Origin of the sequence: Acinetobacter sp. SH024, assembly GCF_000163635.1 — a bacterium.
In the GTDB taxonomy this organism is placed as follows: Bacteria; Pseudomonadota; Gammaproteobacteria; order Pseudomonadales; family Moraxellaceae; genus Acinetobacter; species Acinetobacter pittii.
Window position 1 is genome coordinate 624,412 of the sequence record NZ_GG753600.1, and the last position, 57,671, is coordinate 682,082.

The following is a 57,671-nucleotide window of genomic DNA, read 5'->3' on the forward strand; positions in this document are numbered from 1 at the left end:
TCATCCTTAGGGATGACTTTTTTATTGACTTAAAATTTATTTAGCCATTTTACGTAAAGTTAAAATCTGCTCACTGCGTCCAAATGGACCATACACATCATGTAAAACCGCACTGGTTAAACCAATACCATCTGAGCCATATTGCTGAACAGTTTCCAGACCTAACCATTTACCTTTCGGATAACGGTGCATGTGAACTTGCAAATCAAGATTTGGAAAACCCCAAGTAAATTCGCCTTCTTGTCTTGGTACAATCCCGTTTGCTGTATCTATCATGCCGATCAAATGTGCAAAATCTGTCGTCGGCTGCCCTTCAACCATTTCTTTATCATTATTGAGCCAAACAATGCCTTTGCCTGCGCGATGCTGATCATCAGTTTTAGTGACAAGTGTCTGGATAAAGCCACCCGGCCATCTTTTCATACCTGTCCATTCTGTAAAAGTATCTGGATGGTGAACTGGTTGATCTTCAAGTCCAGCAATATCGGAACTGTCTTGAGTGCACATTCGCCACGCTCTAGCCACAATGCAGGTTTTACCTTGTGCTTGCATTTCAGCTTCAATCAATTCAATGGTTTTACCGGCACGAATCACATGTGTCTTAATCGTAAATTCACCAAATGCAATCAATCCAAAAATATCAAAACTAATTCGACCAATTCGCATATCTTGTCGTGGTGAAAATTGCTCTAACTCTGCTGCGATTACGCCACTTGCAGGTGCCATGTGCTGTTCATTAGGGTTCCAAGCCCCTTGTGCATGGACAGTTGAGCAATAATGAGCAATAACTTCGCCTTGAGGACCGATTGTTCTATTCAGTAATTGATAATAAGCATTCATGATTTTCTTTCCGTAGTCCTTATCTAACATCAATATTTGATGAAAATTCACGTTTTAATGCTTATGTTAACCCTCTATTTGTTTGGCTCAACTGGTTTTTCCTACCAAAAACTGATGAGTCTAAAATTACAAATTTAATCACTAGGTAAAATTTCGCATGTCAATTTCACCCAGTGATTATAAAAATTACTAGTCACTAAAATGCAAAAGCGTCTTGATCGAGCTCCATCACAGATTCAGCTCCAGACTCAATAGAAGCAGCATGGCTCTGTGTACGATGTAAAATTTTTTGATAGAAAAACTTAGCTGTCGTTAACTTTGCTTTATAAAAAGCTTGTTCTTGTGTACCCACCTCTAATTTTTCATGGGCAACTTGTGCCATTCGAGCCCACAAATAAGCGAACACGACGTAACTGGAAAAATAAAGATAATCCACTGAAGCTGCCCCTATTTCCTCTGGGTTGTGCTTGGCTTTCTCTGCAATCATTTTGGTCAATGACAACCATTGTTGCTTAAGCTCAGCTAATTTTTCTTGATAAGATTTCAGGGTTCCACTAGATTGCTGTTGACCAATAAATTGATCCATTAGATCGGTCATATTTTTTAGAAGTTTGCCTTCTGACTTTAGAACTTTACGTGCAAGTAGATCTAAAGACTGAATTTCGGTCGTTCCCTCATACAATGTTGAAATACGCGCATCACGTACAATTTGCTCCATACCATGCTCAACAATGAAGCCGTGGCCACCAAATACTTGAACGCCATGCTTGGCAGACTCATTACCTGATTCTGTTAAAAAAGCTTTGGCAATTGGCGTTAAAAAAGCCAGTAATTCATCAGAGTGTTTTTGCTGTTCCTGATCGTTTGAACTTTCGACAATATCGACATGCTGAGCTAAAAAGTAAGCCAGTGCACGGCCGCCTTCAGAAAACGCTTTTTGCGTCATTAACATCGAACGTACAGCGGGATGCACAATAATTGGGTCGGCATTTTTCTCAGGATATTGAGGACCAGATAGCGAACGCATGGCAAGGCGCTCTTTGGCATAACTTAATGCGCCTTGAAATGAAATTTCAGAAGCAGCAAGCCCTTGTACTGCCGTTCCAATGCGTGCGGTATTCATAAAGGTAAACATACAATTGAGCCCGCGATTTTCAGGACCAATCAAATAACCTTTGGCACCATCAAAATTCAGTACACAGGTGGCATTTCCATGAATCCCCATTTTATGTTCAATCGCACTACAAACGACTTTATTACGGTCCAGCACCTGACCATCATCACTCACATTAAATTTAGGCACAATAAATAAAGAAATGCCTTTGGTCCCTGCGGGTGCTTGAGGCAAACGAGCTAAAACAATATGAATAATATTTTCTGAAAGATCATGCTCACCCGCCGAGATAAAAATCTTTTCACCCGTAATGGAGTAGCTACCGTCCGGATTTGGTTCTGCTTTTGTTCTAATTAATCCAAGGTCCGAACCCGCATGTGACTCGGTTAAACACATGGTTCCAGTCCAGACACCACTAATGAGTTTAGTCAAAAACTTCTGTTTTTGTTGCTCGGCACCATGGTGCTCAATTGTTCTCATCGCGCCATGAGATAAGCCGGGATACATCGCCCAAGCCCAATTAGAACCACATAACATTTCAGAAATCGCAATCCGCAGTAAAGTCGGTAAACCTTGCCCACCATATTCTGGATCGGCGGTTAATGAAGTAAACCCAAGCTCGGCATATTTTTGGTAGGCTTCTTTAAAACCTTTCGGTGTTGTGACTACGCCTTGATTTAAATGACAGCCTTCCTGATCGCCATTTTGATTAATAGGCGCTAATTCATTTTCACAAAAATCTGCTCCTGCCTCTAAGTATTGATCAATTAATTCTCGATTTACGCTTTCCTGATATTTGCTTAAACCTTGATAGTTCTGTTCTGTTTGAAGCATTTCATGCAGTACAAATTGCATATCACGTAATGGAGCTTTGTATAAAGGCATCGTTTTTTTCCTTTCACTTCACTGCCTATATCATGGGCAGTTATCGTTTTTCCTTGAAATGGACTTTTATTGTTTCAATCTCACTAAAATATCAAAAAATTTCTTATAGCAAAATATATTTTCATTAATTTAATAAAATCAACCTAACTTAGCCATAGAGATAAAATATAAACAAATGTTTTTAAATACAAATGTAATATAAAAAGTAGTTAGTCTCGTTTAACCAGAATAAATTTATATTTTGTATTGCAAAATTTTATTCCGTAAAAAATCAATTTATAGTATCGTAATTAGATTGCTTAATAATCCAAGGACGATTCATGGAAAGCCCGAAATACACAGGTCTTGAGTTTTTAACCGCTTTAAAAAATGGTGAAGTTTCTCCATCACCTATGGCTCACACCATACCAATGCAACTCGTTGAAGTTTCCGAAGGTAAAGCAACTTATAAAGTTACTCCTCGCAAAGAACATAGAAATATACAAGGCGGTGTACACGGCGGCTTTTGCGCCACAGCTTTAGATACAGCAACAGGCAGCGCAGCTCATACATTACTTGAACATGGCGTTGGTTATGGAACCATTGATTTAAATGTAAAAATGATCCGCCCCATGCAGGTTGATACGTCTTACTATGCGAAAGCCGAGTTGATTAATGCGGGCCGGAATATTATTAGTACCGAAGGTAAAATCGTAGATGAGAACGGCAAAGTGTATGCTTTTGCTTCAGCAACCTTAATGATTATTCGCAAATAATAAAATTTTAAAGCTCCTATTTATGGAGCTTTTTCTTGCTTTGCAATCTTATTCATTTCATAAAAATCTAAGCGATCAATCATAAAACTCACCATTGCCAACCCTAACCCTAAGGCTGCACATGCTTCCCATCCCCAGTGTTTCCAAGCATACACCGCAATAAAAGAACCTAAGGCGGCTCCGCCAAAATATAAGGTCATATAAATTGAATTAATACGAGAACGGGCCTCGGCCGAGATTCGGTAGACCAGATTTTGGTTGAGTACATGAAATGCCGACAAACCAAAGTACGCCATAATCACACCAATAGCATAGGCAAACAGAGACTGCTGGGCAAAAAATAGTGGTATCCATGCACTTATTAATAACCCCATACAAATCACTGCAATTTTATTTTCAAGCCCTGCCGCAATTTTCTTACCTGCCCAAGGTGTCGCAAATACACCAGCCAGTCCAACAATCCCAAATAAACCAATCTGGAAATCGTTAAAATGATAAGGCTCATTCGCCAAAATAAAAGTCATAGTGGTAAAAATCAGAGCCAAAATTCCAAAGCCAATTCCACCAGCAAAACCACGGCGTAATAAATGCGGCTGGTGAGCTGCTAATGAAAATAGTGAACCATAAATCTGTAAAATATTGAGTTGGTGAGACTTACGCGCAACTGGCAATTTCACCCACATCACCCAAGCAAACACCAAAATGACAATTCCACTAATTAAATAAACCGCATGCCAAGACCAAACTGTAGAAAGTAAACCTGCAATAGAGCGCGCCAATAATATTCCCAAGAACAAACCACTCATGAGAGTGCCTACGACTTGTGGACTTTTTTTCGGGCTGGCTAAACCTGCGGCAAAAGGAACTAAAACTTGAGTCGCAATAGAAAAGAATGTAGCTAAAAAGGTAAAGCCATATAAAACTGGCAAGGTTTGACTTAAAGATAACCCTACTTGTGCAAGGCCCGTACAACACATGAGTAAGCAAATATAACTGCGTTTTTCAAAAAAGTCGCCTAAAGGAACCAATATAAAAAGGCCAACTGCATATGACAGTTGGCTAATCACAATAGTTAAGGCGACTTGATCGGCATTGACTTTTAATGCTTCTGCAATGGAATAGATTAAGGGCTGGTTATAATAGTTTGAACCCGCACAAATTCCACATGTCATTGCCATGATAAAAATAAAGCTTTTTGACAGTATATTTTCTGCATTGGGCTCAACTATTTTTTCCATTTTTAACTACGCCCTATTTTAAAATTTATACATCGATACAAAGTTTACGCGTGATACATCAGCGGTTCTGCCATCAAACACTTCTCGTTTGCCTTGATGATATTCCATACCAATATCCATTTGCTCCATCGGTGAATAGAAAACGTTAGCTGCGTAGTCCGTTAAGCGTTTGTTGGCATCTGGGTTGAGTTTGGCATAAGCCGTGTCGTCATCATAATCAAACATTGAAGCCGATAAGTTTGCACGCCATTGCTCATTGAATTTATATGAATAACCAATATTGATGCTATTCAACTTATTCATAACCAAATCTGTTTTGTCTTCGTTTAAAGAGAAATCACCCGCGGCATTTAAACTTGCTGAATTTGCCAACCCGCTTTGGGTGGTATACGGCATAAATTTTTGATCGCCAACAATATATTGATAATTTGCTTGTACTGATTGTTGTGGCGTGAGTTGATATTTTAAGCCGCCTCCTGCACCCCAGCTTACTTTCTTCACCGTGGCAGTTGCGACATCTGTAGACTTTTCATTAATAAAGGCTTGAGCAAGTGCCGTTAAAGGGCCTTGTTTAAAAGTATAGCGACCCGTTAAAGTTGGAAAAGCCGAGACTCTCGAACCTGTATATTCCAAAGCTACTTTCAAATCATTATTGGCATCAATTTTCCAGTCATAACGGATTTGAGGGGTACGCGTATAAGAGGTTCCCACAAATTGCGTGTAATCCACAGATTCTGTACGGGTTTCCATATTAGACATGAGTGACCATGTTTGACCAAAAGTCCAGTCTTTATAGGTAAAAAATGCATGACGAATACGGAATTTACCATCCCCCGTTCCCATGTTAGAGCTATCAAAGAAATCGGCTTCAATATTCCCTGTAACCACTTTATTTGGGCTATTAAAATAAACACCTAATCGGCTTGCATTAATCATGGCATCGGAACGTGCATGATTTGAACGTTTTTCACTTTCAAAAGGTGTTCGGTACAGACTGCTGGTCGTTCTACCGCCCGAGTCTGGTGATGATTTAAAATCAACCGCTGCATCAATACGGGCAATACCGTAAACCTTCACATTATCTGTCCAAGTCACCCACGAAGGAGCAACAGGCTTCTCTGTTACAGTCGCTTTAGTTTTTTCGATGTTCTCTTCAATCTTTACCTGTTTGACTTGTAAATTATTTTGAGTTTGTTTCTGAGCAGCAAGTTCTGCCTTTAATTTTTGCAGCTCGGTTTCTAGCAAATTAATTCTTTGTTCTGTGGTATCTGAAGAATTTGCAAAAATAGTCCCTGAAGCCGCAGCGCAAGCTGCAGCTAATATTAATTTTTTCATCTTTTAATCCTTAAAGAAGCGTTTTTCCGTGTGTATTTAGGCTACACGTGCATCGATTAGTTCACAGTCTGTGACTGCCTGTAGCTCATCAAAAGTTAAGCCTTCCACCATTTCTGTGACATAAGCTTTTTGGTCTTTGAGTTCAATAATGCATAAATCGGTATAAATACGATTTACACACTGCTCACCCGTCATTGGATAGCTCAGTTCTTTTACAATTTTGGACTCACCTTTTTTAGTGACGTGTTCCATATAGACATAAATCGTTTTCGCGCCGACTGCCAAATCCATAGCACCGCCGACCGCGGGTACATCATCTGCTTTACCGGTATGCCAGTTTGCTAAGTCTCCATTTACCGCAACTTGGAATGCACCAATCACACAAATGTCCAGATGGCCGCCACGCATAATGTCAAATGAGTCACCATGATGCATAAAACATCCACCATCTAATAAAGTGACAAGTTCTTTTCCGGCATTCACTAAGTCTTGATCTTCCTCACCCGGTTGTGGTGGTGGGCCAAAAGCCAAAACCCCATTTTCCGAATGTAAAAAGATTTCTTTGTCTTTTGGCAAAAATTTAGCAACGTTGGTCGGTAAGCCAATTCCTAAATTGACATAAGAACCTTCCGGAATATCATTGGCAATGAGTTTGGCAATATCTTCACGAGAACGCTTTTGAACTGACATTAGATATCTCCTACTTTTACAACGTGCTGAACAAAAATTCCCGGTGTAATAATGCACTCTGGGTCAAGCGTTCCTAGCTCTACGGTGTCATTCACTTGAACAATTGTGGTCTTGGCGGCTTTTGCCATAATTGGGCCAAAATTGCGGGCCGCTTTGCGGTAAGTTAAATTGCCCCAGCGATCGGCTTTATCGGCATAAATCAGTGCAAAATCAGCTTCAAGTGGATATTCAAGCACATAGTTTTTACCGTTAATGGTGCGGGTCTCTTTACCCTCGGCAACCTTAGTGCCATAACCAGTCGGCGTAAAAATAGCTCCTAAACCAGCCCCTGCGGCCTGAATACGACAAGCCAAATTACCTTGCGGAACCAGTTCTAACTCAATTTTTCCCGCTCTATATAAGTCTTGAAAAACGGTTGATCCAGCAGATTTCGGAAATGAACAAATCATTTTTTTTACACAGCCAGCAATAATGAGCTTGGTTAGGCCACGGTCACCAGAAGCCGCATTGTTATTTACAATGGTAAGTTCTTTTTTTCCTAAATCGATTAAGGCTTCAATTAATTCAGCAGGTTGCCCCGTCACACCGAACCCGCCTGTCATGATGGTTGCCCCATCAGGAATAGCTTTTAAAATCGGTTCAATGTCACTGGTGATTTTATTTATCATCTCACTTGTCCCTTTTCATCCTTAATTTAAGGTGACAGATTGATCTGTCACTCTGCCTTTTGCGGGTTAAATAGTCGGTCTTTAATAAATAACAATGGGATTACACCGCAGATAAAATAAGCCGCAGCCATCACCAAGAGCCCTAAGCCAATAGAACCGTTTTGCGATAGAAAACCAATTGTTAATGGAGAGAAAATTGAAAGTACTTTGCCAATGTTATAAGCACCACCCACTGCCGAACCTCGAATTGAAGTCGGGAAACTTTCTGTCATATAGGTGGCATTAATTGCGTATGGAATACCGTAAAGGAAACCGAAGAACAGCATCATCCATAAAATATTGGTTGGTGTATTTAAATAGACAATCACTGGAATAAATAAGGCTGTGCCAATGGTTCCAAAAGCGAATACAGCGCGGCGTCCTAATTTGTCGGCAACGATCCCTGCGATTACTTTGGCAAACATCATAATCAGGAAAGTACCGACCATATACATGGCCATTTCTTTAAACTTGATGCCAAGATCAGACTCTAAATAAGCAGGTAACCAGTTACTTACGCCGTAATAACCAAACTGCAATGCACCCGTACTAATAATCCAGAGAACAAACATGGTGCCATGTTTTTTATCTCTTAAAATCTCAAAATATGGATTTTGACGTTTTTTAGGTTGGTTACTTTGAGCAACTTCTAATGCTTTTAATTGACGCGCTTTTTTCCAAGACTCAGGTTCAGGGACACAAAAGTGCATTAAAACTGACAACACCACAGGCGCAATTGCAATCCAGTAAAGGAAACGCCAACCATGTTCAGGAATAATATGTCCAGCTAGTAAGGTCGCGAGTAAAGAACCTAAGGTGTACCCCGTCATGAGAGTAGCCAAAACGGTCGAGCGATGTTTGGTTGGCACCATTTCAGACATTAAAATATTACAGGCAATATAAAGTGCGCCTAAGCCCATCGCTCCAAATGTTCTTAAAACTGCAAATTGCATATAAGAATCAGTAAAACCCAGCGCACTGGTTAAAACTGAAGAATAAGCAATAAAGAACACAATAATGCGAACTCGCCCAAAACGGTCACACGCCCAGCCGCCAATCAGACCACCCACAGCGGAACCGAAAAGCGTTAAGCTGCCTAGCGTTCCAGCTTGTACACCCGTCAAATGAAATTCTGTTTTAAGACTGGTCAGGCTCAATGCCAAAAAACCTAAGTCTGCCCCATCACACAACAATGTTAAAAAAGCGAATATAAATGCGGTAATCCAAATCTTTTTTGGTGTTTGGATAGCTTCACTGCTAGCCGTATTTTGGGTAACTGTTTCTGTTGTCATGTCCATATCCTCAGAAGGAACATGAGGCATCCAATGCCTCATGGCATTTGATTTTTTATTAGGCCGTAGCTTCCCTAATCATGTTTTTGGCAATAATAATTTGTTGAACTTGTGTGGTTCCTTCATAGAGACGGAACAAACGAACATCGCGATAAAAACGCTCAATGGCATATTCACTGATATAGCCTGCACCACCGTGAATCTGTACGCAGCGGTCAGCAACGCGTCCGCACATTTCAGTTGCAAACATTTTGGCGCAAGATGCTTCTGTACTAATATTTTCGCCATTGTCACGGCGGCGAGCTGCATCTAAAACCATACATTTAGCTGCATAAATCTCGGCTTTTGAGTCGGCAAGCATCGCTTGAATCAACTGGAAGTTCGCAATAGGTTGACCAAACTGTTTACGCTCAATCGCATAGTGCAATGCGTCGTTTAACATGCGTTCGGCAACACCCACGCTATAGGCACCAATGTGCAAACGCCCTTTATCAAGCACTTTCATGGCCGTTTTAAAACCAACACCTTCTACGCCACCAATCAATGCAGAAGCAGGTACACGGCAATTTTCAAAAATCACATCACAAGTGTGTGAACCCTTTTGGCCCATTTTTTGGTCAATTTTGCCCAACGTAATACCTGGTGTATTGGCCTCAACTAAAAAAGCTGAAATGCCACCTGACCCTTTAATTTCAGGATTGGTTCGAGCCATTACGGTAAAAGTTGCAGCATGAGGTGCATTGGTAATAAAACGTTTGGTGCCGTTTAACACATAAAAGTCGCCATCTTTCATTGCACTGGTTTTTAAAGAGGCAGCGTCAGAGCCAGATTCAGGCTCGGTTAAACAAAATGAACCAATAATTTCGCCACTTGCGTAACGAGGTAAATATTTTTGCTTTTGCTCTTCTGTGCCATCAATCAAAATTGCACTTGAGCCAATACCGTTATTAGTACCAATTAAAGAACGAAAAGCCGGTGAAGTTTGTCCAAGTTCAAATGCAACTCTGACTTCTTCTTCCATGGTGATACCTAAGCCACCATATTCTTCAGGAATTGTGAGGCCGAACAAACCAAGCTCACGCATTTGCTGCACAATGTCATCTGGAATTTTGTCTTTCTTTACCACTTCGTTTTCACGAGGGATCAATTCATTTTTTACAAAATCTCGAATTGTTGAAAGTAACTGCTCCAACATCCCTTCATCACGGATCATCTGTGATCTCCCTTTTTATGTATTTCCATCGCACCCATCAGCCATCTCCAGCTTGTCTGGATACCATGTTTTAAATCTTGTTTACTGCGGATGTGTTTCATAGTACGAGAACAAAAATATAAATTTCAAGCTTTTTTGAAAATTAATTTCGTTAAACGAAATTTAAAAATACGCCATTACGTAATATCAAACGCTTAGCTTATTTCATAGATCATAATCATTAGAACAGACTAAATAAGACTTGAAATAAATTCCAAAATAAGCATCATAAAAGGAATATAGTTTTGATGTGCGAAACAAGGAATTCAAAAATGAGTGTATCAACAGGGAATAATTTCGTAGAAGTCGACTTTTCTATTCAAAAAATAGCGATTGTAAAAATAAACCGACTTGAAGCAAAAAATGCACTGAATACAGAGGTTCGCAAACAACTAGCACAAGCTTTTACCGAATTAAGTTTTAATGATGAGATCAATGCGGTTGTGCTCACAGGTGGTGAAGAAGTCTTTGCCGCAGGTGCAGATTTAAAAGAAATGGCAACCGCGACTTCAACAGAAATGTTATTGCGCCATACCGAACGTTATTGGAATGCGATTGCTCAGTGTCCTAAACCAGTCATTGCTGCTGTAAATGGTTATGCATTAGGGGGTGGCTGTGAACTTGCAATGCATGCTGACATTATTATTGCAGGTAAAGGCGCAACCTTTGGCCAGCCGGAAATTAAAGTTGGTTTAATGCCGGGTGCTGGTGGTACACAACGTTTATTCCGTGCTGTGGGTAAATTCCATGCCATGCGCATGATTATGACGGGTGCCATGGTAAAAGCCGAAGAAGCTTATATCATCGGTCTTGTTTCACAAGTCACAGAAGATGACCAAACCATTCCAACTGCGATTCAAATGGCACAAAGCCTCGCCAAAATGCCTCCTATTGCCCTGCAACAAATTAAAGAAGTTGCACTAATGAGCGAAGACGTTCCATTAAATGCAGGCTTAACGCTAGAACGAAAAGCATTCCAGTTACTGTTTTCGACCGAAGATAAAAATGAAGGTGTTCAAGCTTTTATCGAAAAGCGTAAGCCGTCGTATCAAGGTAAATAATTTAAAACCATAATAACAAAGGAATGAAAATGGCCAGAAAAGTATTGATTAGTGCAGGTGGTTCAGGGATTGGACGATGCATTGCTGAAGTCTTTTTAAACAATCAGGATGAAGTTTTTGTTTGCGATATTAATGCTAAAAGCCTAGAACAATTTCAACAAGATTATCCAAAGCTACATATATATACGTGTGATTTGGCTGATCATGAGCAAATTAAACTGATGTTTAGTCAAGCCATTCAGAAACTTGGCGGTATTGATATTTTAGTCAATAACACAGGCATCTCCGGCCCAACCGTTGCAGCAGATGAGCTAAGTTTTGAAGATTGGAATACGGTCATTAATTTAAACCTGAATAGCACTTTTTTAATTACCCAGTTAGCCATTCCCTATTTAAAGCAAGCACAGGCAGGCGTGATTATAAATATGTCATCTATTGCCGGACGCTTAGGCTATCCATATCGATTGGCCTATTCTACTTCAAAATGGGGACTGATTGGTTTTACCAAAACGCTTTCTATGGAACTCGGTGCAGATAATATTCGAGTTAACGCTATTCTTCCGGGTGCAGTCGATGGTGATCGAGTTCAACGTGTATTACAGGCCCGTGCCGATGTAGCGCATACCTCACTTGAAGAAGTGACTCAAAATGCACTGAAAAATCAGTCACTCAAATATTTTGTCAATCCAAAACATATTGCAGATTTATGCCTATTTTTAGCGTCAGACAGTGGTCGCTCAATTTCAGGACAAATCTTACCCATTGATGGTGATAAACAATGCTTAAGCTAAATCACCCAACCCTATTTTTCCGTTTAATTTCAAATATAGATTAATCATCAGGATGATCGACATGACTTATGATATTAAAAGCATGGCTGTGATTGGTGTAGGTGTCATGGGCAGTGGTATTGCTCAAATTGCTGCGCAGTCAGGTCATACCACTTATTTATATGATGCCAAAGAAGGCGCCGCAGAACAGGCTAAAGAAAAACTGGCTGCTACATTTCAAAAATTAGTCGATAAAAATAAGATTACATCTGAGCAAGCAGTAGTGGCAAACAACCATTTAATTGTTGCTCATCAAATTGAAGATTTAAAAAATTGCGACCTCATTGTAGAAGCAATTGTTGAACGTCTCGATATCAAACAAAGCTTGATGCAGCAGCTTGAAGACATTGTTTCGGATAATACTATTTTAGCCTCAAACACCTCTTCTCTTTCTATTACAGCCATTGCGGCAAATTGCAAGAAGCCTGAGCGTGTTGTGGGTTATCACTTTTTTAACCCAGTTCCACTCATGAAAGTGGTTGAAGTCATTCGTGGTTTAAAAACAGACCCACTTATTATTGATGCTTTAAACGATCTGTCTCGTGCATTTGGTCACCGCCCTGTTGTAGCGAAGGACACCCCTGGATTTATTATTAATCACGCTGGTCGAGCTTATGGCACCGAAGCGCTCAAAATTTTAAATGAAAACGTCTGTGATATTAGTGAAATTGATCGAATTTTACGTGACGGTGTAGGATTTAGAATGGGTCCTTTTGAATTACTCGATTTAACTGGCCTTGATGTTTCGCATCCAGTCATGGAATCGATTTATCATCAATATTATGAAGAAGCCCGCTACAAACCAAACCCGCTCACCAAACAAATGCTAGATGCCAAACAACTTGGACGTAAAGTCAATCAAGGTTTTTATAACTATGAAACCGGTTCAAAAACAGGTGAACAACCTGCCAAGTTTGTAGAGCGTTTAGCACAATATCCAAAAGTTTGGATTGCGGCAGATTTCTTAGATGATAAAAAACTGCTTGAAGATTATTTAACTCAGCAAAATATTGCCCTAGACACCAATTCGGAACCACAAACAGATAGCTTATGTTTACTTGCTTGTTACGGTGAAGACACAACCCAAGCGGCGACCCATCTAGGGGTTAACCCTGAACATGCTGTTGCTATAGACATGCTTTATGGCATTGCAAAGCATCGCACCTTAATGCCTTCACTCATTACCAAACCTGAATACCGTCAGGCAGCTCACTCTATTTTCAATTTAGATGGAAATCTGGTGAGTATGATTGCTGAAAGTATTGGCTTTGTTGCACAGCGTGTTTTAGCAATGGTCATTAATTTAGGCTGTGATATTGCGCAGCAAAATGTTGCCACGGTAGATGATATTAATGCCGCGGTACGTCTTGGCTTAGGCTATCCATTTGGCCCAATTGAATGGGGAGATCAAGTCGGCAGTGAAAAAATCTTACTCATTCTAAACCGTATAACAGCACTTACGCATGACCCACGTTACCGCCCTAGCCCGTGGTTACAGCGCCGTGTCGCACTTCATTTACCTCTTACTTTTACTCAAGAGTCTTGAAAAGGAATTTCTCAATGTTAAATGCATATATCTATGATGGTTTACGTAGTCCATTTGGCCGTCATGCAGGTGAACTTGCCTCAATTCGCCCTGATGATTTAGCCGCAACGGTCATTCAAAAACTACTAAAAAAAACTGGTGTTCCGGGTGCTGATATTGAAGATGTGATTTTAGGCGACACCAACCAAGCGGGTGAAGATAGTCGTAATGTGGCACGAAATGCTCTATTGCTTGCCGGTTTACCTGTCACTGTGCCGGGCCAAACGGTAAACCGCCTATGTGCTAGTGGTTTAGGCGCTGTGATTGACTCAGCACGTGCCATTACTTGTGGTGAAGGAGAACTGTATATTGCAGGTGGTGTAGAAAGTATGTCACGTGCACCCTTTGTGATGGGTAAAGCAGAAAGTGCTTATAGCCGTGATGCAAAAATTTATGACACCACGATTGGCTCTCGCTTTCCAAATAAAAAAATTATTGCTCAGTACGGCGGTCATTCAATGCCTGAAACAGGCGATAACGTTGCAGCCGATTTTGGTATTAGCCGTGAGCAAGCTGATTTATTTGCAGCTCAATCACAAGCCAAATATCAAAAAGCCAAAGAAGAAGGTTTCTTTGCTGATGAAATTACTCCAATTGAGGTTTTCCAAGGCAAAAAATTACCGCCCAAACTCGTTTCTGAAGATGAACACCCTCGCCCAAGCTCAACTGTTGAAGCGCTCACAAAGTTAAAACCACTCTTTGAAGGTGGCGTGGTTACAGCTGGTAATGCTTCAGGTATTAATGATGGAGCAGCAGCACTTTTGATTGGTTCAGAAGCTGCCGGTCAAAAATATGGCCTAAAACCAATGGCAAAAATCTTATCAGCCGCGGCTGCGGGTATTGAACCACGTATTATGGGTGCAGGTCCGATCGAAGCCATTAAAAAAGCAGTTACTCGTGCTGGCCTTACTTTAGACGACATGAATATTATTGAAATTAATGAAGCCTTTGCTTCACAAGTTTTATCTTGTTTAAAAGGTTTAAATGTTGATTTTAATGACCCGCGTGTGAACCCAAATGGTGGCGCAATTGCGGTTGGTCATCCACTTGGTGCATCTGGCGCTCGTCTTAGCTTAACAGTAGCTCGCGAGTTAATTCGCCGTAAAAAGAAATATGCCGTGGTGAGCCTATGTATTGGTGTAGGTCAAGGTCTTGCAATGGTGATTGAAAATGTTTCATAACCATTGAACCAGATATCCATTCATCACAACAGCGCAGTGATGAATGGATTTATTTTGCAGAGCGAAATATAATGGCAAAACTATTGCTTTAATTATATTTGAGGATCGAATGTCTCAAAACACGGAAACTGAAAAACCAATAAATTTTGATGAGATACGTTTAGATCCTATTTCGCATATACATCGGGAAAACAACCCGCAATTTATTGCTTCTTTAGCACGCGGTTTAGAACTTTTAAGATGCTTTTCTGCAAATAATCAGGTGCTTGGCAACCAAGAATTAGCAAAAATGACAGGTTTACCTAAACCGACCATTGCACGTATTACCAATACCCTTGTGTCATTAGGTTATTTAAAACAATTGTCTAACTCGACCAAATACACACTAGATATTGGTGTCTTATCTTTAGGATACGCAGCATTATCTAACATCTCGATTCGTAATATTGCTCATCAATATATGGAAGAGATGAGCCAGTATGTTCAAGCGCCTGTGGCGATGGCAACACGTGACCGCTTAAATATGGTGTATATCGATGTTGTGCAAATTGAAACAGCCTTAAATATGCGCCGTCCAATTGGTTCGACTTTGCCAATTCATAGTAGTTCTATGGGCCGAGCATGCTTGGCTGCGACCCCTGAACGTGAGCGCAATTTTCTACTTGATGCATTGAAACAAAAAAATCCAGAAAACTGGCCAGCCATAAAACGCTCATTAGAACGAGCTTTCCGTGATTACCAAGATTATGGATATTGTTTGTCTTTAGGTGAGTGGCATAAAGAAGTGAACTCAGTGGCTGTACCTTTGGTCAGCTCGAAACACGGTCTTTATGTTTTTAACTGTGGTGCGCCAAGTTTTCATTTAAATCCGGAAAAACTTGAAGGTGAAATTGGACCACGTTTAATCCACATGGTGCACAATATTCAAGATGCTTTGAATGAAATGCACTAACAGTCGTGCTTAAAACAGTCATGGTTGTGTTGATTAAAGTTCCACTTTCATTATGACTAAGGCATGATGAAAAACGCACTCTATACCCCAACCATTATTTTAATGGCAATTGCCGCAGGCATTTGTACAGGTGGAAATTATTTTAGTCAGCCACTTATTCATTCAATTAGTGTAAGCCTAGATTTAACTGAAACAACTACAGCGTGGGTGCCAACTCTAGCCCAAATCACCTACGCATGTGGCTTACTCTTTTTAATGCCGTTGGGTGACATATTAGAAAAGCGCAAGCTGCTATTTGTCTTTATGTTATTGGCTTCAAGCGGATTAATTATTAGCGGGTTTTCGCACAATATTTATCTTTTACTGCTTGGCACTATCATTACTGGTCTATTTTCTAGTGCAGCCCAACTGTTGTTACCACTTGCTGCAAGTCTGGTTCCAATCCAACAAAGCGGCCGAGTCGTCGGTTTTTTACTCAGTGGACTGATGATGGGGGTTTTACTCGCCCGCTCTCTTTCAGGGCTGATGTCTACACTTTTTGCATGGAATATTATTTATCTGGTCAGTGGCTTTCTGTTACTTGTCATTGCCATTATTTTGCATCGTAATATCGGGTTATTTCCACCAACCAAATCTGAAAACTATGCAAAAACTATTCGCTCTTTACCACAGATTTTTATTCAAAATCGGCGGTTAAGAACCAGAACTTATATTGGTGGTTTTACATTTGCTTGTGTAAGTTTAACCTTTACCACCATGTCGTTGCTTTTGGCTCCAGCACCCTATTTTTTTAGCGACTTTACCATTGGCCTTTTCAGTTTTGTTGGGGTATTAGGGACGTTCGTTGCCAATTTTTCAGGTAAATTTATTGATCAAGGCTACATTCATAAAATTTCAATTTATTGCGGCATTGGCCTTATTTTAAGTTGGATTCTTTTTTCACTTTTACCCTACCATTTCGCTTTTTATATTATTGCCTTACTCATTCTCTACGCTTCTCTTTCTGCTGTGCATGTCACCAACCAAAGTATTGTATTTAAACTTAATCAAGAACTACGCTCACGTTTTAACGCGATTTATATGACGGGTTACTTTGCTGGCGGCGCTTTAGGCACAACGGCAGGAAGTTATGCTTGGAAACACTTCGGATGGACAGGTGTCTGTATTTTGGGTTTAATTTTTGCCGTTTTATGTCTTTATTATTGTGTACATGATGCAAAAAATCAGCACAATTAAAGCTTGTGCTGATCTTATATAAAGTAGGCTAATGGTTCGTTATAAAAGCCCTAATAATCGACCACGAATAATATCTTCTGCATCTTTGACAATTCGGTTAACCAGTTCATCGCATGTCGGAATATCATGAATCAAGCTTGCCACTAACCCACATGACCATGCACCTGCATTTACATCGCCATCAATCATCACTTTTGGATAGACGCCAGCCACTTCTTCAATAATATCTTCAAATTTAATGTTATCGCCAAGTGCTTTTTCTTTTGCCACGATTTTTTCTACAGCAGCATTATTCATGACACGTTCTGTATTTCGCAAAGCACGCATAATTAAACGTGTATCTCTTTCGGTTGCATTCAGAATCGCCTGCTTCACATTTGCATGTACGGGAGCTTCCTGAGTCGCAATAAAACGCGTTCCCATGTTAATTCCATCGGCTCCCATCGCTAATGCAGCAGCCAGTGAACGTCCATCTGCCATCCCACCTGAGGCAACAAACGGAATTTCTAATGCATCAGCAGCTAAAGGCAATAAAATCATATTGGGCACGTCATCCTCACCGGGGTGCCCACCACACTCGAAACCATCTACAGAAACCGCATCGCACCCAATTTGCTGAGCTTTTAAGCTATGTCGAACCGAAGTACATTTGTGAATTACTTTAATACCAGCAGCCTTTAGATACGGCATGACTTGTTCAGGATTACGCCCCGCTGTTTCTACAACCTTTACTCCGCCTTTAATGATTGCTTCTACAAAACCCGGATAATCAGGAGTATTTACCGTAGGCAAAAAGGTTAAATTTACCCCAAAAGGCTTGTCGGTCATTTCTCGGCAACGTGCAATTTCTTTTGCCAGATTTTCAGGCGTACGCTGAGTCAGGCCAGTGATAATGCCTAAACCGCCCGCGTTAGAAACTGCAGCAGCAAGCTCTGCAAAACCAACATAATGCATACCACCTTGAATAATAGGATGCTCGATTTCAAATAGTTCTGTAATTTTGGTCTTCATATTCTTTCCACTCACTGTTCTATAGCTAGCCTCTTATTTCCTTAGTAGAGATAGATACTTATTAACGCATAAATTCTGTCATCATTTAAAGTGAATTAAGGTAAAATTTCACAATACAAAATTTTATACCACAATATAAAACAAAATAATTGATAACGGAATTATTTTTCGATAGCATTATTTTAATGAGTTTAATTTTTAGACAGAAAGTTAATTAAAGGAATGAATGATGCAGCAGGGCAACAAAACTCAAAACCAGCTTAAAACAGGCACAATTCATGAATCTTTTGATAGAAATATACTAACGCTCACCATGAGTAATCCCACTAAAAAAAATGCAATTAATTACGAAATGTATGCGGCCCTAAGTCAGGCCTTAGATAAGGCTGCAACTAATCAAGACATTCATGTGGTTGTGCTGACTGGTGAAAACTCCGCATTTACCAGTGGTAATGATGTCAATGCATTTGAAAAACGCGATACCATCACTTCAGAACCACCCGCTTCGATTGTTTTCTTAAAAAGCTTAGCAACGTTTCCAAAACCGATTATTGCTAAAGTAAATGGTGTGGCAATTGGTATTGGCAGCACTATGCTTCTACATTGTGACCTTGTGTATGCGAGCCAAAACTCTATTTTCCAATTCCCCTTTGTGAATTTGGGACTTGTACCTGAAGCGGGTTCAAGTTACATCTTGCCAAGATTATTGGGCTTTGCACGAGCTTCGGAAATTATTTTACTCGGTGAAAAGTTTTCGGCGGAACAAGCAAAAAATTATGGTCTGGTAAATGAAATATTTGAGGCAACTGAGCTGGATCAAGCGGTTGAAGATGTGGCTATTAAACTTGCTCACAAACCAAGCCAAGCCTTACAACTGAGTAAAAAGTTACTAAGAGATATGCCAATTAATGATCTACTCAATCGTATTGATCATGAGTCGACTATTTTCTCGCGTTGTTTACAGGGTTCCGAGTTTAAAGAAGCATTAAATGCTTTCAAAGAAAAAAGAAAACCGAACTTTTACAGCCAAACAGCCTAAAACTCACCCACTAAAAAGCCAGCCTTGAAAACAAAGCTGGCTTTTATAAATGAATCAAATACGTTTAGCTAATCTCAGTACGAATATTATTCACCATGTGTAAAAGACGCGGTGCAATATCTTCTTCAAGTTTTTCACGGTTCATAATGAAGCTTGGACCACCACAGTTGAACACCAGCAAACCATGTTGTTCATGAATCAGTGGAACAGCAACCGAATTGACATCTTTATGCCATTCCCCGATTGAGAAACAATATCCAAAATCTTGGTAGTCTTTAAAAGCTTTGTCTAAATCACGGTTAATTTTGATCCAATCTTCTTTATGTTTGCTACGGATGGCATCAAGTAAAAATTCTCTTTCGTCTTCAGGCATTGCAGCTAAACATGCACGCCCCATCGAACTTAAATGAATCGGTAAATAGGTTCCGACTTGACGGCGCATGGTCATATTGCCTTTGCCTTGTACCACATCAAGATAAATCATGTTCAGTCGATCGCGTGTTGCCATAGCTACAGCAGCGCCAGCATAGTCTGCCAAATTTTTCATATATGGATGAGCAATAGAGCGAATCGACACGTTAGACAGCATGGAATAACCAAACGCAAGAACACCAACTGAAAGCTGGAATTTACTTGAGTTAGGTACTTGTTTGATATAACCCAAACGCGACAAGGTATGTGTGAGGCGAGTAATGGTTGGTTTTGGCAAACCTGTCATCTGAGCAAGCTCTTGGTTGCCCAAATGCTGATGCTTCGGTGTAAAACAACGTAATAGCTCTAAACCACGTGCTAATGCAGTAATAAATTGGCGATCATTTTCATCCTGCATATCTTCAATCGGATGTAATAATTCATGCCTTAAAGGCGCTAATAATTTTTCTGTCTGCTCTGCATCAACTGCATCATTCATTGTCATACCAATCCATATTTTGTTTCGCACTGCGAAAATTATAATCTATTTTTTCTATAAATAGCAAAAGAGCAAACATTCGAGTCTGCATCTAAAAGATAACTTCATTTATCTCATTAAAGCGAAAGATTAAATATTTTATTTTCTGATTTTAAATATAATTTTAACCTTCCGCTTTTAAGCCACCTACCCAATTACACCTTTTTCTTTGAGCTCAGCGAGTTTTTCTGAAGAAACCACTCTTCCCAAAACAGCCTGCGTATGTTCTCCCAGCAGTGGCGGTGCTGTTTTGTATTCAACGGGTGTTCTAGAAAGTTTGATTGGTGACCCAATTACCTTCAATTTTTCACGTTGAGGATGGTTCATCTCGACTAACATTTCTCGGGCAATCACTTGCGGCTCTTGAAAAGCTTGTTCCAAGTTATTAATCACACCGACAGGAACTTTAGCGGCATAAATTGCATCTACCCATTCATCTGCTGTTTTTGTTAAAAAGTGAGTTTGTAAAATTCCGATAATTTCATCACGATGCTTGATTCGGTCTGCATTTCGGGCAAAACGTGCATCATTTGGTAAATCGGGTAAACCAATACTACGACAGAGTTGAATAAACTGAGTGTCATTTCCACATGCAATAATAAAATCACGGTCAGAAGCTTTGAACACTTGATAAGGCACAATATTGGCGTGTGCGTTGCCATAACGCTTAGGGATATTACCCGATGAAAGATAGTTCATTCCCTGATTTGCCATTGTGGCAATTTGAACATCAAGCAAAGCCATATCAATGTATTGGCCTAAACCTGTCACATGGCGGTTGAGTAAAGCAGCCTGTATGGCAATCGTAGAATAAAGTCCCGTGGCTAAGTCAGAAAATGCAACGCCTACTTTTTGTGGTCCACCACCAGGCAAATCATCACGCTCACCTGTGACCGACATGAGCCCGCCCATGCCCTGAATAATAAAGTCATAACCGGGTTCCTCTGCTCTTGGCCCAGTTTGACCAAAACCTGTAATCGAGCAATACACCAGTTTAGGGTTAATCGCAGATAAAGACTCGTAGTCTAAACCGTATTTTTTCAAAGAACCCGCTTTGTAGTTTTCAATCACAACATCGGTGTCTTGAATAAGAGCTTTAATCAATTCTTGTCCATCAGAGCTAGCAATGTCGATAGCAACAGATAGTTTATTGCGGTTGGTAGACTGATAATATGCAGCTTCTTGAGTGTCTTGGCCTGAGTCATCTTTCATCCAAGGCGGCCCCCAAGAACGGGTATCGTCACCGACTTTTGGTCGTTCAATCTTGATTACTTCTGCACCTAAATCGGCAAGAATCTGTCCACACCAAGGCCCAGCCAACACCCGACTTAAGTCAAGCACCCGAATTCCATTTAAAGCACCCATCTTCATCCCACTATATTTTGTGACTCATTTCCTATAGGAAAACTTATCCATTTAAAATTTCGCATAGCGATATATATTTTTAATATACACAGCTCTTTTTAAAAATCAAACTTTAATTTTCTACTAAAAATAATGATTTTTCATAAGAAAATATAGCTTAAATAAATCAACAAATTAGCCAAACATAAATCAATAACAAAGTATCGCATTGCGAAATTAATTTTCAAAATATATTGTTTTGCGTTCATCCTTTGATTACTATCGCTTCAAATATTGGTGATTTTACGAACATCACATTGATGTTTTCTGCATGTAGTAAAAGGATGAGACTATGATTCGAGATCAGGAAACCTTAAATCAACTTATTGATATGATTCGACAATTTGTTGAAGGTGTATTAATTCCTCATGAGAATGAAGTCGCTGAAACGGATGAAATTCCTCAAGATATCGTTGAGCAAATGAAAGCTCTCGGTTTATTTGGTTTAACTATTCCAGAAGAATACGAAGGTCTTGGCCTAACAATGGAAGAAGAGGTCTATGTCGCTTTTGAATTAGGTCGTACCTCTCCTGCTTTTCGCTCTCTCATTGGGACCAATAATGGCATTGGCTCAAGTGGCCTGATTATTGATGGGACCGAAGCACAAAAATCATTTTTCTTGCCACGTTTAGCACGTGGTGAAGTGATCAGTTCGTTTTGCTTAACCGAACCAGATGCAGGCTCTGATGCAGCCTCTTTAAAAACCAGCGCTGTAAAAGAGGGTGACTTTTATATTTTAAATGGCACCAAACGCTTTATTACCAATGCTCCGCACGCTGGTGTATTTACAGTCATGGCACGTACAAACACTGATATTAAAGGCGCTGGTGGTATTTCTGCTTTTATTGTTGATAGCCAAACTCCGGGCATTTCTCTTGGCAAACGCGATAAAAAGATGGGACAAAAAGGTGCCCATACCTGTGACGTTATTTTTGAAAATTGTCGCATTCCAGCCTCAGCGCTCATTGGTGGTGTAGAAGGTGTTGGTTTTAAAACGGCCATGAAAGTACTCGATAAAGGCCGTTTGCATATTGCGGCTTTGAGTGTCGGCGCAGCAACACGAATGCTAGACGACTCTTTAAATTACGCCATCGAACGCAAGCAATTTGGACAACCGATTGCCGAATTCCAACTCATTCAAGCCATGCTTGCCGATTCAAAAGCTGAAATTTATGCCGCTAAATGTATGGTCTTAGACGCTGCACGCCTACGCGATGCAGGACAAAACGTTAGCACTGAAGCCTCATGCGCAAAAATGTTTGCAACCGAAATGTGTGGCCGCGTTGCTGATCGCTGCGTACAAATTCACGGCGGTGCGGGTTACATCAGTGAATATGCCATTGAACGTTTTTATCGAGATGTTCGTTTGTTCCGTCTCTATGAAGGGACTACTCAAATTCAACAAGTGATTATTGCCCGAAACATGATTCGCGCTGCGTCTTAATCAAATTTTAAGCACTTCAAAACGACTTGAAGTGCTTTTTATCAAATGTAGGTAATGGATTATGGCTACAAATTACAAAGAAGGTCTTTCTCGTATACAGCCTCATACGTGGAAAATAGCTTTTATTTTTGCTTTTCTAGCACTGTTGGTAGATGGTGCAGATTTGATGATGCTGTCTTATAGCTTAAATAGTATTAAGGCAGATTTTGGATTAAGTTCAGTACAAGCAGGTATGCTTGGCAGTTTCACATTGGCAGGCATGGCTGTTGGTGGGATTTTTGGGGGATGGGCGTGCGATAAATTTGGTCGCGTGCGCATTGTTGTTATTTCTATTTTAACTTTCTCACTCCTCACCTGTGGCTTAGGTTTCACTCAAAGCTTTCTTCAGTTTGGTATTTTAAGATTTTTTGCATCACTGGGTTTGGGTTCACTCTATATCGCCTGTAATACCCTCATGGCCGAATATGTCCCAACCCGTTACCGCACCACAGTACTGGGTACCCTACAAGCAGGTTGGACGGTTGGCTATATTGTTGCGACTTTGCTTGCAGGCTGGATTATTCCTGATCATGGCTGGCGCATGCTGTTTTATGTTGCGATTATTCCTGTTGTTATTGCTGTCCTCATGCATATTCTTGTACCCGAACCAGAAGCATGGCAAAAATCTCGACTACAACAACCTGTTGTAGCTCAAAACGCATCGAAAACTTCGGCATTTAAGCTTATTTTCCAAGATAAACGAAACCGCAATATGTTTATCTTGTGGGCGTTAACCGCTGGCTTTTTACAGTTTGGTTACTATGGCGTAAATAACTGGATGCCGTCATACCTTGAAAGCGAACTCGGTATGAAGTTTAAAGAAATGACTGCCTATATGGTAGGTACATATACCGCCATGATTTTAGGTAAAGTTCTTGCGGGCATGATGGCCGATAAATTAGGGCGTCGCTTTACCTATGCCTTTGGTGCAATTGGTACTGCTATTTTCCTACCTTTAATTGTTTTTTATAACTCGCCAAGCAACATTCTATATTTACTGGTCACTTTTGGTTTCCTCTACGGCATTCCGTATGGCGTAAATGCCACCTACATGACCGAAAGCTTTGCGACCGCTATTCGCGGCACAGCCATTGGCGGTGCTTATAACGTTGGACGTTTAGGTGCTGCTTTAGCCCCTGCAACGATTGGTTTCTTAGCCTCTGGCGGCTCAATTGGTTTAGGTTTTGTCGTGATGGGTGCTGCCTACCTGATTTGTGGTGTGATACCAGCTCTATTTATTAAAGAAAAATTATATGACCCTCAAAAGTCATAAATAGATCTATCAAATAGGTCATATGCCTATCTGGTTGATAGTGCTAACGATCGAAACATGTGTTTTAAATCGTTAGCCAAAAATAAGGAATTTACTCATTAAAGTTAATCCTTATTTTCACATATGTAGAGTTTATCTACTCTTCATTTTAATTTTTTAGGTAAGCTTAGCTCCCAAGGGAGCTAAGCTTAAAAATATATAGACCTAAACTTTGTTTAAGGTCGTTCACCCTGTCCCAAACGGCGTTCAATATCATCTAGTACATTTGGCAAATCAGCGACACTATCAATCACATAGTGAGCGCCCGACGCATTCATTTTTTGGTATGCCTTATCTTTTAGAATAATCTGTTCATCGGCCGATAGCGAACTCCACTCTTCATAGCTTAAACCGACTTCGTTACCACTAATCGCAAGCCCGACTGTCCAGCACCCTGCATTTAAACCTTCGTCAATACCCACCACGGTATCATCTACTTTTACAACAGTTTTGATATCAGATACATCGAGTTGAATTAAGTTTTTCCATAGCATTTCAGGATATGGACGACCAAATTTCACGTCACTGGCAGTGACAATACAGTCTGGACGGTAGCCCTGATCGGCAGCATCTTTAACCAAACGACCAATCATCATGGATGCATATCCTGTATTACTACCAATTTTTGCACCGCGATTTTTAATATTTTCAAAAGTCGCCAATGCACCCGGAATTAAAGCCGAGCATGTTGGAATCGAATCTAATTGATAAGGAATAAAGTCTTTATATAAACGGTCAATATCTGCTTCAGTTGCCGTCTGACCATATACTTCCTGCCATGCCGCCGCTACACGTGGCATTTTTAAAACGGCAGCAATATGGTCACGTTTTTCTAAACCCATTGGCGCACGCGCTTCTTCAACCGTAATTTCAACTTTATTGTCTTTAAACAAAGCCATAAAAGCTAAAATTGGTGCACGTGAGCCAAAATCTACAGTTGTACCAGCCCAGTCAAAAACCACAGCCTGAATTTGTGTATTGTTGGTCGTCATGAAGTATTCCCTTTAATTCAAATGTTTTAATAAAAGTTATGCTGTTACAGCTTGGTTTAGGTGGTTTTCACAGTAGTTCGCAATCGCAGCAAGAAGCCCTTCAATGTCATGAATATAAACTTCTCCAATATTGCCAATACGGAAACAATTAAGGTCAGTGACTTTGCCCGGATAAATTACATAACCTGATTTTTTCAACGTTTCATAAAATGACTGAAAGCTAAATGTCTCGGCTGTTGGGTAAAGGAATGTGGTAATGATGGGTGATTGGGGTGCTTTATTGCCTAATACCAATTCAAAGCCTAGTTGTTGCATACCTTTAGATAAGGTTTGTTGGTTTTGTAAATAACGTTGATAACGTGCAGCAACACCGCCTTCGGCTTCAAGCTCAAGCAATGCTTGATAAAATGCACGTACCACATGGGTTGGCGAGGTAAAACGCCATTTACCGTTATGCTGCTCCATCGTGTTCCACTGGTCATACAAATCGAGACTGACCGAACGAGCTAAACCTTTACATGCTTCTAGGCAATCACGCTTTGCCAAAATAAAGCCAAAGCCCGGAACACCTTGAATACATTTATTTGCACTTGAAATTAGAAAATCAATTCCAAGCTCAGCAATATCCATAGGCACACCACCAAATGAACTCATGGCATCCACAATCCAGATTTTTCCAGCAGCTTTCACTAAACGGCCTATCTCTTGAATTGGATTTAAAATACCTGTAGTGGTTTCACAGTGCACACAAGCAACATGGCTAATGGCTTTATCTTCTAAAAAGCGCTCAATCTCTATTAGATCTGGTGTTTGGGTTTCTAAATAGTTCAACTCGATCACTTCAATATTTAGGCAACGCGCCATTTGCACCATACGTGCACCGTATGCGCCGTTATTAATAATCAAGATTTTGCCATCACGTGGAATAGCTGACCCAAGCACAGACTCCACAGCAAAACTTCCACTGCCTTGCATTAACACAGCCGTATATTTTTCAGATTGGCTGGTTGCCAACTTTACCAGTCGATTACGAATATCTTGTACCAGCGAGTTGTATTCTTGGTCCCACGTACACCAATCTTTTTGCATTGCACGGCGTACTGTTGCCGATGTTGATAATGGTCCTGGAGTAAGAAGCAAATATTTGTTCTCTAAATCCATATCGAGTTGGGGTTGCATGTTCATAATGTTACTCATTTCTTTCGCGTTCATTTCAATATACATCAATCTGGTTTAAACCAGATGACAAACTAATAAATATTTTGTTCTAATATTTCTTTCATAAATCCAGCCCCCGTGGTCATGCCTTTACCAGCAATTGCACTTACCAGAAAGATGTTTTTTTCAGCTTCAGTGACACAGGCCAACTCATGTTCATGGGTCAGGTAATAACCATTCCAACGTTTTTGAATTGGAGGTAAAGTCAGGCCTAATTTTTCGTGGCAGTAAGCTTGAATAAACTCATTAATCTCTTCACGCTGCTCGAACTGAGGCGCTTCATTAATCGAATAATATTCGTGACTATCGCCTACGATCAGTTCGCCAAATTCATTTTGTTTAATCAGAATATGAATACCGAATTCTTTAATGAAACCCTGTTGTGATGCTTTAACCAGCTCTGCATGACTTGGGCAAGTTTCAAAAGCTGGATAACGTGAAATGGATAAGCCCGAATAAAGAGAAGCATTTAAGTTTTGGTGAAACCGTTGAGTCAGGGCCATTTGCAAACCACAACGTTTCAGATTCAAGCTTTGTAAAAGCTCTGGATATAAAACATCGATCACTTCACCGTGGCAGATCAAAACTTTATTTGCCCGATATGCCTCACCACTTGCCAAACGAACCTGACAACTTTCATGCTGATATTGGGTTTGAACGACACAAGCATTGGTATAAATCTTTACACCTTTTCTTTCGGCATATGCCAATAGTCGCTGCCCAACCACATGCGGTTCGACAGAATAGTCTTCTTCAAAAACCAAGCCGCCTTGAAACTGCTGCTCGGGGTTTAAATAGGAAAATTGGGTGACCAGTTCCTCATGCTTTAGCAAATGAACTGGAATTTGATAGTTATTTGCACGCTCGGCAAACTCATTTAAAACCTGCCATTCAAGTGCCGTATTGGCGAGATACACACCTTGTCTTTGCTCAAATGAAATATCAGTTTCAGCCTGAATGCGTTGATAAAAAGAACGCGTTTCAAGCGCGTACTTTCGCCACTGTTGCTCTGGATGGGTTAAAGTCGATGTTCCAACCATGCCGAAATTACGGCGAGTTGCGCCCACAGGCTTGGCATTTTTCTCGAAGATACAAACTTTTAAGCCTTGTTCTTGCGCTTGTATGGCAGCGGACAAACCTAAAATACCGGCGCCGACAACAATTAAATCAAACTGTGCGTTATTCATAAGACTTCCAATTTGCGAAATTTAGGATGAATAAACCCTTGCCTTGTTGAACAAAGCATTTTCATTTCAGTCGGTTAAATAAAAATTGTGTTTAGCTAAAACTTAATGAGAGCTTTCGCGCCATTGCTGACTTCTTGCCATAATTTTTCGGGTAAATAACCAGTGAATGAGTTTTACAACACATGAGGTGGTTAAAATTAGAATGCTCATGGCAACAGCAGCAACCGTGTCTCCCGCATCATCCATATTTAAAACGGCTACCGCCGCTAAACTGGTGTCTGGTGAATAGAGGAAAATGGCAGCCGACACAGTGGTCATGGCATTCACAAAAACATAGACCGACACATCACATAGCGCTGGAAAACACATGGGCAAATATACTTTCCAAAAGGTTTTCCACTTCGATGTTCCTAGAGTTTGTGCTGCCTGATCGAGCTGTAACGGAATCTGTTTAATGGCATTGGTTAAAGTCAGGTGTGGGACGGTGTAATAATGCACGATGGTTGAAATCACCAAAATGGTCATAGTTCCATACAGCACATTTAACGGGTTGCTTTGCTGGTTAAAAAACAAAATATAAGCAATACCTAGCACCAACCCCGGCACAGCAAGGGGTAATAAAACTAAAGCCTGTACATAATTTTTAATGAGTGGATGTGCCTTAAAACGTTCGGTTAATAACGCCACCATAAAAATCAGTGCTGTTCCAAAAACCGTACTAAAGAGTGCCATGCGAACCGAGTTAAAGTACGCTGCCCAACCGCCGCCATCGACATATTCAAAACTGTAATGTGCTAAGGTCAAAGACAAATCATAAGGCCAAGACTGAATGAATGAAGCCAGCACTGCCGTAAAGATAATCAGTAAAATCGCACCTGAAACTAAACCACAAAATAAGCCCAGAACGACTTCAAGTTTTTTATTCGATGCTGAAACATAAGGTTTAGCCTGAAAAGCTTGAAACCGTGCATGGCGTTTGCTTTGAATACGATCGAAAATGAATACAAAAACTGCTGGTAGCAATAACAAGATGGAAATTACCGCACCCATGCTCATGTTTTGCTGACCAATAATCTGTTTATAGACATCAAGCGCCATCATGTTAAATGAACCGCCAATGACTTTTGGAATACCAAAATCGGTCAACACATAAATAAAAGCCACCAGACTTGCACTGATGAGTCCATAGCGAATTGCAGGTAGTGTGACGTGGTAATGCGTCTTCCAGATATTTTTGCCGAGCGACAAAGATACCTCAATTAAACGCTGATCGACACTGCGAAAAGACACCATCATCAACATCAAAATTGCTGGAAATAGCCAAAAGCAATAACTGATTAAAATACCGATTGGACCATAAATTTGTATATCGCCCAGTAAAGGTTTAAACACACCTTGCTTACCAAACAAATAAACCAATGCCAAAGAAGGCAAAAGTGATGGCGCTAAAATGGGTAAAAAAGCGACCAGTTTAAAGAAGCCTTTGCCTTTTATATTCACATTGGTGAGTGCAAAAGCATAAATACTGGCAAGAAATACTGTAATGACAGTAGCAGCACAAGCAACCCACACCGAGTTAAATATAGAGCTGAGTAAAGCTGGACTTGCAAAATAATTATAAAAATTTTCAAGGCCAACAAAATTTTGATTTTCATCAAAAAATGCAGTTTCAAACAGCATGATTAATGGAGCAATAATCGCTAAAGTCAAAGCAATTGCAACGGCTGCCAAAGCAATATTTGATCTTAATGAATATACAGTTTTTCGACGCGGCTGTGTTTTTAAAACCGCTGAAGCAGCTTCATTTAACATAGTGCGTACCCTTGTTCGTCAAAGACATGGATGAGCTGATTAGGCACTTTTATAAACATCAGTTCTTGCAAAGTTTTGAACTTGGTATTTTCAATTTCAATTTGCAAAAGGTGTTTTGCCTGCTCAATTCCATCGATATGAATAGCGCAAAATAAACGACGCTTGGCACCTAAAAATTCAGTACTTAATACTTTAACCGGCAAATACAACGACTCTTTATCACTACCGAAATCATCAACCAACTCGACAGCTTCGGGTCTAAAACCAATACTGTAATTTTCCCCTGCTTTAAGTTTTTGTTGCTCCAAATTTAGAGGAATAAAACCTAAAACCTCGAACTGATTCGGTACAGCGCAAGTGGCTTTTAAAAAATTCATGGTGCCAATAAACTTGGCAACGAATTGGGTTTGTGGCTTGTAGTAAATATTGTGCGGCGTATCAATTTGCTCAATGACACCATGATTCATGACTACAACACGGTCAGAAATGCTTAATGCTTCTTCTTGGTCATGTGTGACCATAATCGTTGGCAAGTTAAGCTGCGATTGAATCGAACGGATCTTTTGTCTTAGCTTTAGACGCACCTGAGCATCGAGTGCTGAAAGAGGTTCGTCCAATAGTAAAATATCTGGATTCGGCGCAATTGCCCGAGCAAGCGCAACACGTTGCTGCTGCCCGCCTGACAATTGGTTAGGATATTTTTTGGCAATATCGGGTAATTCAATCAGTTCTAATAACTGTTGAACCCTTTGACTACGCTGTACTTTATCCCACTTTTTTTTATCTAAGCCAAAAGCAATATTTTCTTCAACGTTTAAGTTTGGAAATAACGCATAGTTCTGAAACACAATGCCACAGTGACGCTTTTCAGCACTCAACAACGTAATGTCTGCGCCCTTTTTTATAACCTTTCCATAGTCAGGTTTTTCTAGACCCGCAATTATGCGTAGCAATGTGGTTTTACCGCATCCAGAAGGTCCCAAAAAGCTCACGAACTCGCCAGCTTTCAGGTCTAAATTAATATGCGTTAGGGCCTGAAAGTATTGAAACTTTTTTTGAATATCTATCACTTCTAAAACCGAAGGGCCATGTTCAGGATATTTATAGGTCGTTAATGTCGACAATAAATGCCCTGCTAACTCAGCCTTTTGGTTTTGACCTAGCAGCGATGATTGCAATGACGAAGGAATTTGCATAATGAGGCCTTTATCCAAAAGATCACTTTTCAAAACGCTTTGACCATTCAGCCAAAATACGTTCACGCTGCTCGGCCGCCCAATAAAAATCATTTTTTACGAGCATTTGAGGAAGGTTTTTCGGGAAGTCCATAGTGGTATTTTCAATTCCTTTGTAGGCCACCATTGAAAAGTTATGGGCATAGGCTTCATTTGCCGCTTTGCTTACCGACCAATTTATAAATTTCTGTGCGCTACTTAATTTCTTGGTTCCTTTCACAATTGCTGAGGCTTCCATTTCCCAGCCTAAACCTTCAGTTGGATAAACCACTTCTAAAGGTGCACCCTCTGCTTTTAATTTAAATGCCGGATAGCCGAAAGAAATTCCAATTGGAATTTCGCCTTGTGCAGCCATCTTGCAAGGTTTTGAGCCCGAATGAGGATATTGTGAAATGTTTTTATCTAAAGCCTGCATATAGTCCCATGCCTGCTTTTCGCCCCAAATTTGCATCCAAGCCGTGACATCTAAATAGCCTGTGCCACTCGAAGCTGGATTTGGCATCACAATCAGGTTTTTATAAATCGGGTTGGTTAAATCTTTCCAAGTTTTTGGAATTGGTAACTTACGTTTTTCTAATTCGACTTTATTTACACAGATTGCAGATTCCCATGCATCCATACCCGTCCAAGTCGGTACAGGTTTTTGGCTTACAAATTCTGGTTTTAAATTTTGCACACCGTCAGGTTTGAAAGGCTCAAGCATGTCTTTCTTTTCCATGACCAGCAAACTGGTTAAAGCAACACCAAAAACCACATCCGCTTGAGGATTTTTCTGCTCTGCCAAAAGTTTAGCGGTGATCACACCTGTTGAATCACGTACCCATTTTACTTTTAGCTCTGGATAGGCTTTGTGTAATTCTTTTTGGTATTGCTTAAGCTGATCGGCTTCCACTGCCGTATAGACTGTAATTTCTTCTGAGTTTTTTGATGTTGCTGATGAACATCCCATTTGAATAGCGACCACTACACCTAAAACTGATGCAGTGCCGAGTTTGATTGTCTGTTGAACATACTGTTTCATCTGCAAACCATCGAATGCAATTATTTGATGATCGTATTTCAACAGCTTTATATGACAGTTTAATTAATCTGGTTTAAACCAGATTGTATTTTTATGCTCGCGCTTCGAAATGTAAATCTAAAACATCATGTAGCCAATATTCTTGGTCGACATCAGTAATTACGCCTTCTTCATTTCTATTACTACGACGAATATATAAACCGAGCGCGCCTACATTGACATGAAGTGCTTTGGCCTGCTGTTCCGATAAAGCGGTTGGATACAGATTAATGTCAGCTCTGGTGATATGGCAGTTATATTGATTTGCCATCAGTAAAGTAATGGATTGCTTAAGATCATGAGTTAAAAACTCAGGAAAAAGTTCGGCATTCACCCGTAAATGCTCAACCAAAACAGGTCGTCCATTAATACAACGACGTCGCCAAACCGAATAAATCTGATGCCCTTTTTCAACTTTTAAATGCTTGGCATCCCAAGAAGTAGCCTGAGTCAGTTCACTCGAAATCACTTCGGTCGAAGGTTCATAGCCTTGTTCAATCACAAACTGATTAAAGTTTTTTGTAGATTGCGGGTGATAAATAATACGAGGAGAACGAACATACCAACCACGGCGGTCTAAACGATAAATCAAACCATCGGTTTCCAAAGCCAGCAAAGCTTCACGCGCAGCCACGCGAGTAGTTTGGAATTGTTCAGAAAGCACTCTTTCCGAAGGGAGTTTTGCGTGGGCTTTTAATAAGCCAGATTCAATATCGTGGGCAATTGTATCGCGGATAGGAATATATTTAGGTATGCGAGCTTGGTCCTGTTCCATACAAACTTAGAATTTATAAATAAAGAAATTAATAGCAATATACTGAAAAAATGTGACAAAAGCTTTTATTAATGCTGATCTTTTAAGCAAAACGCGTCCTATTCCCCGCTTTTTCCAATTCATTTTTTCATAAAAAAAATCGAGTGTTCACGCCTACAATAGCTTCTGAAAATTTTCCTTAGCTCATTTGTTCATCAAGAAAAATCGGCATCGCATAGCCATTACATCATATTTAGTTAGACACTTTTTAAGATAAAAATTCATATTTCTGTACGGACTCTTACACAGGAATTGACGGTTTGCACTAAAAATCAATATCACGCCTCCTATATTACATTCTTGTAGAATTAGAATAACATGATCAAGAAAAACCCAAATCATCCTAAGCAATAAAAAAATACACTCATCATCTTATATTTATAAAGTCTTAATATAAAATTATTCATTTAATAAAAACTAAAATATTAAGAAAATCACTCAACCTCAAAACAAACATAAAATTTTAATTTAACTAAAACCTTAAACAATAAATCTAATTAAAAAAAGAATATAAGACATACTAGCTCATTTATTGCACAAAACAAAAACTAAAAACTTGCGGTTAAATACCATCCAATTATTCATTCAATCTAATTAATATTTTATTTATAAAATTTAAATTAACTTATTAAAAACTATTAAACATGACATTAGATGCTTAAAAATTGACATGACATAATCCAAAATTTTAAAACAGCTTTAATAAATAATAAATAAACTTATGAAAAATATAGTAATTTTAATTTTTTATATTCTATTGAATAAAATTATGGCTATTTATTTCACCTTTTTTATATTTTACCAACTGATAAAAATCACAATCCAACACATTTAAAAAATAAAAAAATCTCTTGTAATAATAAAGTTAATTATTTACCAAATGTTATATTTTAAAAAATTTTATTAAAAACAGCACCAATAAATAGATTAAAAAAATAACATTCAAGAAATTATAATAATTTTTCTTCTTGTTTTTTTATGAATGTATATTTAGATTTAATTAAGATTAATTGAAATTAGATTTGTATTTTTTCAATTTAGTTTAAGCAAAATTAAACTTTACTTAATAGCGACTATAATATTTTAAGGAGAAAGTATTATTAAGACCAAATCGTGTGACATTTTAAATCAATTATATTTCAGTACTTAACCATAAAAAATTCACCCAGCATTAAATTATATTTAGCCAGGAAAGATTAAAAAACTCATGAAACTTAAAACAAAATTTTCTCATCTCGCTTATAGCTGTGCATTAATATTATTCGGTTCGGTGCAATTTGCTCATGCAGCTCCTTTACTTACTCCCCATGTTACAAATGAAGTAAGCCCTGCTCCTACAGCAAATGCATGGATTGAAATTGATACTCAAGCTTTTGAAGATAATATTAAAAGGACAAATCAGTTACTTAATGGCAAAACACAACTTTGTATAGTCATGAAAGCTAACGCATACGGCCATAGTATTGATCTACTTATGCCAAGTGTTATGAAGTTAAACGTATCTTGTATTGGCATTACCAGTAATGCTGAAGCGGCTATGGTGCGTAAGCATGGCTATAAAGGCAAAATTACACGTTTACGTACCGCCACAGATAGTGAAATTATCAATGCACAGGCGTTAAATATTGAAGAGCTTTTAGGTAATTATGACCAAGCTGCTCGTATGTCTAAATGGGCAGAAGCGAACAATACAACTGTTCATTACAGCTTGGCTTTAAATTCGGGTGGTATGGATCGTAATGGTCTTGAAATGGCTACGGCTCTAGGCAAAGAACAAGCTGTGGCGATCACCAAACTTCCCCATCTTAAAATTGACGGCATTATGACCCACTATGCCGTAGAAGATGAAAAATTTGTCCGTGAGCGTCTGGCGCAATTTAATGAACAAACCGCATGGTTGATTAAAAAAGCCAAACTGAATCGTAAAGAATTAACATTACATACAGCTAATTCATTTGCTACTGTAAACGTTCCTGAATCACATTTAGATATGGTTCGTGCAGGTGCAATTATATATGGTGATTTTCCTAATCACCCTGAATTTAAAGGCATGATGGCATTTAAAACACAAATTGCCGCGGTTAATAATTACCTGAAAGATTCAACTGTAGGTTATGACCAAACCTATACTTTGAAACGTGACTCTAGACTCGCAAACCTCCCTGTAGGTTATTCGGATGGCTACCGTCGTAGTTTTAGTAATAAAGCTTTTGTATTAATAAATGGACAAAAAGCGCCAGTGGTTGGTCGAGTATCAATGAATACTGTTATGGTTGATGTAACAGATATTCCAGAGGCAAAAGCAGGTGATGAAGTTGTATTATTTGGTCATCAAGGCAATGCAGAAGTTAAAACGAGTGATTTAACGAGTCTTACAGGCCACATTTTGACAGAAGCCTATATCCCTTGGAGTAACTCTAATCCACAAGTGGTTAAACCCCTTCAATCTCAGCAACAAGTGATATTAACCAATAATAAAGTTGCGGCAAAGGCCAACTAAACTTTAGGTGAATTGATAGGTAGCCCTATATTCTAAAAAGTATTGGGGCTACTTTTAGCTGAATCACATCTTTTAAGCGATTTCATTCCATCCAGTTTTTTACATAAAAAAGAGCATTTGCATGCCCTTTTTATTTTTTATCTAGCCTTTAGCTTGCGTGCTTGAAACTATCAATTTGCTTAATCTCATAAGGCAAACCGACATAGTTTTCGGCCAATGTGGTTTTACCTGCGATAGACCCAAGCACATAACTTAACTCAGCTTGTTTAATCTTATGATCAAACTCACTTTCAGTTTCAAAACGATGCAACAAATGAGTCATCCACCAAGAAAAACGCTCAGCTTTCCATACACGTTGTAAGCATTTTTCTGAGTATTCATTTATACCTTGCTCGGAACCTTCGACATAATATTCAACTAGCGCACTTGATAAATAAGCAATATCAGAAGCCGCGAGGTTTAAGCCTTTTGCTCCTGTCGGTGGAACAATATGCGCAGCATCGCCAGCTAAAAATAGTTTTCCGAAACGCATTGGTTCGGTCACAAAGCTACGTAACGGCGCGATACTTTTTTCAATAGAAGGTCCTGTCACTAACTTTTCACGGCTTTCAGGGTCTAGGCGGTTTTTTAGCTCATCCCAGAACTTTTCATCTGACCAATCTTCGACGTGGTCTGTTAAAGGCACTTGTAAATAATAACGGCTACGTGTTTCTGAACGCATACTACATAAAGCAAACCCACGCTCTGACTGTACGTAAATGAGTTCATCGGCTACAGGTGGCACATCGGCCAATACCCCTAACCAGCCAAACGGATAAACTTTTTCAAAGGTCTTAATTTTATCTTCTGGCACGCTAGCACGGCAGACACCATGGTAGCCATCACACCCTGCTATAAAATCACACTGAATTTGAAAAGCTTTACCTTGATACTCAAACTCAACTTTTGGTGCCGTGTAAAAATCTTTCACTTGTACATTTTGAGCTTCATAAAATGAAGTGAGCTGCTCTGCTTCACGCGCAGTCATTAAATCTTTAGTCACTTCGGTCTGACCATATACGGTTACTTGTTTGCCACCCGTGAGTGCTGCCAAATCAACGCGATGCAATTCACCATTGGTTAAGATTTCAATGCCCGAATGCGGTAATCCTTTGTCTTTTAAATTTTGGTCAACACCTGCTTGTTTCAGTAAGTCGACTGAAACTTGCTCTAAAATTCCTGCACGAATCCGTGAAGCCACATATTCAGCACTACGTTGCTCAACAATAATATGATCGATGCCAGCTTTATATAGAAGTTGCCCCAGCAATAACCCTGCTGGTCCAGATCCAATAATTGCAACCTGTGTCTTTAAAATATCCATAACTTCATCCTTGTTTCATCCTGACTTTTAAATTACTGGCTTTAAGTTTTGTGCACTATGTATCCAAGACGAAAATAACCGTTTATCATTTAGTTTGTCCGAATAGCGGACAGAAACAACCAAAATAACAGGAATGAAAGGATGCCTTCTCTCGATGCTTTTTTAGAGCACCCAAACTCGCATGAGAAAATTCGTCAAGAAGACTACATTGCAGGCTTAGCAAAAGGCTTAGCTTTACTCGAAGCTTTTGGAACGGATCGCCAGCGGCTTAATGTCACTCAAGTGGCTGAGCGAACCGGTATAAGCCGTACAGCGGCAAGGCGTTATCTAAAAACTTTAAAATACTTAGGCTATTTAGAAACCGATGAACATTACTTTTGGCTCACTCATCGGGTGCTGCGCTTTTCGAGTTCTTATTTAAGCTCTGCCCATCTGCCTAAAGTTGCTCAGTCATTTTTAAATCTTTTGTGTGCGCAGACATCTCTTACTTTCTCGATTGTGGTGTTAGACGATAACGAAGTGGTGCCGATTGCCCGCAGTTATTTACCTCAGCAAGATAACTTACGTGTCAGCCCTTACGGCATGCATTTAGGAAACCGACTGCCTGCCCATGCAACGTCTACAGGTAAAGTATTGCTGGCAGCACTACCCGAAGAAGCCCAACATACTTGGGTAAAAAATTATGGTTTAAAGCGCTTAACCCCTTTTACCATTGTAGATGAGTCAAAGTTTTTTGAAGTGCTTAAGGGCATTGCGTTATCGGACTATTGCCTTTCCAAAGAAGAACATGAGCTTGGCGTGATTGCGATTGCAGTTCCCGTTTTTAACGCACAGGGTCAAGCCATTGCAGCGCTTAACTGTATGTCGCAAACCAACCGAATACAAGAAGACTATTTGGTTCAGCAAATTTTGCCATTGCTGCGCAACACGGCAAATGAACTTAGAAATGTAATTTAAATAGACTTAGAAACTCTTGTCATTAATTAGAGATACAAGAGTTTCAGCTCATGATTTTAAATGGCGAATTCTTTGACTTGCTGGTTTGCCAAATCTAAAGCGTTGCTGCGATAGGCATGCATGTCTAAGCCCTCTGCATAGATAAAATCGACATCATGAATGCCCATTAGCCCTAACACCGCTTTGAGATAAGGCGTTACTGCTTCAGTTTCTTGGCCGACATGAATACCGCCCCGACTACTTACCACCACAGCTTTTACGCCTTCAACCAAACCTTGAGGATAAGTTTCGGTGTAGCGGAATGTTTGTCTTGCTCGTGCCACTAAATCGAACCAGTTTTTGAGTTGAGTCGGCACATTTAAGTTATACATGGGTGAGCCAATGACCAATAAATCAGTATTTTTTAATTCAGCAATTAATTCGTCCGACAAAGCAACAATTTGTTGAATGTCTTGATTTACATTTTCAGCCCCACGCAGTGCCTGAAAAATTTCTAAATCTAATACAGGCAGGTTCATTTCAGCTAAATTGCGTATGGTGATGTCATCTTGCAAACCTTGGTCTTTTCGATGTTCAAGCATGATATCGATTAGGCGATTGGTTTGTGAACCCTCACCCATAATGCTGGATTTTAATACCAATATTTTTGCCATGACCATCTCCACGTTTTTGATGAAGCCATATTAACTCCACAATAAATTCAACAGTGGTGATATTATTTCTTATCATTGGTTCCTTTTAGGCAACAATCATGCAACATGAGCTAAGTGCAATATCTATATTTGTGACTGTGGTTGAAGCTGGAAGTTTTGTAAAAGCTGCTGAGCAATTGCATTTAACTCGCTCAGCTATAAGTAAAAATATTGCTCGGCTGGAAGAACAGCTTGGTGTTGCTTTATTTAAAAGAACAACACGTTCACTCAGCATGACTGATGAAGGCGCTTTGTTTTATGAGCATAGCCGCCGAGCGTTAAGTGAAATACAAAATGCCGCGGCCCTGTTAGACCAAGGGAAAATTAATGCAACAGGCCGATTAAGAATGTCTGTGCCAGTGCTGTTCGGGCAACTCTTTGCTGCTCCGCTCATGGTTAAATTTGCTCAGCAGCATGCGGACTTACAGTTAGAAATTTCATTTAATGATCGAACTGTAGACTTGGTCGAAGAAGGTTTTGATTTGTGCATCCGCATCGGGGCATTGCCTGACACCACTCAGCTCGTTGCCAAACCGATTGGTGAGCATCGAATGCTACTTTGTGCCTCACCTGACTATTTGAATAAAGCAGGTCCTCTACAAAATATTGAAGACTTAGACCATCACGCCACGATTGCCGATCCGCATTTTGGTCAAATGCAAAAATGGCGACTTCAAAAGGAAAATGACGAGCCTTTATTTATAAAACCCAAAGCAAAACTTCTTTTAAATGACTTACAAGCTATTAAAAATGCAGCGCTTGCTGGAGCTGGTATCGCTTGGCTACCCGACTGGCTCATTCAAAATGAATTACAGGAAGGTAAGCTGGTACAAGTATTAGAAACCATGTCGAGCATTGCTTTTCCGATTCATCTGGTATGGCCTACGCTGCCTTTTATGCCACTCAAAACCCGCCTTGCAATTGATTATTTGGCGCAGCATTTACCCCCTGAACTGAACAAATAAGCTTAAAATAAATAAGGCCTTATCTACTGGAACAAGGCCTTTTTAAATATTCAAAGCCAATGTTTATGGCTTATATTCAAATGCGTTGACCGCCTTATTCGCATTAAGGAAACAATCCAACATCTTTTCCCGATCAATTGCCCCATCTGAGCTTAAAAGCTGAATAATTGTGCCCTCCACCATATATAAAAATAGTTTGGCGTCTTGAAAAGTCGCATCGGTTTTTAGTTTTATCAGCTGGCTATAGATTTCATTCAGCAGCCATGTGCGATATCTCACTGCGGTGATATAGGCTTTTGGATAGGTCAGTTTCGTTTCAAACATGGCTTTAAATAAGAGGTAAAACATCCCCTCTACATCGGTATGTAAGAAATAAAGCTGTTTGAGTTTATCGGCCGCGCTTATGTCTTGGCTGTACTCTACAATTGAGACCACTTTTTCTTTTAATCGCTCTTTTTGTACGATCAGACAGATTTCAATAAACCGCGCTTTTGAGAGAAAGAAGTTATAAAAAGTCGCTTTGGTAATTTCGCATTCTTTGACGATTCGATCTACCCCAACGGTATGAAAGCCACGATGGTGAAATAAATCAATCGACTTGTTGATGACTTGTATAGCACGGGAAGAAAGCACTAACTTTGGCATAGTTTTACCGTTATAAATTCTTGTTGTTTGTAAATGAGATAAAAAGCCTGTGCCCCTTTTGGGAGAAAAAAAGGCACAGCAAAGCCGTAAAGACTGTGCTTGGCACATCTCAAATTTGTTGTTGCTAAGTTTTAAGTAAAAATGACTTTAAGCCTGAAAACCTTAGGGCGTTCAAGCTGCTTTAATTTTTAAGCTGTGTCGTTATAGCTTTTGGCATTGAGCGCCAAGAAATAATGGATGTGCAAAGCCAACTCCTTTTTATTGGGAGTTCTGCCAAACATTTATAGAATTATGGTGGCAGAACGAGAAAGGGTTCGCGGACTGGTACAACAACCAGCACACCCGAAGGTGTCCCTCTCCCGTCCTACCGCTACGGGAGGAGACGAGGAGATGCTCACACAAAATTATCCCTCAGAAAGGAATAATTCTGATGCTGTTGTAATCGGTCCGCGACGACCGTCTGGCAATGTAGGCCAGCAGGCAAAGAATAGTGCCCAACCCTATTGCAGTCAAGCACGTAAAATGCCATTTGTTTTAAATTAAATCATTAGAAAAGTAAGGCTAAATAATGGGTGGGTTATTGTTAAGTTGAGAAATAAAAACAGCCTTGGGAGGCTGTTTTAAATAAGAGAAATGAGATTAACTTTAATGAGTTCTTATTATGAGTGTTTTATCCTATTTGCCAAATTTTGAACTCTTTCTTCAACAGTCAAAAAGATAGTTGTTGAGAACATTCCTGTAATGAAGCAAAGAGTTATCATTTTATAAAATGACTTCTTGTCATCAGATATTGTAATTGATTCAGTATGTACCGTATCAACAATTAGATCTAAAACAATACCACTTTTTAGTCCAAGAAAAGTTAGCACTCCAATCAATCCTGAACCTAAAACTAATTTTAAGTATGCAACAATTTCTAATTTGCTTTCAGATAAGAGAATTTTTGTAAATGATCCCAAACAAGCGATTATGAATGCTGGAAGTGAATAAATAAATACATTAACTGCCATATTCAATGCAAACAATACATCCTTATTTAAGCTAAATATTCCCTCCATCTGCTCGGTGCCAATAGTAGAATATAAAATATAGAAAATCATTCCTAGAACAGCAGCAGCAGTATAAGTAACCAATATTGTTTGGTACATTGTTTTCCTTCTTTTTCTTTGTTCTTCATAATCTTTTTCAGAACGAAATTCTTTTATTTGCTCTTGTTTTTTCAGATAATTTATAAAATCATCATCATTCATATCAGAAAAATTTTCGTCAACATTATTACTCATTCAAAAAATTACTCATAAATATTAAAGTTATAAAGAATTATGCTATTAGATTGCTAAAATTAAAAGGGAATTTTATTTAACAACCCAAAGTATGGGTAATCTTAATTTACTTAATAATGTATATGAATTATAAAAATTATTATCTATTTGGATTTTTTTGATCTACCACTACATATAGGTTTAAATTTATACAACCATCTCAGTTTTTTATCGAATTTTTAACTAGAAAATAAAAATTTTATTTTAATATGATTCAGTTAAAATTCTAAGCTATTTACTTATTTCATCTCTAACACTCTTCTTTTTATTCTTACTATTGGATTAATTTATAAATTTCGAAAAGCAAACCCTGAAATTATCAGACTATAATTAAGCTAAAAGATATTTTATAAATAAAAAAATTTAATTATTAACAACTATAAAATAACTTACTTTTTCACTTATTTTTAAATTTTATAAATCAATCTTTCAATGTCTAAAACCACTATTTCAATTTGCCCAGATTTTGCAGCTTGACTACTTTCAATCAACATTTCCTTTAGCTGATCAGCGGTAGTAGGGTTAAGTTTTCCCTTACCTCGGCTTTTTAACTTCTTATTGTCAGTCCTTAGGCCAAACCAGAGCACAAGATAGATACCTCTACCCTCAGCACGCCAGTCTTGTGCATATAGTTTATTGAGCTGATTATCAGCACCAGTCCACAATTCAGGATGCCATTGCCCTTTTACTTCTATTGGTAAACGCAATTGCCCTATAGTGCATCCTATATCAGCTTCTTTATCATCAGCTTCATGAACTTCCACCTCATAAACTACTTCGTTACTTCCTTGTCGGAGCAATCCTATCAAATGATCTCGACAGCGCTCTTCTTTATATGGTTTGGCATTATCATCATAAAAACCACGCCAAGACTCTGCATCATCACTTTTGATTTTGGCTTGAACTACAGCTAGTTCTTCTAGAATAAAAGCTTGTAAATCAGAAATGGACTGAGGGGATAGATCTTCTGAAATTGCTTTAATTTGCTCAATTGTAGGAGGCGTATATAAACTCTCAACTCGTATCTGCTTTTGTTCATACTGTAAAGTCTTAATTAAATCTGTATAACTATCTGGCTCTGCATTCTTAAGTCGCTCTAATGCTCTAGATGCTTCATCACTAGGTTTTTTAGCTAACTGAGCAACAATCGCCTTAAGGAAATCAGCAGCATCCCAAGGTTGCCTATCCCCTGAATACACTCCCCTAGGATAACCTGTATCAGGATATTCAGATCGAAATGTATTCATTATCCATTCTAATAAATTAACACTTAGTTGAAGGTTCGCTTTATTTTCTCGGTATCTTCCATTTAACCTATCTCTAATAGTCCAAATAAAATCTCTATCGGATAACTCTTTTTGAAATTTTTTAATCGTTTCTTCAAAATCTATAATTAAGCCTATACCAATCCAATTTTTCTTCTGCTCAATATTTTCAAGGTTTATACGTTGTGATAGAAATTTTTTAAGAAAATCAAACTGGCCTGCATAAAGCAAACTATCTATTAATTCTGATTCTGGTTTAAACGCAATAAGTGGAAATTTATCCATCCATCTTTTAGCTAATTCAATATTGAAACTTTTATATTTTGCTCCATTCATAACATTATATAAACCATGAATATCAGCAAATCTGCTTTCAAATAGTGGTTCATAAAATAATTGTAGTGCTTCTTCTAAACAACCTCGTCTGAGCAACTCATTTTCAATTTCTTCGAATACTTCAGGAATTTTTGCCTCTTGGTCATATCGACAATTCATTAAGGTAAAATAACCAGCAAATAAGCGTTCATCAGGTAAACCATTTAAGCCAATATTTTTTCGAACACGCTCCGCTAATGCGGCTATTAGAATAAAAACTTCATTATAAATCCTGCCTTCTTTTCTAATTTCGAGAATATCTTCAGCCTTTACTTCGGGTACCCTATTTGTTAGAAAATTTTCAAACCCTTCCATACAAATATTTGATATTTCATCCCCTAGCCATGCTGCAATACATTGATGAGGTGCAGGTTCTCTATCAATATCATTAACCATTTTTAAATATGCTTGAGCAGGTAGTAAAATTACCTCAAAGTGACCTTTACGTAGCAACTCACTATTTTCAGAATAAAATTTTATTTCTTTAGCTTGAAGTTCTTCTTGTTTCTTTTCTAGCTTTTGTTTACGTAAATTATTTTTAATTTCCCAATTATCTAGTTGTCTAATAGAAATTTGCTCTAACCATAGCTTATCTTTTACATTACCTCTAGTAAAAGGCTGTGCTACGTTACGAACCTCCTGACCTATCTCACCATCATGTTGTACTAAGTGAACAATATCTTTCCAACGCTCATCCCTAGGATTAGTTAAAAACATATTTTCTAATAATAAAATAACATCGTTTTCATTCGGTATAAGACCTAATGATGCTTGTGAAAGATCTCTAGATCGTTGCCCTATAAGCTTCTCATTAGTAAGTTCAAGAAGTACAAAGCTTTGTATTTTTTGTCTTAATAAATCATTGTTTCGGAAAAATTTTTCTAATTCTTTTATTTTTTCATTATTATAACCGTAGCTATAATCAAATACTTCAAGCCATCCCCATAATTTTTCAATTAAAATTTCTTTAAAATTAAGAACTCTTAATATTAAATGAGAAAGAAGGTTCTTTATTTCATATCTTTCATCATGTTGAAAATTTTTTTCTTCTAACTTTAAATGTTCTACAAAAGTATCAAGAAAATTTTCTATTTGATAATCAGGTAAATCAATTTCGATGAACCAGACTGGTCCCGAAACGGTTTCTTCAGTTTTTAAGTATAAAAAAGCTAAAGTGGCTATTAGCTTACTATCAATTCTGTTATATCCAATATCTTGTAGTAGTTCTAAAGCTAGTCGAAATGATGATTCATCATTAAATTTAGAGAGATTTAGATAAATTTCTTCCCAATCTATTAGTTGCTTTTGAATTGCTAATGTTTCACCAGCGGCTTTACGAATCGCATACTCTACCTGAGCCTCTAAAACTAACTTCTTTAAAACTTCAATAAAATAAGCTGGCAATTGAAATGACTGAATAGATTCAAGTAAAAAAATTCTAAACGTAAAAGAAATCTCATAATTTAAAAGAATATCTTTAATTTGGCTCAAAATAACTGGTGTGGTGAAAGCCCGAATCTGATAGCTATTTCGTTTATAAAACCTAGGATTATTTTCTGCTAAGTTTTCTATACTAGACAATAAAACTTTAGCTTGTTCTACTGAAAGATTATCGACATCCCCATATTCTAATATTCCGATTGGATCAGATTTAATAACTTCGAAAGCTAAATTATGATCTATAATTAACCATGCATGCATGCCACGTAAATTAGCAGGAACAAGCTCATATGCATGGAAAAAAGATAGAAGACGTTTTCTTTTACGGCTCGTATTTGCTTGTTTAGTTAGCCATTTAGCACCTAAAAACTCTCCTATCCTACGATGTAAATAGGTAAAGCGTTCAACACCATTAGCTTTAAATAAGCGAGAACCAATTACATTTTCAATATACTGCCCATTTGTAAGACTTTTTATTTCACTTATTGGTAATTCACCATCATCAATTCTGTGAATAGGCTTCCTAGTAATAGCTTCATTTGCTGACAATATTAAACTTCCAAACGCAGCTCCTGCTACTTCAAGTTCAGTTTCTTTGGATAGTTGTCTTTCTATCTTCTGTTCAGAATGTTCAATTCTTAATAAGCCAACTGCTTGTTCAAAAAGTTGAGTTAATGTTTCAGGTAGTTGAGTCGACCTAGCTACTTCTGAAATCAAATTTAATGTTTGTGGATTACCCAATAGCCCTTCTAATCCAAGGTTCACAAAGTGATCCACAACTTTCAATGCTTGCTCATTTCCTATTTTTTCACTTAAGAAATCATTCATATCACTTTGAGAGAAAGGATTTAAATGAAGTTCTAGTGGTTCAATATTATATTGTTCTTTAATTGCTACTAAACCAGTAGCACTACGCCAATCTGCCACACGACAAGACAAAACAAACTGTGGATAATCAAGTTCTCCCAATTTTTGCAAAACTAAATCGATACCATCCCCATCCTTAGATGAACTCAATTCATCCAAAGCATCGATTACAAGAACTTTTTTATTATTTAGCAAAGTACTAGGTTTATGACGATAGAGTAACTGTCGAGCAGTACAATATGCAAAATTATCCAAGCTTCCTAACCACTCAAGCAGGCAAGATTTTCCCATACCTGCCTCTCCTAAAATAACTAAGGAGTTATCCATATTAGGTAAATCTTCTTGAGTTACTGACAAATACTCTTTTTCAACTTGATACCACAAAGTTCGTTTAATCATTTATTTTTAAGTACCTAATATTTGGAATATCTTGTAAGAAAAATCTAATCATATACCAGATAAATATAAAATTTTCTTTGATTGACTCTATTATATATTTCAAGAAAAAGTTAAAGAACATAATCTATGTGTGAATGTCAAAATGTCGGTGAATTTTTTGTATGTCCTGACAGCTTTTCAAATATTTTCAGCAATAACTATGGAATGAAAAATAGGTTTCCTCACTACATCATTGAAGAAGCTCCATGCGAAGAAACTCGTCCAAAATTTAATTATAGTGAGTTTTATTATGTCTGCTCTGAGTGTGAGCAAGCATGGTATTTCGAGTGTTATCCAGATACACCAACAGCACCTGTTTTTGGGATTAAACTTTTAGACGTGAACCAAACCTTAAGCCAAAATCGAATAAACAGTATTAAGCAATTCTTAGTTGTTTTAGCTCATGAAGGCTTTTCAGAAAACAAGTGCATTCATAAAGGCTGTACAGACTATTCACTTAACGGAATTAACGTATGTCTTAATCACTTTGGTTATAAGTTAAGTACCTGATAATAGCTCTAACCACCAAACAACCACATCTTACGGCGCAAGTCTGTAAATTGAGTAAGACAGTAGATTTTCTACTGGGTTTAACGAAAATATATCGTTTGCTCAACACCCTCTTAAATTTTAACATCATCTCAAAATTTATTAGATATTTCATATTTTTAATTAAATTAAGAGGTAAAATTATGTCTGAGAAAGTCGCTATTATTACGGCTGCGGGAAGTGGTATGGGCGCAGCTATTGCAAAAAAATTAGCAGCAGATGGATTTAATGTTGCGATTCTTTCTTCATCAGGAAAAGGTGAAGCTCTCGCAAACCAACTGAATGGTCTAGGTATTACTGGATCAAATCAATCAATAGACGATGTTCAACGCCTTATTGATGAAACTCTTTCTCGTTGGGGACGAATAGATGTTTTGGTTAACAGTGCAGGACATGGTCCCCGCAAGGAAATTTTAGAATTAACAGACCAAGATTGGCATGATGGTATAGACACTTACTTTCTTAATGCTGTACGACCTATACGTTTAGTTATTCCTGTAATGCAAAAACAAAAGCAAGGTGTAATTATCAATATTTCAAGTGCATGGACATTTGAGCCTAGCTCACTATTTCCAACCTCTGCAGTTGCTCGTTCTGGATTGGCAGCATTTACCAAAATTTGTGCAGATACCTATGCGATTGATAATATCCGTATTAATAATGTCTTACCTGGATGGATTGATACTCAGCCAGAAACAGATGAACGCATTAACAATGTTCCAATGAAGCGTTATGGTTCAAAAGAAGAGATAGCAGATACAGTTGCTTTCCTTGCATCTTATAGTGCTGCTTATATTACAGGGCAGAATATTCGAGTAGATGGTGGCTTAACTCGCTCTGTATAATGAATCTTAATAAAAATTTGAAGGGATAAATTGCTAAACCATTATCCCTTCAAGGTTAGAGTTAAACTCATCACCGCAATAAAACTCTCTTTTTATGGTTGCTCTGTACCTAAATATTCAATACACCATTTCCAAATTTGATCTACTTTGTCATTCGGATTTAGAACTTTTTTTCTGACAAGAAAATAACTTGGCTCAACTATTTTAGTTTCGGAAACAACTTGTACTAGTTTTCCTGACTTAATATCTGCTTCAACAAACGCTCGACATGCTAAAGCTATTCCTTGCCCTGATACAGCAGCGTCCAACGCCAGAGTGGTTTGATTAAATATAGGCCCTGACAACTTGGTGAATGTATTTAGAAATTTTGGCCATTGATCGTGTGCATCGTGCAGAAGTGGCATTGATAATAACTGTTCACGTTTTAATGGCAACGTTAAATCTTTGACAAAATAAGGACTTGCTACAGCTACGAGTTCCTGACGAAACAATAATTGTGTTTCCAAATTCTCTGGAAATGATTTTGTGGTTAGCCTGATAGCAATATCAACCTGATCCCGATCAAAGTCAGATACTGCTTCAGTAGCTAATGTATGTAAGTTAATGTCAGGTAATAAAGTATGTAAATCGCCTAACCGAGGAATTAAGAGTTTGGCAGCAACAGTTGGGGTGACACTTATCGTAACGCTATCTGGCTGATCTAATAGTAATTCTGTCGAATCAGTAAGAATGTCAAAAGCACGAGTGATATTGACCAGATATTTTGCTCCTTCGGGAGTCAAAGACAGTCCTCGTGGAAGCCGTTGAAATAAAGTAACGTTTAAATGATCTTCTAATGCACGAACTTGTTGGGCAATAGCACCTTGCGTAACACCTAATTCATCAGCAGCAGCGCGAAAACTTAACTTCCTGCCCGCTGTTTCAAAAGCACGTAAAGCATTTAAAGATGGAAGTTTTCGACGAGATAACATGAAAAAATCAAGAAGTAGTTTTTCTACACTCTAGTTTGTTTGCTAACTGTATGCAACCTATTCACGGCGCAAGCCTATAACACGTAGATGTAAATAAAGCGACTCTATTATTCAAACCATCTGTTATGACCACTTCATAATGCGCGAATTTTTTACTACTTCCGACCTTGGTTGCCGTTGCAAATAACACCCTATCTTTCGCACCACTCATATAGCGAATATCCGCCTGTAGGCCTGTATATGGGGCATCGCCTGCATTACAAGCCATCGCAAAAGCGATATCGGCTAAAGAAAATATGACACCACCATGCACGCTGCCCAATGCATTCATGTGTTCGTCTTTGACATTAAGCTTGCAACGCGCTTCATCAAAACTGCGATGCAGCACTTGTACACCCAATAGCTCTGCGAATTGATCAACCGCGTTGGTTTCCATTTTTTGCACAAACGTCTCCCTACTCGTGCGAGTATTCCCTTAAGTCTTACAAACCTATGTGTATTGAAATTGAATGATTAAAAGCCGTTAAACACTATCTTGTTTAATCTGATAGTTTGAAGAACTAAAGTCCTTATAGGTCAGGCGGTCATCTGACTCTGAAGCTAAAGGCTGAACTTCTTGCATTGAGTTTAAACAGCGCTGTGCAAGCTCCATGTATTCTTGCGTGCCGCGGGTTTTCCACTTTTTTTCTTGTTCTGATAAATCACGTGCAACCTTGGCAGGACTACCCATTGCCAATACATTTGCCGGAATAATATCTTTGGTTTTGACCAGACTATTTGCGCCAATAATGGTGTTTTCACCAATTTCGGCATAGTCCAAAATCACGCTGTTCATGCCAACCAAAACATTTTTTCCAATGCGGCAACCATGCAAAATTGCCCCATGCCCAATGTGGCCCATTTCCTCAACTAAAGTCACGCTTTGCGGAAAACCATGTACGGTGCAGCTATCTTGTATATTGGCATTTTGCTTAATATGGATACGGCCAAAATCGGCACGTAATGAAGCAAATGGCCCTACATATACACCCGCTTCAATAATCACATCACCAATTAAAACAGCGGTTGGATGTACAAAAGCGTCTGGGCTAACGACGGGAATAACACCGTCAATACTATAACAAGGCATGATTTAACCTCTCATTTGTCGCAACCAAGCCTCCGAAACGGCGCCAATAATGTGCTGTGGCATTTGGCATGGGTCCTTCTGCTGTTGCGGCAACAGACAAGAAGTATTCATCGGCAGGTTCAAATACTTTTTTATAAATATTCATTGATAACGTTCGTGCACTAATCGCGGGCCAGTCAGTTGGCAACAACTCAAGCGGTAATGCTGGGTCTTTCAATAAAATCCGTCGATAATAATGAATCAGCAAAGTTCGAATCTGAAAGGCCTGAACAGGTTCGAGTTGTTCGTTTTCCTGCATCAGCAACACGCCAATTTCTCTAAAAATATCAAGAAACTGTAGATACCTTTGGCGCAATTCATCGATGGGCCAGTTGGTTCTGAGCATACGGCCAATGGTATCGACCGAATTATTAAAGAGCTGCAATGTTTCGGCTTTAAACACCACCACTTGCTCACTCATATTTAAGTCAACCAACAAGCGTTGCAGTTCAATACGGTTACAACCCGGATAAGCCATTAAGTTGGTCGAAATATTGGCAAATCCTAACCATTCGAGTTCTTTCTTTAACAACGCTTTATTTTCAGTATCGAGGCTAGACATCAGAATAAGATCCCAATAATGGTCCCACTCTTTCATCTGGTCGTTATAAATACGTTGCTCGGCTTGCAAATAAGTCGAACGGCTTGAATCGGTAATTCGATAAAAGCTGGTTCTGCCGATTTTGTCTGAACATAACCAATCATTTTTAACTAAACGAAAAACAGAGGTTCTTACAGCACGGTCATTAAAACCAAATAGCTCTAATAACTGAATCAGGCTTGCAAGACTAATGTTTCCACCCCGATGAAGTACTGAATCTCCAAAAATTGTCGAAATAAGCGAAGTTCCACTTAAGGTTTCATTCTTTACAACAGAATCAATTATTTGCTGTATTTTTGCACTCATACTCATGTCTTGGCGTTTAGTTTCAGGGTATAGATTCTATACCCTGAATGATCTTGATGTTAAGCAATCTGACGCATATCGATTACCCGCTTTGCCTTACCTTCCGAACGAGGTAAGGTCGCTTCTGTCACAACTTCTACAGTAACGCTAATCCCAATCATGGTTTTAATGCGTTTCATCAACTCCTGAGCAAGTTGATTGGCCTGTATAGTACAGTTATGACACATCTCTGTACGAATATGCAAAGTATCCATATGGCCTTTTTTAGTCACCAAAATTTCATAATTTGGAACTAAATGCGGAACTTGCAAAATTTGCTCTTCAATTTGGGTCGGGAAAACGTTCACACCGCGAATAATCAGCATGTCGTCACTACGACCCACAATTTTATCCATTTTGCGCATTGCCAGATTTTCACCCGGTAATAAACGGGTCAAATCACGAGTACGGTAACGAATAATCGGTAAGCCTTCTTTGGTAATGGTGGTAAAGACTAGCTCGCCAAGTTCGCCATCTTTACAAACTTCACCTGTTTCTGGGTTAATAATTTCTGGGTAGAAATGATCTTCCCAAATGGTTAATCCCTCGCCCTCACCTAAGCACTGCATCGCAACACCCGGCCCCATCACCTCAGACAAACCATAAATATCGAGTGCTTTAATATTAAGGCGTTCTTCAATTTCACGGCGCAGTTCGTTGGTCCAAGGCTCGGCACCAAAAATACCGACTTTTAAAGACGTATTACGTGCAGTACCAAATTGCTGTTCGAGCTTTTCAATAATACTCACGCAATACGATGGCGTAACCATAATTGCAGTCGGTTTAAAGTCTTGAATAAGCTGAACTTGCTTTTCAGTTTGCCCGCCAGACATTGGAATAACCGTTGCACCTAAGCGCTCAGCACCATAATGTGCACCTAGTCCACCTGTAAACAGTCCATAGCCATAAGCCACCTGAACCATGTCTTTCGCGGTTAAACCTGCCATGCGTAAGCAACGCGCAACTATATCCGACCAAGTGTTAATATCTTTTTGGGTATAACCCACCACAGTCGGTTTACCCGTTGTGCCTGATGATGCATGTAAACGCACAATTTGCTCTTGCGGTACGGCAAACATTCCAAACGGATAGTTGTCTCTTAAATCCTGTTTGGTGGTAAATGGAAACTTTGCCAGATCGTCTAAAGTCACGAAGTCATCAGGATGTACACCCGCTTCATCGAACTTTTTCTTATAGACCGGACTATTTTCATATACAAAAGTCAGGGTTTGCTTTAACCGTTTAGTTTGCAGCTCTCTAAGCTCTGCAAGTGTTAATTGCTCAACATTATCCATTGTAAGGCTGTCCATCGCCTCTCTCCTCATTATGTAATTTTAAAAACCGTCTGAATTAATTTAAGTTTTCCAAAATCAGTGCGACGCCTTGTCCAACACCTACACACATCGTGCAAAGTGCATAGCGTCCACCGCGTTTTTTTAGCTCACGTGTTGCGGTAATGACTAAACGTGTACCACTCATACCGAGCGGATGTCCTAACGCAATCGCACCACCATTTGGGTTCACGCGTTCATCGTCATCTTTTAAACCAAGTTCACGCATACAAGCCAAAGATTGGGCTGCGAATGCTTCATTCAGCTCAATCACATCCATCTGATCTAGCGTTAAACCTGTTTGCTTTAAAATTTTCTGTACAGCCGGAACAGGACCTATACCCATATATTTGGGTTCAACCCCTGCACTTGCAATGCCTATCACGCGTGCTAAAGGTTTTAAACCATGTGTATTTGCAAATTCACGGTTGGTAATTAACACACACGCAGCACCGTCATTTACACCAGAGGCATTTCCGGCAGTCACCGAACCGCCTTCTTTTTTAAATGGGGCTTTTAGCTTAGCGAGTGCTTCAAGTGTCGTTTCGCGCGGATGTTCATCGCGGTTCACCACAACCACGTTTTTCTTACGGTCTGTAATCTCGACAGGCAAAATCTCATCGTTAAAGAAACCACTTTGTTGGGCAGCAGCGGTTTTTTGCTGACTACGTAATGCAAACGCATCTTGGTCTTCACGACTAATTTGATATTTTTCAGCTACATTTTCAGCAGTTTCAGGCATGCTGTCGGTGCCGTATTGCGCTTTAAGTTGCTTATTTACAAAGCGCCAGCCAATAGTGGTGTCATAAATTTCAGGGGTTCGGCTAAACGCTTCAGTCGGTTTAGCTTGTACAAATGGCGCACGGCTCATGGACTCTACACCACCTGCCAACACAAACTGTGCTTCACCAGCTTTAATTGAGCGTGCTGCAAGTCCCACCGCATCTAAACCAGAGGCACACAAGCGATTGACCGTCATGGCAGGAACTGTATCAGGTAAGCCTGCTAACAGTGTTGCCATACGTGCAACGTTACGGTTGTCTTCACCTGCTTGGTTAGCACATCCTAAAAACACTTCGTCTACCGTATTCCACGGTAGGTTCGGGTGTTTATCTTTTAAATATTTGATGGGCAATGCAGCTAAATCATCTGCACGTACAGCACTTAGGGCACCTGCATATCGTCCAATTGGGGTACGAATAAAATCGCAAATTAAAACGTCTTCCATGTTGACTCCTGATTATGCAAATTCGGTCATATCACGTGAATATTGGGTAGCAATGTTTTGAGTTTTCGCTACATATTGCTTGAGGTAGATACTCGCGCGATATTTTTCCTCTCCATACAGTGCATATAAGTTATTTAAGGTTTGGAGCACATACGCACCACCCATTTGTGTCAACCACTGGTAAGGGCCTTTAGGATAATTCACTCCATATTTCATGGCATTATCAATATCTTCCAGACTCGCAACACCATGTAAACTTGCTTCGCATGCTTCATTAATGAGTAAAGCGATGGTGCGTAAGGTTAACAGGGCCGGATGGTCTTTAATCCACATCACGCTGATACCAAACTGCGCAAAGTAAGCTTCAACTTTAGCCAGATCACTTGCTTCACAAAGCTCGTTATGGCTGAGTACTAAAGCCTCCGCCTGTTCAAAATCATGGTGCCAATCCATTAAAATCACTTTACGGCTTAAGTAATGAATATTGGCTGACTCACCTTGGCTTAAACGTAAGTCGATATCATCAATTTGAAGGATATTGTCATCACTCACAGATCCGCTTTTTAAACCCAAACGCGTTAAAAAAGCAGGTAGCTGAGACCAAGTCCCTTTTAGCTGAATATGTGCATCAACTGGCTTGGCAACCACAGCTTGAGGCTGAAATGTCTCGTATTGATTTTTTTCGTTATAACTATAGAAACCCTGTTTTGACTTACGGCCCCAAGCACCTGCATCGACCAATTCTTTTTGAACGAGGCTTGGACGGTAGCGTGGCTCGTAAAAGAACTCTTGGTAAACGCTTTGGGTTACCGAAAAGTTAACATCTTGCCCAATCAGGTCAGTAAGTTCACACGGCCCCATCGCAAAACCGCCACATTGCTTTAAAGCATAGTCTAGCTGGTCGTAGCTGGTGACTTGTTCTTGCAGTGCTCTAAAGCCTTCTGCATAAAACGGACGTGCAATTCGGTTAACAATAAACCCGGGAGTCGACTTGGTGAGTACCGGAATTTTTTTCCAGCCCAGCATCAAATTTTTTAAAGCCAGACATAAGCTGTTTGGAGTTTTTAAGCCTTGTACAATTTCGACCAGTTTCATGACTGGTGCAGGGTTAAAAAAGTGTAAACCGACCACGCGCTCAGGATGAGCAATGCCAGCCGAAATTGCAGTCACTGAAATTGAAGATGTATTGCTTGCAAAAATAGTTTGCGCACTACAAATTTCAGCGAGTTGCTTAAATAAAGACTGTTTAATTTCTTTTTTCTCAACGACCGCTTCAATAACTAAGTCAGCGTCTCTTAAAGCTTCAATTTGATTGACTACAGTTAAACGCGCTAAGGCTTCATCAGCTTGCTGTTGTGTAAGCTTGTTCTTTTCAACCAGCTTTTTAAATGTCTGCCCTAAGCCTTGAGCGGCTTGTTGCGCTTTTTGAGCATCTAAATCATATAAAACAGTCGAGTGCCCGTTTACGATGGCTAACTGGGCAATGCCAATGCCCATGGTGCCAGAACCAATCACGGCAATTCGGGCACGAGATAAGTCTAAATCTGTCATGCTTAGCGCCCTTTAAAATTTGGTTCACGTTTATTCATAAAGGCTTGTACACCTTCACGATAATCTTCGGAACGACCTGCAATACGTTGTAAGTCACGCTCTAACAGCACTTGCTCATCAAAGGTGTTATTGCTTGATTGATGAATCGCTTTTTTAATAAGAGATAGACCAAAAGTAGGTTGTTTCGCTAAACGTTCAGCGAGTTCAGTGACTTTTGTTTTAAGTTCAGCGTCTTCAACGACATCCCAAATCATGCCCCATTCTTTTGCGGTTTCTGCTGGGAGCTTGTCACCTAACAAAGTCAGTCCCATAGCACGCGCATGACCTACAGCACGTGGTAAAAACCATGTACCCGCAGAGTCTGGAACCAAACCTAAGCGGCAGAATGCTTGTACGAAGTTTGCCGATTTAGCTGCAATCACCAAATCACACGCCAGTGCAATATTTGCCCCTGCACCTGCTGCCACACCATTTACCGCGCAAATGACAGGCTTTGGCATATTTACAATCGTTTTAATGAGCGGGTTATAGTAAGTTTCAATGGAATATCCTAAATCTGGAGCTTCAGCATTTGGGTCTACTACACGATCACCTAAATCTTGCCCTGCACAAAAGCCACGGCCTTCACCACTAATCACAACACAGCGAACATTCGGATTCTTGGTCCACTGGTTTAAAACTTCAGCCACTTCACGGTGCATATCAACGTTAAAGCTATTCAGTGCTTTTGGGCGGTTAAATGTCAGGTAGCCAACACCATTTTTTTCTTCAGCAATAATATTTTGATAGTCCATCACTCACCTCTAAACACTGGCTTTCTTTTCTCAAAGAAAGCATTAATCCCTTCGTTTCGATCTTTTGTAGCCGCCAGCCAGACAAAGTTTTGACGTTCAAACTTGAGTCCCTGACTTAAAGTCGTTTCATGAATACTTTTAATTGATTGTTTAATCACGCGAATCGCTAAAGGCGCTTGTTTGGCAATTTTGGCTGCAAGTTGAACCGCATATTCAACGGTTAATTCGGTCGGCACCACTTGACTGCAAATGCCGTGTTGCTCTGCCTGTTTTGCCGAAATCATTTCACCAGTCATACTCCAGCGCATGGTAAGTTGTTGTCCAACCAAGCGTGCTAAACGCTGTGTTCCACCTGCTCCCGGTAACATACCAAGGCCAATTTCAGGTAAAGCAAAACGGGCATTTTCACCGCAAATCACCATATCTGAATGCAAAACCAACTCGAACCCAGCGCCTAAGGCATAACCATTGACTGCACTAATCAGTGGCTTACTAAACGCATCAATTTTTTGCCAAAGCTTCGGACGAATATCGAGTTGTAAAGTCACGGCGTCCATTGCAGCCAGCTCGCTAAGATCTGCTCCAGCAGCAAAACATTGTGAGTTACCTGTTAAAACCACTGCTTTGACTTGAGCATTATGTTCAGCTTCTTCGAGCAACTCGCACAAACACTGCAATGTTGCATTGTTTAAGGCATTTCTTTTTTCTGGACGGTTTAAGGTTAATAACAAAACACCGTCAGCAGCTGTACTGGCTTTGATCAACTCTTGCATGACAGCCTCTATTCATCAAAACTCAAGCGAACATTTGGGCCTTTCGGCAAGGTTTGACAGCTCAGCACATAGCCCTTTTCAACTTCATCTTCTTCAAGACTATAGTTAAGGAACATATCGACTTCGCCAGAAAGCACCTTACAACGACAGGTCGCGCACACCCCACCTTTACATGCGTACGGTAAGTCAGCACCCGCACGTAAAGCCGCATCCAGAATACTTTCATCATCTTGAGCCACAGAAACAATCAGTTCACGACCATCTAAAATGATGTTGACCTTTTCTTCTTTACGGTTTGCATCCGCTTCAACACTACGTTTACGCGCTTGCCCTGTATGGAAACGTTCGGTGTGGATTCGCTCTTTGGCAATACCAAAGTTCGGCAAAGTGCTTTCTACGGCATTCATCATTTCGTCTGGGCCACAGGCAAATACATGGTCAAAACTCGTTTCAAGCACTTCAAAATCAAAAAGCTGTTTTAGCTTTTCTGCATCAATACGACCGTTCATCATTTCACTATCGTTGAACTCACGAGAAAAAATATTGATGAGTTGAAAGCGTTCTTTAAACTGATCTTTCAAATCCATAATTTGCTCGGCAAACATGGTTTGTTTCCATGAGCGATTGCCATAGAGCAAGGTAAAGTTAGCTTCAGGTTGTTCAAATAAAACTTGTTTAATAATTGATAGAATTGGCGTGATACCACTACCCGCAGCAACGCCTAAATAGTTTTGTCCGCCCATCTTGGCTGCTTTTTGAAAAAACACACCTTGTGGTGGCATGACTTCAAGTACATCGCCCACTTTTAAATGGTCATTTGCCCAGTTTGAAAATTGACCCTGATCAATTTTTTTAACCGCAATACTGATGTCTTCTTTGCCCGCATAGCTACAAATTGAATAACAACGGCGGATTTCACCCGCTTCGGTTAAATGGCGAATGGTTAGATGTTGCCCCGGTTGAAAATGAAATTGTTCTTGTTGTTCAGGTACAACGTCAAATGCAATACAAATTGCCTGATCGGTTTGCGGCGTAATACTTTTTACTTTTAATGGTACAAATTGGCTCATGGCTGATTTCCTTATCTAAAGACTTAAATACATTTGAAGTAATCAAAAGGCTCAAGACAGTCCTGACATTTATAAAGTGCTTTACAGGCGGTAGAACTAAACTCTGTTAACAGTCGGGTATGTCGGCTTTTACAACGTGGGCACTCGACACCATCATTTAAATGAACGTGAGTTCCACACTGATGCGCCAACCCTTCAGGTGGTGCAATGCCATAAACTTGCAGTTTCTTTTTACCCGCTTCAGACATCCAGTCCGTGGTCCATGCTTCTGACAAATCGACTATGACTTTGACCGGTGTCAAAGCTTCTGCGGTAAATGCCTCAACAATCTGTGCTTTGAGCATATCTGTTGCTGGGCAACCGCTATATGTCGGAGTTAGACGAACAATAATTTCTTGTTGATCGTTAATCTCTACACCACGAATCATGCCTAAATCGACAACCGATAAAACCGGAATTTCGGGGTCACTTACCGTTTGTAGAACATCCCAACATTGGTCGATGCAATGACGAATCATTTGCATGGCTCACCTCCTTGTCTTACCAGGTCATGCCCGGATAAGTTCTTTGAATACTCTGCATTTCAGCCAACAAATAACCTAAATGCTCGGTATGCAATCCTTGTTTCGCACCACGGCGATAAGCACCGTTCACAGCAACATTTAATTCAAAACGCTTAAGCTCATCTGCAATGCTTTGGTTCCATTGCTCTTTTTCATTTGAAAAATCTGGAATCACACCTTCTGCAACTAATGCTTTTTCGTCTGCACTCAGTTCAAATAATTCAGCAGTAAAGCGCCATAAATTATTTAATCCGTCTTGCACACGTTGATGTGCTTCATCTGTGCTTAAACTTAAACGTTCCATCCAGCTCGTCGAAAAACGGATGTGATACTTCACTTCTTTTAAAGATTTCACAGCAAGCGCACTTAATTCAGGAAGTGAGCTTTGCGCTAAAGCCGTAAATAAATGAAGATGGTAATGGTCCATCAACCACTGACGTACAATTGTTTGTGCAAAGTCACCATTGGATTGTTCGCACAACAAGAGGTTTAAAAACTCACGTTCTGTACGGAAATACGCAAGTTGGTCTTCATCACGTCTAGCTTCATCATATTGACCAGCCAAAGTCAGAAAGTTTCTTGCT

The 57,671-nt window shown here is 39.4% G+C and carries 51 protein-coding genes (1 of these 51 running past the window's edge); 16 read left to right on the plus strand and 35 right to left on the minus strand.

All coding sequences use genetic code 11. The features are described from left to right. Positions 1–36: 36 nt before the first annotated feature. Together HMPREF0013_RS08865 and HMPREF0013_RS08870 are read right to left on the minus strand one after the other, a co-directional pair. The gene (locus HMPREF0013_RS08865) at positions 37–840 is read right to left on the minus strand and encodes a thioesterase family protein (protein ID WP_002114414.1); all 804 of its coding nucleotides are present in this window, start codon (positions 838–840) and stop codon (positions 37–39) included. Between the two features lie 196 nt (positions 841–1,036). Continuing rightward, positions 1,037–2,839 carry an acyl-CoA dehydrogenase C-terminal domain-containing protein gene (locus HMPREF0013_RS08870; protein ID WP_002114260.1) on the minus strand — a complete coding sequence of 601 codons (1,803 nt, stop codon included), beginning with the start codon at positions 2,837–2,839 and terminating at the stop codon, positions 1,037–1,039. Positions 2,840–3,144: 305 nt separating this feature from the next. On the opposite strand from HMPREF0013_RS08870, the gene HMPREF0013_RS08875 reads away from it, so the two are divergent. After that, complete coding sequence (locus tag HMPREF0013_RS08875) at positions 3,145–3,594, plus strand: PaaI family thioesterase (protein WP_079377698.1); 450 nt, start codon at positions 3,145–3,147, stop codon at positions 3,592–3,594. A gap of 20 nt (positions 3,595–3,614) precedes the next feature. Here the strand turns inward: HMPREF0013_RS08875 and HMPREF0013_RS08880 are convergent, their stop codons facing one another. From HMPREF0013_RS08880 to HMPREF0013_RS08905, 6 genes are read right to left on the minus strand one after another with little or no spacing between them, the layout of a single operon-like run. Further along, positions 3,615–4,832, minus strand: a complete 1,218-nt coding sequence (locus HMPREF0013_RS08880; RefSeq protein WP_002114268.1) for an MFS transporter — start codon at positions 4,830–4,832, stop codon at positions 3,615–3,617. Between the two features lie 18 nt (positions 4,833–4,850). After that, the gene (gene dcaP / locus HMPREF0013_RS08885) at positions 4,851–6,167 is read right to left on the minus strand and encodes an outer membrane trimeric porin-like protein DcaP (protein WP_002114514.1); all 1,317 of its coding nucleotides are present in this window, start codon (positions 6,165–6,167) and stop codon (positions 4,851–4,853) included. A gap of 36 nt (positions 6,168–6,203) precedes the next feature. Beyond that, positions 6,204–6,857, minus strand: a complete 654-nt coding sequence (locus HMPREF0013_RS08890) for a 3-oxoacid CoA-transferase subunit B (protein WP_002114302.1) — start codon at positions 6,855–6,857, stop codon at positions 6,204–6,206. Further along, positions 6,857–7,525: a 3-oxoacid CoA-transferase subunit A gene (locus HMPREF0013_RS08895; protein ID WP_000608696.1), complete on the minus strand. Its 669-nt coding sequence runs from the start codon at positions 7,523–7,525 to the stop codon at positions 6,857–6,859. Before HMPREF0013_RS08895 ends, HMPREF0013_RS08890 begins: the two co-directional genes overlap by 1 nt. Positions 7,526–7,572: 47 nt before the next feature. Then, a complete protein-coding gene (locus tag HMPREF0013_RS08900; RefSeq protein WP_019767847.1) occupies positions 7,573–8,856 on the minus strand; it encodes an MFS transporter in 1,284 nt (427 codons plus the stop codon). 58 nt (positions 8,857–8,914) lie between these two features. Beyond that, positions 8,915–10,069, minus strand: a complete 1,155-nt coding sequence (locus tag HMPREF0013_RS08905; protein WP_002114477.1) for an acyl-CoA dehydrogenase family protein — start codon at positions 10,067–10,069, stop codon at positions 8,915–8,917. 311 nt (positions 10,070–10,380) lie between these two features. On the opposite strand from HMPREF0013_RS08905, the gene HMPREF0013_RS08910 reads away from it, so the two are divergent. The 6 genes from HMPREF0013_RS08910 (at position 10,381) to HMPREF0013_RS08935 (ending at position 16,953) form a co-directional block, all read left to right on the plus strand. Further along, on the plus strand, positions 10,381–11,169 hold the full coding sequence (locus tag HMPREF0013_RS08910; RefSeq protein WP_002114434.1) for an enoyl-CoA hydratase: 789 nt from the start codon (positions 10,381–10,383) through the stop codon (positions 11,167–11,169). Between the two features lie 29 nt (positions 11,170–11,198). Then, entirely contained in the window at positions 11,199–11,960 is a 762-nt protein-coding gene (locus HMPREF0013_RS08915) for an SDR family oxidoreductase (RefSeq protein ID WP_002114248.1), read from the plus strand. Between the two features lie 61 nt (positions 11,961–12,021). Further along, positions 12,022–13,545: a 3-hydroxyacyl-CoA dehydrogenase gene (locus HMPREF0013_RS08920; RefSeq protein WP_002114553.1), complete on the plus strand. Its 1,524-nt coding sequence runs from the start codon at positions 12,022–12,024 to the stop codon at positions 13,543–13,545. A 14-nt stretch (positions 13,546–13,559) separates the two neighbouring features. After that, positions 13,560–14,765 (plus strand): 3-oxoadipyl-CoA thiolase, encoded by a 1,206-nt coding sequence (locus HMPREF0013_RS08925; protein WP_002114286.1) that lies wholly within the window; start codon positions 13,560–13,562, stop codon positions 14,763–14,765. 109 nt (positions 14,766–14,874) lie between these two features. Then, a complete protein-coding gene (locus tag HMPREF0013_RS08930; RefSeq protein WP_002114460.1) occupies positions 14,875–15,717 on the plus strand; it encodes an IclR family transcriptional regulator in 843 nt (280 codons plus the stop codon). A 63-nt stretch (positions 15,718–15,780) separates the two neighbouring features. Then, the gene (locus HMPREF0013_RS08935; protein ID WP_002114354.1) at positions 15,781–16,953 is read left to right on the plus strand and encodes an MFS transporter; all 1,173 of its coding nucleotides are present in this window, start codon (positions 15,781–15,783) and stop codon (positions 16,951–16,953) included. A 39-nt stretch (positions 16,954–16,992) separates the two neighbouring features. Here the strand turns inward: HMPREF0013_RS08935 and HMPREF0013_RS08940 are convergent, their stop codons facing one another. Next, the gene (locus tag HMPREF0013_RS08940; protein ID WP_016803125.1) at positions 16,993–17,964 is read right to left on the minus strand and encodes an NAD(P)H-dependent flavin oxidoreductase; all 972 of its coding nucleotides are present in this window, start codon (positions 17,962–17,964) and stop codon (positions 16,993–16,995) included. Positions 17,965–18,193: 229 nt separating this feature from the next. Between HMPREF0013_RS08940 and HMPREF0013_RS08945 the strand changes: the two genes are divergently transcribed. Continuing rightward, positions 18,194–19,003, plus strand: coding sequence for an enoyl-CoA hydratase (locus HMPREF0013_RS08945; protein WP_002114389.1), 810 nt, complete (start codon positions 18,194–18,196; stop codon positions 19,001–19,003). A 64-nt stretch (positions 19,004–19,067) separates the two neighbouring features. Here HMPREF0013_RS08945 and HMPREF0013_RS08950 read toward each other — a convergent pair whose 3' ends face one another. Continuing rightward, a complete protein-coding gene (locus HMPREF0013_RS08950) occupies positions 19,068–19,913 on the minus strand; it encodes an IclR family transcriptional regulator (RefSeq protein WP_000996082.1) in 846 nt (281 codons plus the stop codon). A gap of 186 nt (positions 19,914–20,099) precedes the next feature. Beyond that, on the minus strand, positions 20,100–21,317 hold the full coding sequence (locus HMPREF0013_RS08955; RefSeq protein WP_002114451.1) for a CaiB/BaiF CoA transferase family protein: 1,218 nt from the start codon (positions 21,315–21,317) through the stop codon (positions 20,100–20,102). 331 nt (positions 21,318–21,648) lie between these two features. Between HMPREF0013_RS08955 and HMPREF0013_RS08960 the strand changes: the two genes are divergently transcribed. Both HMPREF0013_RS08960 and HMPREF0013_RS08965 read left to right on the plus strand, forming a co-directional pair. Beyond that, a complete protein-coding gene (locus HMPREF0013_RS08960) occupies positions 21,649–22,800 on the plus strand; it encodes an acyl-CoA dehydrogenase family protein (RefSeq protein WP_002114547.1) in 1,152 nt (383 codons plus the stop codon). 61 nt (positions 22,801–22,861) lie between these two features. Beyond that, positions 22,862–24,112 carry an MFS transporter gene (locus tag HMPREF0013_RS08965; protein ID WP_002114364.1) on the plus strand — a complete coding sequence of 417 codons (1,251 nt, stop codon included), beginning with the start codon at positions 22,862–22,864 and terminating at the stop codon, positions 24,110–24,112. 215 nt (positions 24,113–24,327) lie between these two features. Here the strand turns inward: HMPREF0013_RS08965 and phnX are convergent, their stop codons facing one another. From phnX to HMPREF0013_RS08990, 7 genes are all read right to left on the minus strand, one after another. Then, the gene (phnX, locus tag HMPREF0013_RS0105140) at positions 24,328–25,143 is read right to left on the minus strand and encodes a phosphonoacetaldehyde hydrolase (RefSeq protein WP_002114370.1); all 816 of its coding nucleotides are present in this window, start codon (positions 25,141–25,143) and stop codon (positions 24,328–24,330) included. A 36-nt stretch (positions 25,144–25,179) separates the two neighbouring features. Further along, positions 25,180–26,367 (minus strand): 2-aminoethylphosphonate--pyruvate transaminase, encoded by a 1,188-nt coding sequence (gene phnW / locus HMPREF0013_RS0105145; protein ID WP_019767850.1) that lies wholly within the window; start codon positions 26,365–26,367, stop codon positions 25,180–25,182. 26 nt (positions 26,368–26,393) lie between these two features. After that, entirely contained in the window at positions 26,394–27,548 is a 1,155-nt protein-coding gene (locus HMPREF0013_RS08970) for a TIGR03364 family FAD-dependent oxidoreductase (protein WP_005802493.1), read from the minus strand. 102 nt (positions 27,549–27,650) lie between these two features. Continuing rightward, a complete protein-coding gene (locus tag HMPREF0013_RS08975) occupies positions 27,651–29,360 on the minus strand; it encodes a putative 2-aminoethylphosphonate ABC transporter permease subunit (protein ID WP_002114167.1) in 1,710 nt (569 codons plus the stop codon). Next, on the minus strand, positions 29,354–30,556 hold the full coding sequence (locus HMPREF0013_RS08980; RefSeq protein WP_002114562.1) for an ABC transporter ATP-binding protein: 1,203 nt from the start codon (positions 30,554–30,556) through the stop codon (positions 29,354–29,356). Before HMPREF0013_RS08980 ends, HMPREF0013_RS08975 begins: the two co-directional genes overlap by 7 nt. Before the next feature lie 22 nt (positions 30,557–30,578). Beyond that, positions 30,579–31,616, minus strand: coding sequence for a putative 2-aminoethylphosphonate ABC transporter substrate-binding protein (locus HMPREF0013_RS08985; RefSeq protein WP_002114487.1), 1,038 nt, complete (start codon positions 31,614–31,616; stop codon positions 30,579–30,581). 91 nt (positions 31,617–31,707) lie between these two features. After that, positions 31,708–32,430, minus strand: a complete 723-nt coding sequence (locus HMPREF0013_RS08990) for a UTRA domain-containing protein (RefSeq protein ID WP_002114407.1) — start codon at positions 32,428–32,430, stop codon at positions 31,708–31,710. Positions 32,431–33,676: 1,246 nt separating this feature from the next. Between HMPREF0013_RS08990 and alr the strand changes: the two genes are divergently transcribed. Continuing rightward, complete coding sequence (alr, locus tag HMPREF0013_RS08995) at positions 33,677–34,969, plus strand: alanine racemase (RefSeq protein ID WP_002114277.1); 1,293 nt, start codon at positions 33,677–33,679, stop codon at positions 34,967–34,969. Positions 34,970–35,117: 148 nt separating this feature from the next. Here alr and pobA read toward each other — a convergent pair whose 3' ends face one another. Then, entirely contained in the window at positions 35,118–36,332 is a 1,215-nt protein-coding gene (gene pobA / locus HMPREF0013_RS09000) for a 4-hydroxybenzoate 3-monooxygenase (protein WP_002114537.1), read from the minus strand. Positions 36,333–36,473: 141 nt separating this feature from the next. On the opposite strand from pobA, the gene pobR reads away from it, so the two are divergent. Then, the gene (gene pobR, locus HMPREF0013_RS09005) at positions 36,474–37,289 is read left to right on the plus strand and encodes an IclR family transcriptional regulator PobR (protein WP_002114527.1); all 816 of its coding nucleotides are present in this window, start codon (positions 36,474–36,476) and stop codon (positions 37,287–37,289) included. Positions 37,290–37,345: 56 nt separating this feature from the next. Here pobR and HMPREF0013_RS09010 read toward each other — a convergent pair whose 3' ends face one another. Next, positions 37,346–37,942 (minus strand): NAD(P)H-dependent oxidoreductase, encoded by a 597-nt coding sequence (locus HMPREF0013_RS09010; protein WP_002114406.1) that lies wholly within the window; start codon positions 37,940–37,942, stop codon positions 37,346–37,348. 98 nt (positions 37,943–38,040) lie between these two features. Between HMPREF0013_RS09010 and HMPREF0013_RS09015 the strand changes: the two genes are divergently transcribed. After that, positions 38,041–38,946: a LysR family transcriptional regulator gene (locus HMPREF0013_RS09015; RefSeq protein WP_002114373.1), complete on the plus strand. Its 906-nt coding sequence runs from the start codon at positions 38,041–38,043 to the stop codon at positions 38,944–38,946. Between the two features lie 63 nt (positions 38,947–39,009). Here HMPREF0013_RS09015 and HMPREF0013_RS09020 read toward each other — a convergent pair whose 3' ends face one another. Further along, on the minus strand, positions 39,010–39,591 hold the full coding sequence (locus tag HMPREF0013_RS09020) for a TetR/AcrR family transcriptional regulator (protein WP_025464098.1): 582 nt from the start codon (positions 39,589–39,591) through the stop codon (positions 39,010–39,012). Positions 39,592–39,981: 390 nt separating this feature from the next. On the opposite strand from HMPREF0013_RS09020, the gene HMPREF0013_RS25445 reads away from it, so the two are divergent. Next, positions 39,982–40,134, plus strand: coding sequence for a hypothetical protein (locus HMPREF0013_RS25445; RefSeq protein ID WP_226381279.1), 153 nt, complete (start codon positions 39,982–39,984; stop codon positions 40,132–40,134). A gap of 116 nt (positions 40,135–40,250) precedes the next feature. On the opposite strand, the gene HMPREF0013_RS09025 is transcribed toward HMPREF0013_RS25445, so the two are convergent. Together HMPREF0013_RS09025 and HMPREF0013_RS09030 are read right to left on the minus strand one after the other, a co-directional pair. Further along, positions 40,251–40,874 (minus strand): hypothetical protein, encoded by a 624-nt coding sequence (locus HMPREF0013_RS09025; RefSeq protein ID WP_002114349.1) that lies wholly within the window; start codon positions 40,872–40,874, stop codon positions 40,251–40,253. Between the two features lie 446 nt (positions 40,875–41,320). Further along, complete coding sequence (locus HMPREF0013_RS09030; protein ID WP_002114259.1) at positions 41,321–45,259, minus strand: NACHT domain-containing protein; 3,939 nt, start codon at positions 45,257–45,259, stop codon at positions 41,321–41,323. Between the two features lie 126 nt (positions 45,260–45,385). On the opposite strand from HMPREF0013_RS09030, the gene HMPREF0013_RS09035 reads away from it, so the two are divergent. Continuing rightward, complete coding sequence (locus HMPREF0013_RS09035; RefSeq protein ID WP_002114388.1) at positions 45,386–45,808, plus strand: hypothetical protein; 423 nt, start codon at positions 45,386–45,388, stop codon at positions 45,806–45,808. A gap of 182 nt (positions 45,809–45,990) precedes the next feature. Continuing rightward, entirely contained in the window at positions 45,991–46,692 is a 702-nt protein-coding gene (locus HMPREF0013_RS09040; protein ID WP_002114397.1) for an SDR family oxidoreductase, read from the plus strand. Positions 46,693–46,784: 92 nt separating this feature from the next. Here the strand turns inward: HMPREF0013_RS09040 and HMPREF0013_RS09045 are convergent, their stop codons facing one another. The 12 genes from HMPREF0013_RS09045 to paaC form a co-directional block, all read right to left on the minus strand. After that, entirely contained in the window at positions 46,785–47,663 is an 879-nt protein-coding gene (locus tag HMPREF0013_RS09045) for a LysR substrate-binding domain-containing protein (RefSeq protein WP_002114282.1), read from the minus strand. A 61-nt stretch (positions 47,664–47,724) separates the two neighbouring features. Further along, positions 47,725–48,108 (minus strand): PaaI family thioesterase, encoded by a 384-nt coding sequence (locus HMPREF0013_RS09050; protein ID WP_002114399.1) that lies wholly within the window; start codon positions 48,106–48,108, stop codon positions 47,725–47,727. 78 nt (positions 48,109–48,186) lie between these two features. Continuing rightward, positions 48,187–48,792: a DapH/DapD/GlmU-related protein gene (locus tag HMPREF0013_RS09055; protein WP_005802502.1), complete on the minus strand. Its 606-nt coding sequence runs from the start codon at positions 48,790–48,792 to the stop codon at positions 48,187–48,189. Next, positions 48,779–49,744, minus strand: coding sequence for a phenylacetic acid degradation operon negative regulatory protein PaaX (gene paaX, locus HMPREF0013_RS09060; protein WP_000062822.1), 966 nt, complete (start codon positions 49,742–49,744; stop codon positions 48,779–48,781). Before paaX ends, HMPREF0013_RS09055 begins: the two co-directional genes overlap by 14 nt. Before the next feature lie 53 nt (positions 49,745–49,797). After that, on the minus strand, positions 49,798–51,087 hold the full coding sequence (gene paaK / locus HMPREF0013_RS09065) for a phenylacetate--CoA ligase PaaK (protein WP_000377856.1): 1,290 nt from the start codon (positions 51,085–51,087) through the stop codon (positions 49,798–49,800). A 40-nt stretch (positions 51,088–51,127) separates the two neighbouring features. Further along, complete coding sequence (pcaF, locus tag HMPREF0013_RS09070) at positions 51,128–52,336, minus strand: 3-oxoadipyl-CoA thiolase (protein WP_002114392.1); 1,209 nt, start codon at positions 52,334–52,336, stop codon at positions 51,128–51,130. A 12-nt stretch (positions 52,337–52,348) separates the two neighbouring features. Continuing rightward, entirely contained in the window at positions 52,349–53,887 is a 1,539-nt protein-coding gene (locus tag HMPREF0013_RS09075) for a 3-hydroxyacyl-CoA dehydrogenase (RefSeq protein ID WP_002114573.1), read from the minus strand. A 2-nt stretch (positions 53,888–53,889) separates the two neighbouring features. Further along, positions 53,890–54,681 carry a 2-(1,2-epoxy-1,2-dihydrophenyl)acetyl-CoA isomerase PaaG gene (gene paaG / locus HMPREF0013_RS09080; protein ID WP_002114423.1) on the minus strand — a complete coding sequence of 264 codons (792 nt, stop codon included), beginning with the start codon at positions 54,679–54,681 and terminating at the stop codon, positions 53,890–53,892. Further along, positions 54,681–55,454: an enoyl-CoA hydratase-related protein gene (locus tag HMPREF0013_RS09085; RefSeq protein WP_002114484.1), complete on the minus strand. Its 774-nt coding sequence runs from the start codon at positions 55,452–55,454 to the stop codon at positions 54,681–54,683. The genes paaG and HMPREF0013_RS09085 overlap by 1 nt, the downstream gene beginning before the upstream one ends. Before the next feature lie 8 nt (positions 55,455–55,462). Next, positions 55,463–56,524, minus strand: coding sequence for a 1,2-phenylacetyl-CoA epoxidase subunit PaaE (gene paaE / locus HMPREF0013_RS0105155; protein ID WP_002114492.1), 1,062 nt, complete (start codon positions 56,522–56,524; stop codon positions 55,463–55,465). 23 nt (positions 56,525–56,547) lie between these two features. Next, the gene (paaD, locus tag HMPREF0013_RS0105160) at positions 56,548–57,048 is read right to left on the minus strand and encodes a 1,2-phenylacetyl-CoA epoxidase subunit PaaD (protein ID WP_002114348.1); all 501 of its coding nucleotides are present in this window, start codon (positions 57,046–57,048) and stop codon (positions 56,548–56,550) included. Between the two features lie 16 nt (positions 57,049–57,064). Next, positions 57,065–57,671 carry the 3' portion of a 1,2-phenylacetyl-CoA epoxidase subunit PaaC gene (gene paaC, locus HMPREF0013_RS09090; protein ID WP_002114543.1) on the minus strand. Its footprint extends 149 nt past the window's final position, so only the last 607 of its 756 coding nucleotides appear in the window; its start codon lies beyond the right edge, outside the window; the stop codon is at positions 57,065–57,067.

What these genes read in the sequence shown, in the direction of transcription:
- HMPREF0013_RS08895 (WP_000608696.1), bottom strand. Translation starts at nt 7,525, where the DNA reads ATGATAAATAAAATCACCAGTGACATTGAACCGATTTTAAAAGCTATT.
- HMPREF0013_RS09015 (WP_002114373.1), top strand. Translation starts at nt 38,041, where the DNA reads ATGCAACATGAGCTAAGTGCAATATCTATATTTGTGACTGTGGTTGAA.
- HMPREF0013_RS08990 (WP_002114407.1), bottom strand. Translation starts at nt 32,430, where the DNA reads ATGGAACAGGACCAAGCTCGCATACCTAAATATATTCCTATCCGCGAT.
- HMPREF0013_RS08920 (WP_002114553.1), top strand. Translation starts at nt 12,022, where the DNA reads ATGACTTATGATATTAAAAGCATGGCTGTGATTGGTGTAGGTGTCATG.
- HMPREF0013_RS08975 (WP_002114167.1), bottom strand. Translation starts at nt 29,360, where the DNA reads ATGTTAAATGAAGCTGCTTCAGCGGTTTTAAAAACACAGCCGCGTCGA.
- HMPREF0013_RS25445 (WP_226381279.1), top strand. Translation starts at nt 39,982, where the DNA reads ATGCTCACACAAAATTATCCCTCAGAAAGGAATAATTCTGATGCTGTT.
- HMPREF0013_RS08985 (WP_002114487.1), bottom strand. Translation starts at nt 31,616, where the DNA reads ATGAAACAGTATGTTCAACAGACAATCAAACTCGGCACTGCATCAGTT.
- pcaF (WP_002114392.1), bottom strand. Translation starts at nt 52,336, where the DNA reads ATGGAAGACGTTTTAATTTGCGATTTTATTCGTACCCCAATTGGACGA.
- HMPREF0013_RS08910 (WP_002114434.1), top strand. Translation starts at nt 10,381, where the DNA reads ATGAGTGTATCAACAGGGAATAATTTCGTAGAAGTCGACTTTTCTATT.
- HMPREF0013_RS08880 (WP_002114268.1), bottom strand. Translation starts at nt 4,832, where the DNA reads ATGGAAAAAATAGTTGAGCCCAATGCAGAAAATATACTGTCAAAAAGC.
- HMPREF0013_RS08890 (WP_002114302.1), bottom strand. Translation starts at nt 6,857, where the DNA reads ATGTCAGTTCAAAAGCGTTCTCGTGAAGATATTGCCAAACTCATTGCC.
- phnW (WP_019767850.1), bottom strand. Translation starts at nt 26,367, where the DNA reads ATGTATATTGAAATGAACGCGAAAGAAATGAGTAACATTATGAACATG.
- HMPREF0013_RS09085 (WP_002114484.1), bottom strand. Translation starts at nt 55,454, where the DNA reads ATGCAAGAGTTGATCAAAGCCAGTACAGCTGCTGACGGTGTTTTGTTA.
- paaG (WP_002114423.1), bottom strand. Translation starts at nt 54,681, where the DNA reads ATGGACTATCAAAATATTATTGCTGAAGAAAAAAATGGTGTTGGCTAC.
- HMPREF0013_RS08960 (WP_002114547.1), top strand. Translation starts at nt 21,649, where the DNA reads ATGATTCGAGATCAGGAAACCTTAAATCAACTTATTGATATGATTCGA.
- HMPREF0013_RS08970 (WP_005802493.1), bottom strand. Translation starts at nt 27,548, where the DNA reads ATGAATAACGCACAGTTTGATTTAATTGTTGTCGGCGCCGGTATTTTA.
- HMPREF0013_RS08955 (WP_002114451.1), bottom strand. Translation starts at nt 21,317, where the DNA reads ATGGGTGCTTTAAATGGAATTCGGGTGCTTGACTTAAGTCGGGTGTTG.
- HMPREF0013_RS08930 (WP_002114460.1), top strand. Translation starts at nt 14,875, where the DNA reads ATGTCTCAAAACACGGAAACTGAAAAACCAATAAATTTTGATGAGATA.
- HMPREF0013_RS09030 (WP_002114259.1), bottom strand. Translation starts at nt 45,259, where the DNA reads ATGATTAAACGAACTTTGTGGTATCAAGTTGAAAAAGAGTATTTGTCA.
- HMPREF0013_RS08900 (WP_019767847.1), bottom strand. Translation starts at nt 8,856, where the DNA reads ATGACAACAGAAACAGTTACCCAAAATACGGCTAGCAGTGAAGCTATC.
- HMPREF0013_RS08965 (WP_002114364.1), top strand. Translation starts at nt 22,862, where the DNA reads ATGGCTACAAATTACAAAGAAGGTCTTTCTCGTATACAGCCTCATACG.
- alr (WP_002114277.1), top strand. Translation starts at nt 33,677, where the DNA reads ATGAAACTTAAAACAAAATTTTCTCATCTCGCTTATAGCTGTGCATTA.
- dcaP (WP_002114514.1), bottom strand. Translation starts at nt 6,167, where the DNA reads ATGAAAAAATTAATATTAGCTGCAGCTTGCGCTGCGGCTTCAGGGACT.
- paaK (WP_000377856.1), bottom strand. Translation starts at nt 51,087, where the DNA reads ATGGACAGCCTTACAATGGATAATGTTGAGCAATTAACACTTGCAGAG.
- HMPREF0013_RS09045 (WP_002114282.1), bottom strand. Translation starts at nt 47,663, where the DNA reads ATGTTATCTCGTCGAAAACTTCCATCTTTAAATGCTTTACGTGCTTTT.
- HMPREF0013_RS08980 (WP_002114562.1), bottom strand. Translation starts at nt 30,556, where the DNA reads ATGCAAATTCCTTCGTCATTGCAATCATCGCTGCTAGGTCAAAACCAA.
- HMPREF0013_RS09040 (WP_002114397.1), top strand. Translation starts at nt 45,991, where the DNA reads ATGTCTGAGAAAGTCGCTATTATTACGGCTGCGGGAAGTGGTATGGGC.
- paaE (WP_002114492.1), bottom strand. Translation starts at nt 56,524, where the DNA reads ATGAGCCAATTTGTACCATTAAAAGTAAAAAGTATTACGCCGCAAACC.
- HMPREF0013_RS09020 (WP_025464098.1), bottom strand. Translation starts at nt 39,591, where the DNA reads ATGCCAAAGTTAGTGCTTTCTTCCCGTGCTATACAAGTCATCAACAAG.
- pobA (WP_002114537.1), bottom strand. Translation starts at nt 36,332, where the DNA reads ATGGATATTTTAAAGACACAGGTTGCAATTATTGGATCTGGACCAGCA.
- HMPREF0013_RS09025 (WP_002114349.1), bottom strand. Translation starts at nt 40,874, where the DNA reads ATGAGTAATAATGTTGACGAAAATTTTTCTGATATGAATGATGATGAT.
- HMPREF0013_RS09035 (WP_002114388.1), top strand. Translation starts at nt 45,386, where the DNA reads ATGTGTGAATGTCAAAATGTCGGTGAATTTTTTGTATGTCCTGACAGC.
- HMPREF0013_RS09010 (WP_002114406.1), bottom strand. Translation starts at nt 37,942, where the DNA reads ATGGCAAAAATATTGGTATTAAAATCCAGCATTATGGGTGAGGGTTCA.
- HMPREF0013_RS08915 (WP_002114248.1), top strand. Translation starts at nt 11,199, where the DNA reads ATGGCCAGAAAAGTATTGATTAGTGCAGGTGGTTCAGGGATTGGACGA.
- HMPREF0013_RS09055 (WP_005802502.1), bottom strand. Translation starts at nt 48,792, where the DNA reads ATGCCTTGTTATAGTATTGACGGTGTTATTCCCGTCGTTAGCCCAGAC.
- HMPREF0013_RS08945 (WP_002114389.1), top strand. Translation starts at nt 18,194, where the DNA reads ATGCAGCAGGGCAACAAAACTCAAAACCAGCTTAAAACAGGCACAATT.
- paaX (WP_000062822.1), bottom strand. Translation starts at nt 49,744, where the DNA reads ATGAGTATGAGTGCAAAAATACAGCAAATAATTGATTCTGTTGTAAAG.
- phnX (WP_002114370.1), bottom strand. Translation starts at nt 25,143, where the DNA reads ATGACGACCAACAATACACAAATTCAGGCTGTGGTTTTTGACTGGGCT.
- pobR (WP_002114527.1), top strand. Translation starts at nt 36,474, where the DNA reads ATGCCTTCTCTCGATGCTTTTTTAGAGCACCCAAACTCGCATGAGAAA.
- HMPREF0013_RS08865 (WP_002114414.1), bottom strand. Translation starts at nt 840, where the DNA reads ATGAATGCTTATTATCAATTACTGAATAGAACAATCGGTCCTCAAGGC.
- HMPREF0013_RS08870 (WP_002114260.1), bottom strand. Translation starts at nt 2,839, where the DNA reads ATGCCTTTATACAAAGCTCCATTACGTGATATGCAATTTGTACTGCAT.
- HMPREF0013_RS08940 (WP_016803125.1), bottom strand. Translation starts at nt 17,964, where the DNA reads ATGAAGACCAAAATTACAGAACTATTTGAAATCGAGCATCCTATTATT.
- HMPREF0013_RS08935 (WP_002114354.1), top strand. Translation starts at nt 15,781, where the DNA reads ATGATGAAAAACGCACTCTATACCCCAACCATTATTTTAATGGCAATT.
- HMPREF0013_RS08905 (WP_002114477.1), bottom strand. Translation starts at nt 10,069, where the DNA reads ATGATCCGTGATGAAGGGATGTTGGAGCAGTTACTTTCAACAATTCGA.
- HMPREF0013_RS08925 (WP_002114286.1), top strand. Translation starts at nt 13,560, where the DNA reads ATGTTAAATGCATATATCTATGATGGTTTACGTAGTCCATTTGGCCGT.
- HMPREF0013_RS09075 (WP_002114573.1), bottom strand. Translation starts at nt 53,887, where the DNA reads ATGACAGATTTAGACTTATCTCGTGCCCGAATTGCCGTGATTGGTTCT.
- HMPREF0013_RS08950 (WP_000996082.1), bottom strand. Translation starts at nt 19,913, where the DNA reads ATGAATGATGCAGTTGATGCAGAGCAGACAGAAAAATTATTAGCGCCT.
- paaD (WP_002114348.1), bottom strand. Translation starts at nt 57,048, where the DNA reads ATGCAAATGATTCGTCATTGCATCGACCAATGTTGGGATGTTCTACAA.